Origin of the sequence: Ruminococcus flavefaciens MA2007, from assembly GCF_000621845.1 — a bacterium.
GTDB classification, from domain to species: Bacteria; Bacillota; Clostridia; order Oscillospirales; family Ruminococcaceae; genus Ruminococcus; species Ruminococcus flavefaciens_E.
On record NZ_KK211354.1, the window covers coordinates 86,733 to 144,403 of the forward strand.

A 57,671-nucleotide genomic window follows, 5' to 3' on the forward strand; every position below is an offset into this window, starting at 1 on the left:
GTTGTGGTTGTTGAAACTGGCTTTGTGGTTGTAGTGGTTGAAACAGGCTTGGTAGTTGTGCTTGTTGTAGTAGTTGTAGTTGTTGTGGTGGTCTGTGTAGTGGTTGTAGTTACAGGCTCGTGTATGCGCAAGGTCTTCTTGAATTCCTCAGCAGAAGCGTTTGCGTAGCTTGAGCAGGCACTGCTTACTTCAACGTTTACATCAGTTGTTTCAGTAAAGTCGCCGCTTATGATGAATGTATCTGTAATTTCCTCTGATGAAGTGTGGAATGCAGGAGACAGTGTGAGCTCATTGCCTGAATCAAGGGATATTGTGCTGAGATTTACAGTATCGGGGAGCATATACTTGCTGAATTTAAGGTTGATATTTGTTCCGTCAAAGGAGAGGTCTGTTACCTTTGGAGCTTCATTGCTTACAAGTGCGAAGTTTATGCCCTTCTGAACGGGAGGAACCTCTGTCCATTCGCTCTCCACAGGCTCAAAGCCCTTTGCCTTGCATACTATCTTCCATTCGCCCTCGGGAACGTCCCATGCGAAAGCGCCAAATTCATCTGTGAGGAGAGGATTCTGCTGGTCGTAGTCCTTGCCGTCCCATACAACAGCCTTGCCGTCCTCGCCCATGTAGTAAACTGTCATTTCAGCGCCCTCAACAGCGTTTGAAGGAGCTCCCTCGTATACGATGCCCGACGGATCAACCAGGAATCTTATATTGCCAGGACGCGAGAAGTAGCCCTTTGTATAGTCGATATCAAGCTTTGCAGCCTGTAATGCGTTGTATTCTGACTTTGTAACTACAACAACATTAAGAGTACCGGGGACATAGTTCTTATTGCCGTCGAAATAGCCCTTTGCTGTCCATAAGCCTGACTTTTCGTCGTATGTAGCTTCAAGCTTTGCGACCTTGTCAAGCTTTGTGCTTGTGAAGAATACCTTTTCAACAAATGCGCTGTTACTTATCTCAGCTGTGAGATCGAGTGCCTTGCTCGGAACATAATACATTACAGGCGATGTGCACTTTGTGAATACGTCTGTAATATCATTCTCTGCTGCCTTTCCGTTTATGCCAAGCTTTATGCTGCCGACAGCAGGTGCATCCTTTGAGTATAATACCTCGAAGTCAGATGTTACTGTATCGCCGTATTTAGCCTTGAGCACGTACTTTGAGCCGTCTGCGCCATCGGGGAGCTCTACAGCCAGTGAGTATTTGCCTGTCTTTGCGTCAGCAACAGGGCTGCCAATGAGCTTATCGCCTACATATACGCCTATCTCCTTGCCCTTTGGACCTGTACCGCTTACATTTATCTTTAAGCTGTTTGTGGTGCTCGGTGCTGAAAGGCTGAGAACGTCAGCTGTGAATCTTACGGAGTGGATAGGCTCGATTCTCTCGTTCTTGTTCTCCATGAAGCTAAGGTCTGCGTCGATATCGAATGTACCTGCCTGAGCAGCCTTAGCGGAGAAGGTGAGCTTGCCGGATGATGTATTGAAAGGTATTTTTAGTGCCGAAACATCCTCTGCGGATACTGCTCCTGCGTCTGTTTGGAATGTATCAGGCAGTACGATTATACCCTGAGGAACTGTAAGTAAAAGAGTAAAGCTGCTGTCCTCGTTGAAGCGTCCTTCAAGAGCTGAGAAATCAACGGTGAAATTTACAATGCCGTCTACAGCTGCATTCTCTGTATTGATAGTCATTGTTGAAACAGGACGCTCAAGGTATATGAGATTCATATCTTTAAGAGAATAGCACTTTGAAAATGCAGTTCTGTCAAATGTGAAAGCAGTATTTGAATAGTCTACCTCTGAGAGCTTGCGGCAGTTTGAGAATGCGTATGAAGAAGCCTTGAGCTTTGCGGATTTCAGTGTTACCTTTTCCAGAGCTGTGCAGTTTAAGAATGCGCTGGAGCCGATATTTGACAGACCTGAGCCCACAACGGCTGTTTTAAGGTTCTTGCAGTTGCTGAATACATTGCTTGAAAGGTTCTTTACGCTGTCGGGGATTACAATGCTTGTAAGACCTGTATTTTTGAATGCGGAGCTGTCGATCCTTTCCAGAGCTTCGGGCAGCTCAATGGATTTAAGGTTTGAACAGCCCTCAAAGGAATAGCTGTTGATAGTCTTTATAGTATTTGGAAGAACAACTTCCCTGAGCATATTGCTGCCGTTGAAGCACTGAGTAGGAACAGTAGCTGCGCCCTCTGTGAAGATGACCTTTTCCAGCTTGCTTTTTGTGAAAGCATAGCTGCCGCTCTTGAATGTAGAGGGGAGAGTCAGTTCCTTGATGCCTGTGCCTGAGAAAGCGTTGCTGCTTATAGTAGTTATGCCCTCATGGAGAGTTATCTTCTCCAGTGCTGAACAGTTCTGGAAAGCATAGCTGTTTATCTTGGTAACTGTCTTGGGCAGATTTACCTCAGTGAGCTTTTGGCAGTCGTGGAATATCCAGCTTGGTATAGTTGTTGTGCCCTCTGCAAAGGTAGCTTTCTGGATATTGCTGGTGCTTTCAAACGGGTATGTAGCGTCAGTAAGCGTTGAAGGCAGGGTGACCTCTGTAATGGCTGTGCCTGAGAAAGCATAGTTTCCTAAGAATGTGATTCCCTCATGGAAATCGAATTCTTTGAGAGATGAGCAGTTCTTGAATGCATAGCTGCCTATCTTCTCAACAGTTTTCGGGAGGTTTACCTCTGTGAGCTTAGTGCAGTTGTTAAATATAAAGCTTGGTATTTTTACAGTTCCTTCAGCAAAGGTTGCCTTGGTTATCTTGCAGTTGTTGAATGGGTATGTAGCGTCATCCAGTGTCGATGGGAGAGATACCTCTGTGAGAGAGGTGCCCGAGAAAGCATAGTTTCCAAGGAATGTGAGTCCCTCATGGAAATTGAACTCAGTGATAGATGAGCAGTTCTTGAATGCATAGCTGCCTATCTTCTCGACAGTTTTCGGGAGGTTTACCTCTGCCAGCTTGGGGCAGTTGTCAAATATAAAGCTTGGTACTTTTACAGTTCCCTCAGCAAAGGTTGCCTTGGTTATCTTGCAGTTGTTGAATGGGTATGTAGCGTCCTCCAGTGTTGAGGGGAGGGATACCTCTGTGAGAGAGGTGCCCGAGAAAGCGTAGTTTCCTAAGAATGTGAGTCCCTCATGGAAATCGAATTCTTTGAGAGATGAGCAGTTCTTGAATGCATAGCTGCCTATCTTCTCAACAGTTTTCGGGAGGTTTACCTCTGCCAGCTTGGGGCAGTTGTCAAATATAAAGCTTGGTACTTTTACAGTTCCCTCAGCGAATACAGCCTTGGTTATCTGGCAGTTACTGAAAGGGTATGTAGCGTCCTCAAGTGTCGAGGGGAGAGATACCTCTGTAAGACCGGTTCCCGAGAAGGAATAGCTGCCTAAAAATGTCAGACCTTCGTTGAATTTAACACTTTTGAGGGCGCTGCAGCCGTAAAAAGCATTGTTGCTTATTTTTTTCAGACCTGTCGGCATAGTAACAGAAGCTATGTTTGCGTTTCTCTGGAAAGCGTAGCTTTCGATAGCATAGACCTTGTTTCCGTCAAGTTCTTCGGGGATTATCAGTTCAGCGGCAGTACCGGTGTATTTCTTTATAACAGCACCGTTATCGTCTGTGTAGTACTGATAGTCGCCGTTTACGAGAGTTTCGGCAGCACTTGCTTCTATTGCACTTATGGGGAGCTTTATTCCCATATCTGCAAGGGGAGTACAGCATACAGAGCTGATAGCTGCTGCGGCTGTAAGTGAAGCCAGAAATCTTTTAGCATTTTTCTTCATCGTATTTTCCACCGTCCTATATTATTTATGGTTTTGATACCGATATATATTATATAATATTTATCTGAAAAAAGAAATATTGTTTTTATATTTTTGTGTAATGTTTTAAATCTCCACATTAATAATATAGTTTGTTTATGCAGTTTTTTTACTGCGGATATTGCTATTTTCTTAAATGTGTGTTATTATAATGAAAATACTGATTTTAGGGGGGCGTTATCATGAGAATGAACAGAGCTTTATCATTTGCTGCCGCAGCTTCATTGCTTCTGGGCATGAGCGGTGCATTGCCTGTATACGGTGGCATTTCAGCTATCGAAGTTTCAGCAGCAGAGACAGATTCAAGCGGCACCTGCGGAAAAAGTGCGACATGGGCTCTTGACAGCGACGGTACAATGACTATAAGCGGTACGGGAGCCATGTACGGGCTCAGTTCCGGTCATACTCTGCCGTGGGCGGACATGAAAGACAAAATTAAAAAGGTAGTCATCGGAAAGGGCATAACCAATGTGGGAGCTCAGTGCTTCAGCGAATGCAAGAATCTTGTATCTGTTACCTTGTCAGACACGGTCACAAATATCGAGACCTATTCTTTCAACAGCTGTATGGCGCTGAAAGCGATAGATATCCCCGATTCTGTGACAAATATCGGTTCTTCGGCATTTGCCATGTGTAGGTCGCTTGCCGATGTAAAGATACCCTCGTCGGTAAATAATATCGGCTCACTGGCTTTTGGCGGTACGGCATGGCTTAATAACGAGGTCAAAAAGAACGATTACGTAATAGTCAACGATATGCTTATTTTTACGGCAGATATTGAAGAAGCAGTTATTCCCGATACTGTCACGAATATAGTCAGCAATTCGTTCTGGGGACATACTGCACTGAAAAAGCTGACTATCCCCGAAACGGTGACGCAGATAGGATATAATGCCTTTTCGGGCTGTTCCTCACTTGCCTCTGTGACTATCCCTGCGTCGGTCGAGGATATCGGTATGCAGGCATTTACCAACTGCGCCGCTCTTGAAGAGGTCGTTATCCTGAATCCCAATGCTGTTATATTCGACAGAGCCACCACATTCGGCAATAATTACAAGGATTACAGCGGAGTCATCAAGGGCTATGACGGTTCAACGGCTGAGGATTATGCCAAGAAGTACGGCTATACCTTTAAATCGCTGGGAAAGGCGCCTGAGCCTGTTACGTACAAGCTTGGAGATGTGAACAGCGACGGCTATATAAATGCAGTTGACGCTTCCGAGGTGCTGTCATATTATGCTAAGGTCTCAACAAAGCAGGAGGGCGGATTGACTGCTCAGCAGCTAAAAGCCGCAGACACCGACGGAAACGGGCTTATCAACGCAGTGGACGCATCTATAATATTGTCATATTATGCGTATACTTCGACGACAACAGGCGAAGCAATGCCTTTTGAGGAATATGTCCGTTCGTGATGTGAACAGCAGAAAAGCTCCCGTTTCGGGAGCTTTTTCAATCTGTATATTCAGTGTGGTTCTTGCCGTTGCGCTTGCCTTTATAAAGGCGTTTATCGGCTTGGCTTATGACCTTGTCGATGATATCGTCGGGAGTTCCCTCGCAGATACCTATCGTCATTGTTACGGAAAACATAGTATCGTCCTTGGCAAACTGCTGCTGACTTATCAAGGTCACTATCTTATCGGAGAAAAGGCGCCCCTTTTCAAGCTCCTCATCGGGGATAACAAAGAGGAATTCCTCTCCGCCCCACCTTGCGGCACAGCCGCTGTCAGGGAGATTATCCGATATGACCTCGGCTACGGTGGAGAGCACGCAGTCTCCGAAATCATGACCGTAGGTATCATTGACTTGCTTGAAATTGTCGATATCTCCGATACCGAGCACGTAGTTTCTGCCTGTTTCCCTGCTTTTTTCGCATATTTCCGTGAGATTCCTGTGCATTGCGCGGCGGTTGCTGAGCTTTGTCAGGGGATCGACAGAAGCCATAATGCGAAGCTGTTCGTTCTGTACTCTCAGCTTGCATTCGGTATATCGGTTCATGAAGGTATATATAGTCGTAGAATATACCAGTACAAATGAGCCTATAAATATATTTATAAAGTAAAAAACAGAAGCAAATGCAGTATCATCGATGTTATAAACCGTATAATTAGGGCCACGGTAGATATATTTCAGTACTCCATACAGCAGTATCGAGGTGAACATTACCACAAAGGGAGCTTTTTTGTTCTTATTCGGCATAAGAAAGGCTATGGGGATTATCATAAGCAGAAACATACCGAAATCAGGCACCCAGCCAACGCATATCGTTGCAAGGGATGCGTGGATTATTATTTCCGCAAGAGCTGCATATGCGAGGAGAAGCTTGTCTTTTACCTTTTTGACCAGTATGATAGTCAAAGCATAGAATAATACGCTGAAAACATTGAATATTGCCATATTCTTGACGCCTGCATTCAGGAAAAGGAAGAAATACAGTATATGTGCAGCCAGACAAGCTGCAAGTGCAAAGAAATAGGCGATGAATTCTATCCTGCGCGATACCAGATGATCCATTTTTTCAATGAATCCGATGTCTTTTTCATAGTTTTCTTTTGTATACATATGTATATATCCTTTCCTTTGGAAAAAAGGAGGCTGATCGGATGTATTATTCCGTCTGTGTTGATATATGTTTTATATAGGATAACGTTTTTTATCCAGCCTTTTTTCAAATTCCTCCAGCGGAAGCGGTTTGTCAAAGAGATAGCCCTGTGCAAGCTCGCAGTCGTTCTGACGGAGGAGCTCCAGTTGTGCAGGAGTCTCAACGCCCTCTACGATACATTCAAGACCTATTTCCTTTGCCATAGCCATAACGTGCTTGAACATGACGCTTCTGGTGCTGTCCTTTGCCTCGCCGTCCAGCGGCAGGAAAATCCTGTCCACCTTGAGGACGTTCCACGGAACGACTCTGATGAGGTTAAGTGACGAATAGCCCATGCCGAAATCGTCCACAGAGGTGTATATATTCTGCTGGTGAAGTCCGTCAACTACGCGGCGGAGGTCCTTGAACTCCACGTCGGTGGTGGTCTCGGTGAGCTCTATCTCTATGAACTGATGAGGAACATGGTGACTGTCTATGATATCTATGATAGTCTGGAGAAGCTCGGGATTGGTCATATGCCGTCTTGAAAGGTTCACGGATATGCGGACCACATTTTTGCCTGCGTCCAGCCATTGGCGGATATGGCTGCATACCTTGTCCAGCATATAGAAATCCAGCTTGCATATTTCGCTGGTCTCTTCGAGAACGGGGATAAACTCCATAGGCGAAACTATCCTGCCGTCATGGAACCAGCGGCAGAGCGCCTCTGCGCCGCATATCTCGCCTGTGAGGATATTCACCTTTGGCTGATAGAAAACGTGGAATTCTTCGTTTTTCAGAGCCTCCGGGAACATATTCTGTATGCGCCTTGAGCGTTCTCTGTCGGACATGAGCATATCCGAGAAGAATATGATATTGCCCTGAACGCCGTTTCTTGCTATCTGATAGGCGTGCATTATCTTGCCCATGATATCATTGGGGACAGATACCGTATAGCCGTCGGGAATTACGAAAACTCCTGCATAGCTTGAAACACGGGCGGTATTGCCGTTTTCACTGACGACTACTATTGCTTCGTTAAGGTAATCGAGAAGGTCGGGCAGGTCGGTCTGGTCACAAATACAGACAAAGGCATCTCCGCCGAGACGTGAAACGATACCGCTTTCGCCGATAAGCTCCTCTATGTGTCTGTAGTGATTGCGGAGCATCATATCTCCGCCTGTTCTGCCGTATTCCTCGTTTATCAGGGCGAAATGCCTGAGATTATAGTTTATGGCAGCCTTGCCGTCAAAAGCGCCGGGCTGACACTTCCATGCCAGATATTTGAAAAAGCTGCGGATATTGCGGAAGCCCATATCGTCGAAGAATGCAAGCTCCTCGGCAATAACCTGCAAACGGTTGCGGCTTATAAAGGCGAGGGCAGTCCTCATGGTAAGGTCAGCCATGAACAGCTCCTCATTTGAGAGGGGCTCCTCGTCCTCGGCCATATATATGGTCATGGAGGTTATTGCCATAAGTCTTGTTACAAAGCGCACTGTATGTATAGGCTTGCCGTCTTTTCCCGTATCGTAGCTGCACATTTCTTCGCCCTTTCCCAGCTTTTCGTCAGCAGGGCTGCGGTAAAAATGGGTAACAGCCTTTGAAAGTCGGAACATAGCTGCTATTTCGTTCAATATCTTTTCTATCTGTGGGATATCAGGTTCCTGATTTACTATCTGCGTAAGAGAAGCAAGCTGAGTATACAGACGATAAAAGTCAAGCTCACGCTCATTATTCATTATTGCTACCTCCGTTTCTGTCAAATGTAAATGAACTGATATCATTGATCATATCTATTATACAGGTTTTTTTCATTTTTTTCAAGAGATAAAATGTAAATTCTTTAATAGTATACATAAAAACGCTCCCATTTGGGAGCGTTTGTGATATTATTTGTTATTCTAATTCTGAAAGAACAAGCTGCTCGGCGTCCTCCTGAGGCATCGGACGTCCCCAGATATAGCCCTGTATCAGGTCGCAGCCGATCTCCTTGAGGGTTTCGAGCTGTTCCGGCTCTTCAACTCCTTCTGAAATGACATCAAAGCCCATGATATGGCCAAGAGAGATGATAGCCTCTACGTATTTCTTTGCCTTGTCCGAGCTGTTCATCTTGTCGATAAAGGACTTGTCTATCTTGAGCAGATTAGCAGGGAAGTTGATGAGATAGCTCAGTGACGAATAGCCTGTGCCGAAATCGTCGATAGCAAGCTTTATGCCCATAGCTCTTATATCGTTTATGCACTGGAGAGCTTTTTCAGCCGAATCTATCATAATGGATTCGGTTATTTCTATTTCCAGCTGCTCTGCGGGGAGACCGCTTGTTTTGAGAAGCTCCTTCAATTCTTCAAGGAAGTCGTTCTTCATCAGGTGTCTCACAGAGGCGTTGACGCTGAGGATAAGGGGAGTTCCTGTCTTTGCGCGGAGCTCTCCGAAGAATATGGCAGCCTTTCTGAAAACGGCGGAGTCAAGCTTGTCGATAAGACCGACCTTTTCAGCCACGGGGATAAATTCCGCAGGGGACAGTATCTGTCCGTCGGCGTCCTTGATACGCGCCAGAGCCTCAAAGCCGCGGAGCTTATGAGCCATATCGAACTGAGGCTGCAAATGGAAGAACAGGGTGTCGTTTTTCAGGGCGTCTCTTATCTTGCCTTCAATCTCGAGAGTACGCTCGGTCTTGAGCAGGTCGGGCGTAAAATGCAGTATATGGACGCTGCTCCTGCGAGCCTTTATCTCGGACAGTGCGGCATCTGCATAGGAGAACAGCGAATCGGGAGTCTTGGCGTCGGAGGGGTACTCCGCATAGCCGAAGCTTGCTGTTATGAAGAAGTCACAGCCGTCAATGGTAAGGCGGTCTCCGAGAACGGCTTCATAGTGCTTGATAGTCTTCATTATGCCCGTTTTGGAGTGATAACCGCGGATAATGAGCACATATTCGTCGCCGTTCACACGGGCTACGAAGTCGAGAGTGCCCGATGAACCCGTATCGGCAATGTTCTTCCAGCGCTGAGCTATCTCGATAAGGACTTTATTGCCTGATTCATAGCCCATTGTGCTGTTTATGCCCTTAAAGCTGTTGAGGTCGATGTGAACGAGGGCAAATTTCTTGCCTTCCTTTATGAGCTTGTCCAGAAGCTCTGAACAGGCGAATCTGTTGGGAAGTCCCGTAAGTCTGTCCGTTACAGCCTGATCGCGCATTCGCGTCTGGTATTCGTTTACCTTGTTATTTCTGATGTATATGATAATAATTGCGATTATCGTCAGGATATTGCCGAAAACACCAGGGATATTGCTGAGATTGTGATGAACGAATATAGACTGGAAAACAAGAGGGAATTGCAGCAGGAGTATTCCAAGAGCTGTATAGAAGCCTATTTCTCCAAAAAACACCACAAGCAGGATTATACAGATGTTTCCGAGGTTTGAAACAGCACCTGTGACTGCACCGAGCGGTATGGGCTGTCCTGCCAGCATTATCGGTTCAGGGTTGCCGCCTACGGAGAGCATTCGGCAGACTACAAAATCTGCTATATAGAATAGCAGGATAATGACAAAGAGAAACTTGGAGTACTTCTGAGTGAGAGAAAGTCCGTCCAGAGTTTTCTGTATTGTCCGTTTATCTTTTTTATTTTTCATATGAATATTCCCCCCCATTTCTATTGGAAATATTTATGATATATCGAAAAATGTCAAAAACTGAGTTTAATCCAAAGACATACATTAGTATTATACACTATAATAAAATGAAAAGCAATAGATAAATTGTTAAAATCCAAGGTTTTTTATAAAAATTATGATATTTTGGCGAAAAAAACAGGCTGCCGAAGCAGCCTGTATCTCAATTTTATTAACTTTGCTCCTGTTTGGAGCGGTATGCAATGAATTCCTCAAATTCATAGACAGGCATCGGTTTTGCGAAGTAGTAGCCCTGAAACAGGTTGCAGCCCATTTCCTCAAGAGCTTCGTACTGCTCCGCCGTTTCAACGCCCTCTGTAAGTGAGACTATGCCCAGTTCCTTGGTGAGGTTGATGATGTTCTTGACGATAGTCTTAGCCTTTGCCTTGTCGCTGGTCTTGCCGAGGAACTTCATATCTATCTTCAGAACGTCAACAGGCATATCTTTGAGCATATTCAGCGATGAATAGCCGCTGCCGAAGTCGTCCATCTCCACGATGAAGCCCGATTTCCTGAACTCGTCAAGGAGAGCCATTCTGTTTTCGGCGTCGTTCATCATTACTGTCTCGGTTATCTCGATGCGGAGCTTTGAGGGCTCCAGCCTGAATTCCTCCACCAGCTTCTTTATCTCGCCCACAACGTCCACGAAGTAGAAGTCCTTGGGAGAGATATTCACCGATATGAAGAGGTCGCTGTTTGCCTTCTGCCAGCGTGAGAGTATCTCGCAGGTACAGCGCCACATATGCTTGTCTACCTCGACTATCATGCCGTTTTTCTCGAAGATCGGGATAAACGTACCCGGGGACAGGAATCCGCGTTCCGGGTGTATCCACCTTACCAGAGCCTCCGCGCCTACTATCTTGCCTGTTTTGTCGGCAATAGGCTGTAAATACGGGCGGAGCTGTCCTGTATTTATGGCATTGTAGACCTGTGAGGATATCTCCTGATCCCAGAGAAGCTTTTCGCGTATCTCATTGTCATAGTAGGCGATATGAGTCTTGTATTCGTCGCGGATATTTGACAGAGACAGATGAGCTCTGTCGAACATGAGGGAGATATCATTGGTGTCGTTTTTGTCAACGTCGTAAACGCCGAGATGTATCAGCAGATGATAGCCGTATTCCGCAAGTCTGCTCTTTATCGTGAAATGTGCCAGCTTGTCTTCAAGGACATCTGCGGCGAATTCCTCCTTGGGTATGCACACGCCGAAGGTATCGCCTGCAAGTCGTCCGTAGCAGCCGCTTTTAGGTATGTTCTCACGGAGCCAGTCTGCGATATGTATTATAGCATAGTCGCCGAATTTAGTGCCGAAAATATCGTTTACCACCTTGAAATTCTTGACATCGACATATACTATATAGTAATCTGTGTCGGGATTTGCGGACATTGTCTCGAAAATGCGCTGATAGAGGTACTCACGGGTATAAAGTCCCGTCATAAGGTCGTGAGTTGCGTCGTACATCTCACGCTTGAGTCTCTGCTGCTCCTCGGTGATGTCGCGTATTCGCAGGTATGTTCCCGAAAGCTTCTGATTATCCACAGCGCGGCTCTCTTCGAGGGTGTAGTATCTCGCGTCGCTGCCGCTGCCTATGATGCGCTGATTGGAGCTGTCGACGGCAGGTGAACCGAACATTTCCGTCAGCTTGCCCGTTACCTCGTCAAGCTGCTCTGCGCTTAATTCCACCAGCTTGAAGCCCTGTTCGTTTGCCCATATGCAGCTGCCGGAGCTGTCGAAAATGTAAAGATATTCCGACATTTCCGATACTATATCGGACAGCATACGGTCAAGAAGCCTCAGAGGTCGGTAATACAGCGCAAAATAGAATATCAGCAGACCTAAGACGCCAAAGCCTATCATCGAGGTATCTACGGGACGTCTTGACAGTATGTAGAAGGTCTGCCATATGCCCTCTGCTATGATAGAGAGCAGGATTATAAGGTATTTTTCGGAATAGATACGGGGAGTTCGCTTTATGGCAACTATGAATATAAGCAGGACTGCCGCTAATATGCCGTAATCCACGATACGGTGGAAGATAAGTCCTGTATTTGGGATAAAGCGGTAATAAGCCAGATTATCAACCATTATCTTTTCAAGCCTGAATACATGACCGAAAAGGGGGTTCAGCAGTATCTGCACCGCGTCAAAGGCAAGCAGTGCATATATGAACTTAGGCGGCTTCTGACCTTCGCCAACGCCCATACAGTACTTGTTGGTGAAGTTTATCAGCGAGAACATTACCATATCAAATCCGAGAAAGAAGAAATAACAGCCTACCATGGCGATAGTTCGCTGATTTGAGCCGATTATGAGCAGGTTTCCGAGTACGGGTACTATAAACGAGGCTTCAAATAAGGCGACAGCTTTTCCCATGGGCTTTTTGGAACGCCGTGCTATAACGGAGCATATGCCCAGTGCGATTATAAGCACAGCAAATATTATTGAAAATACCGTTCTCACAGCTTCACCGCCTTTCGCTTGGAATCTGATAAAGTATCATTTATTATTGCCTAAAGCTTTGCATATTTTCTTGTTATCATACATAAGATTGTCTGCACGTTCAAAAACGTCCTGTACACGCATATCTAAATCGGGATCGAAGTCTGATATGCCTGCCGCAAGGATGACCATTCCGTTATGCTTGTTTGCTTCGAGGACTTTGTTAAGCTCCTCCATCAGATGTGTACGCTCGTCGTAGTCGCTGCCCTTCATTATAATGGCAAATTCGTCGCCGCCGATACGGAAAACAGGGCTGTGCTTGAAGATATTGCATATAATGGAGCAGGCATTGCGTATAAAGGCGTCGCCTGCGTTATGTCCCTTGGTGTCGTTGACCTCTTTGAGACCGTTGATATCGCATACCACAACGGAAAAAGGCGGCTGAGTGAACTTTGCGATATAGTTGTCAAGCTCTGCTTCAGCCTGAGCATAGGCGCGTTTGTTCTTTACGCCTGTAAGGGAATCCTTGTTTGCCATATCCTGATATGCGAATTCCTTCTGCATAGCATCATCGATATTGGCAACGGCGATGATTATATGGTCGGAATCGTCCTGAGGACGAACAGCATACAGCGAAACATACTGCGGTCTGCCGTCGAGCATAAGTCTGTAGTTTACAGGCACCTTGCCGTAGGTAGAGATGCCCTTCATCAGATTTTCCTTCTGCATGACCGTAGACATCATATGGAGGTCGGGCTCGTAGATATCGCGCTTCATGTTCATCTGCGATTCGGCAAAGAAGTCCTTGCCTGTAGTGCCGACCTTTAGTTTCCTGTAGTTTTCGCTTGCACTGTACTCAGTGTACTCGTTGGTGACGATATTTACGAGATAGATGACCTCATAGCGCTTTGCCAGTGCAAGAGCTATATCGCTGAATGTCTGGCTCTGAGCTTCGCGGCTCTTTTCGGCGTCGATGTTGCGGACGCCCACAACGATATGCTCCTTGTCAGCTTTCTGGATAAAGGCGAGGAGATTAACGTAGTGGTATTCATTGTCAACAAGCTGCTGATAGGTAAGCGAAACAGTTCCTTTTTTGCGGAGAGCCTTTAAAAGAACGTTGCGTTCCAGCTTATTTATGATATTTTCGCGGTCATCAGGGTGGATAACACGCTTCATATCCTCTTTTGCGCGTTCAAAGAAGTCGTTTCCGCTTCTGCCGAAGCCCTGATTTGAAAATGCCTCGCTGGAGCTGTATTCGGTATAGCTGCCTGTTTCGATGTCGATATGGTAGATTATCTCGAAAAGGCTTGCCAGTGATTTAGCTATCTCCGCATAGGCACGGCTGTTCTTTTCGTTCTCGAGTTCCTTGCGCTTTTCGGCGTCGATATCACGGACGCCTATGACAATGCTCCTGTCATCGGAGCGAATGGTCTTCAGGAAGAAATATCGCGGCACACCGTCAATGACGAGGCGGTAGGTCAGCGAAAATGAGCGCCCGTTTTCCAGAGCTTTCAGTACGTTGCTTTTCTTGAAAGTTTCAAGGAAATATTCCTGATCCTCCTTATAAACGAGCTCACGGCAGTTCTGAGGAAGGTCTTCATAGAAGTTCTTTCCGCTGGATACCTGTACCAGCTCCTTATCGTCTCCGCTGGGGGAGTATTCAACATAGCTGTCATCTTCAGCGTTTATAACATAAATACTGCAATAGTCGTTGGCAAGTGCCAGCGCGAGTCTTGCAAAGGATATGGGAGTTTTGTCATGCTTTTTCATACGTTCAGCTCCTTTTAAGCAGGTCATAGGTAAAAATAATTATATAATGATAAAATGCTGTGTTAATGTTATTATCTTTTTGTCTAATTATACCATAGTAATTTATTATTTTCAATACTGAACCACTATATGTTTACATATAATTAACAAATTGAAAGGGAAGCTTTTCTTGCATTTTTTCATAAAATGTGGTATACTATTAATATAGATCACGCAGACAGGGGGCTGAGTATTGATGTTACGGCTAAAAAACAGAATAAAGAGGCTCAGCCGCAGCGAGCTTGTCATCAAGGGAATGTGCCTTTTCACTTTGGCGCTTTATCTGTACTGCGTCCTCAGCATAACTCTTATCGACAGGACGTCGGGAATGCGCCGCCATGTTCTCAGACCTATGTGGGAGCTGAGCACTATGCTGCAAAGCGGAAATTATACCTACTGGTCGGGGCAGATAGGCGGAAATCTCATAATGCTCCTGCCTCTTGGCTTCATGCTGCCAATAATGTCCGAAAAGTTTAGGAATATAAGGGCTGCCGCCGTTGCAGGCTTTGTTTTCTCGCTGTTTATCGAGTTTTCTCAGTATTACACGGGAAGAGGGCTTTTCGAGTCCGACGATATAATCCACAATACTATCGGAGCCTGCATAGGCTGTATCATGTACGTGTTCATATTTGAAAAGCTTTTAGGCAAAGAGTCTGAATTGGACTGAATATCGCATAATTGTCCCGAAAACGGTGTATACGGAGCCGTTTCGGGACTTTTTTGCTGTACTTATGGTTGACAATGTACCAAATAATGTATATAATAAATCTATGTGAGTATCTGCGCCGCGGCACAGATATGTTCTATATAAAGGAGAAAACAGGCATGATAATTACAAAAACACCGTTCCGTATGTCGTTTTTCGGCGGCGGAACTGACATGGAAAGCTTTTTCAACGAAAACGGCGGAGCAGTGCTGTCCACCACATTTGACAAGTACTGCTATGTGAACGTCAGACATCTTCCCCGATTTTTCGACTATACCACGGAGCTTTCCTATTCAAAGACGGAGCGTGTGAAAAATGTTGAAGATATAATGCACCCACTTATCCGCAATGCCATGAAAATGCTGGATATGCACGAGATAAGGCTTACCTACGAGGCTGACCTGCCTGCCCGTTCGGGACTTGGCACAAGCTCCTCATTTGCAGTAGGTCTGCTGAACGCATTCTACGCTCTTAAAGGCAAGTATGCCGATAAGAAGCGACTTGCGGAGGAGGCTATCCACCTTGAAAGAGTCCTCTGCAACGAGGCAGGCGGCTGGCAGGACCAGATAGCGGCTTCCTACGGCGGCTTCAACCGCATTAATTTCAGCGACGACGGCTTTGAGGTGCTTCCTGTTATCATAAGCCCCGAGAGAAAGCGCAGGCTCAACGAGAATCTTATGATGTTCTTTACGGGATTTACCCGTTTTTCCGCAGATGTCCAGCAGGCAAACAAGCTTGACGCCGCTGAAAAGAAGGCTCAGCTCAAGGAAATGTACAGCCTTGTGGACGAGGCGGAGCGCGTACTTACGGATAAAACCACCGACCTTGACGAGTTCGGACGTCTCCTCGACCACACATGGAGACTGAAAAGACAGGTAGGCGCGGCAGTAAGCACCAACAGCATAGACGCTCTCTACCAGAAGGGCATGGACGCAGGAGCTCTCGGCGGAAAGCTCCTCGGAGCAGGCGGCGGCGGATTCCTTGTATTCTACGTTCAGCCCGAAAAGCAGGAAAGCGTAAGACACGCCATGAAGGACCTGATGTACATACCGTTTGAGTTCGAGAACGGCGGTACACAGGTGATACACTATACTCCCGAGATATACGTTCCAAAGGAAGAGGAGTAAGATGAAAACAGTAATTATGGCAGGCGGAAAGGGCACGAGGATATCCTCTGTAGCCTCCGATATACCAAAGCCGATGATAAAGATAGACGGAGTTCCCGTGCTTGAGCGCGAGATATGCTGTCTCAGGGAGCAGGGCTTCACCGACCTGATACTGACCGTATCCCATATGTCCGAGCAGATAATAGGGTATTTCGGCGACGGAAGCAGGCTCGGCGTGAATATCGAGTATTTCGTGGAGGAACAGCCACTTGGCAACGCAGGAGCTCTTTTCAAGCTCCGTGACAAGCTTACCGAGGATTTCCTGCTTCTCAATGCGGACGCGGTTTTCGATATCGACTTCAACCGCTTTGTGGACTATCACAGGAAAAAGGGCGGACTTGTCACGCTCTTTACCCACCCCAACAGTCACCCGTATGACAGCGGTCTGCTCATTGCAGACGGGGACGGAACAGCGCTGAAATGGCTTGCCAAGGAGGACCAGCGTCCTCAGTGGTACAGGAACAGAGTAAACGCAGGACTTCACGTTATATCGCTGAAAGCTCTTGATATGAGCGGCATTGACGCTGATTCCGTAGGTACTGAAAAGGACGGCAAAATTGTCAAGGTCGACCTTGACCGTCAGATATTGAAGCCACTTTGCGGCACAGGAAAAATGTTCTGCTATGACAGTCCCGAGTACGTAAAGGATATGGGAACTCCCGACAGATATGCGGCTGTGTGCGCGGACTTCAAAAACGGCGTGGTTCAGGCGAAAAATCTCCGCAGCAAGCAGAGAGCCATTTTCCTCGACAGGGACGGCACACTGAATAAATATGTGGGATTTCTGCGTAATACAGACGAATTTGAACTGGTAAGCGGTGCGGCGGAGGCTGTGAAGCTCATAAATGCTTCGGGCTGTCTTGCAATAGTTGCCACAAATCAGCCTGTTATCGCAAGAGGCGAGGTCACATTTGATGAACTTGCCGAAATACACAACAAAATGGAGACTCTTCTCGGTCACGAGGGAGCTTATCTTGACGGCATATACTTCTGTCCTCATCACCCCCATAAGGGCTACGAGGGCGAGGTGCCAGAGCTTAAAATCGAATGCGAATGCCGCAAGCCAAAGGCAGGAATGCTTCTCAAAGCCGCCGAGGACTTCAACATCGACCTTTCACAGTCGTGGATGATAGGCGACGGCAAGAACGATATACTCGCAGGCAAGGCGGCAGGGTGCAGGACTGCGCTCATAGGAAACGAAAGCTTCGGGCAGGACATTACCGCAGAAACTCTGACCGAAGCGGTAAAGCTCATATTGAAGCAGTAAGAAAAGGGGAATATTAATGTTAGAGCCGAGGCTTGAAAAACACGTTGATTTTTTGATAGAAAGATATCCTGTGCTTGAAAAGTGCAGGGAGGATATAATAAAGGCTTATCTTGTCATGGAGGAGTGCTATCTCCGCGACGGAAAGCTTATGATAGCAGGAAACGGCGGTTCTGCCGCCGACAGCGAGCATATCGCAGGAGAGCTCATGAAGCGCTTCAAGATAGCCCGTACTGTTCCTGCCGAGTTTGCGGAAAAGCTGAAAAGCGTTGATCCTGTCCGCGGAAAGAACCTTGCTGAGAATCTTGAGCGCGGACTTATGGCGATACCGCTGGTAGCTCACGAAGCTCTGACCACCGCCTATATCAATGATGTAGACGGACTGGGAGTATTTGCACAGCAGCTCTACGGCTTCGGCAGAAAGGGCGACGTTTTCCTCGGTATCTCCACCTCGGGAAACAGCCGTAATGTAATGTCCGCAACAGTAGTTGCAAGGGCTCTCGGCATAAAGGTAATAGGTCTTACGGGAGAAAAGGGCGGCGAGCTTGCAGAGGTAGCTGATGTAGCTGTAAAAGTCCCCTCAGCTGAGACCTATATGATACAGGAACTTCACCTGCCTGTGTATCACTGCTGGTGTCTCATGCTGGAAGATAAGTTCTTCGGCAAGGAATGAGTCATTTGCAGGACTGAGTGCTGCTGACCTCTTTGGCGGCAGGGACAATATCAGGCTGTATAAGAAGCTTTGCTTCGCATATATGGAAAAAACAGCCCGAAAGCAGTGAGCTTTCGGGCTTGTCTCGGCTTTTGACGCTCATATTCCGTAAAAAAGCACGGATTATGAGTGAAATATGGAATCAGATGAAAGGAGCCTGCCATGAGCAGCGTAAAACGCAGAAAGGGAAAGAGCAGGATAGCATTTCCCGAGGATTATTGCGTAGTGGATATCGAAACTACGGGACTTTCGCCCGAGGAGTGCGAGATAATCGAAATAGCGGCAGTTCGCTACAGAAACGGCGAAAAGTCGGCGGTATTCAGTACATTTGTCAAGCCCTGCAATGCAATAAGCGCCTTTATTACCCAGCTTACGGGCATAACCAATGAAATGGTGGCGGAGGCTCCCGATATTTCCGAAGCTATCAAGGCTTTTTACGAGTTTGCAGGGGACGATATGCTCATGGGCTACAATGTCAACTTCGATATCAATTTTCTCTATGACAATCTGCTGAGGTGTCACGGCATTTACCTCGAAAACGACTTTGTGGACGTGCTTCGCTTTGCACGGAAAGTGCTGCCCCTTATGCCCGACCGCAAGCAGACCTCGGTAGCCGCTCATTACGGTATAAACATTACGGGAGCTCACCGCGCGGAAAAGGACTGCGAGATATGCAATGCCTGCTACATACATCTTCGTGACGAGATGCGCAGACAGGAGAAGGAGGACTTGCATGAAGAGACTTGATATGCGTGATAAGGTCTTTAAGTACGCAGCTGAAACCTTTGGCACAGAGCCGGAATACCTATGGAGCAGGCTGCCGGACTGTGCTGTGCTGCGCCGCAGAGACAATGACAAGTGGTTTGCTGTGATTATGGACGTTAAAGCTTCTAAGTTCAGACTATCCGGACAGGGCAAGACAGATATCATAGACATCAAGTGCAGTCCCCTTATGACAGGCTCTCTGCTTGGGATTAAAGGCATTTTTCCTGCCTATCATATGAACAAGGAGAACTGGATAACTGTGCTCCTTGACGGTACTGTTGACGAAAAGCAGATAATGTCACTTCTTGATATGAGCTATGAGCTGGCAGGGCAGAGCGGCAGCGGCAAAAGGCTCCGCACCGAGCCCAAGGACTGGCTTATACCTGCGGCGCCTGCCATGTACGATGTGGAGCAGGACTTCCGCCGCGACGGTACTATAATATGGAAGCAGACCTCAAATATGATAGCTGGCGACACGGTGTATATCTATATGGCTGCACCGATATCGGCAGTAATGTACAGGTGCGAGGCTGTTGAGGTCAATATCCCGTACAATTACGACGACGGAAAGTATCGTATCAAGAAGGCGGTGAAGCTGCGGCTTGTTCACCGCTACAGTGAGGACGATATGCCTCTTGCGAAAATGAAGGATTTCGGCGTTGCAGCCGTCCGCGGAGCAAGGGGAGTACCTAACACTCTTGCCTGCGAACTGAAAAGACTTTGCGGAAAGTGACGTCAGCAGGCTTAAGATCGGGCTTGCTTCTGCTGATTTGCATTATTTTTCAAAATGTGATATAATTACATTCGTACATTTATTTTTCCCCGATTTTTTGACAGGAGGAACTTTATGCTTAATGCTGATCTGAAGGAATTTCAATTTGCTTCTGATTTTGACGAGCTTGTTATCTCGGCTGTGCTGGCTGTGCCCTCAGGAGATATAAACGGTATTGTCCAGATAGTCCACGGCATGAACGAGCACAAGGAGCGCTATTATCCGTTCATGGATTATCTTGCGGAGCAGGGCTTCATTACCGTTATCCACGACAACCGCGGTCACGGAAAAAGCATCGTAGAGCCCGACGACCTTGGCTATATGTTCAGAAAGGGCGGCGAGGGCTTCGTAAGCGATATCGCTCAGCTCAATGCAAGGATAAGAGCAGCTTATCCCAATGTTCCCGTATTTATGGCGGCAAGCGGTCTTGGAGCAGCAGGCGCAAGGTGCTTTTTGAAGGAGCATGACGGCGATATCAACGGCTTGGTACTTCTCGGTACTATATGCCACTGCCCGTTCTCGCCTGCGGCAAGAATTATCAGCTCTGTGGCTTCAAAGCACCCCGGCAGCCGTTTCAGAAGCGAGAAGATATTTGATACTATAGACGACAGCTTCGGTAAATTCTATGAATCTCCCATAAATTCATGGCGCTGCAGCGACGCAGATGTTGTTCTTGCATACAACGAGGATCCGCTGTGCAATTTCAAGCCTACCCTCAACGGCTATACCGAGCTTGTATGGCTGTTAAGACAGTCCGAGTCGGGACGGGGCTGGAACGTTACTCAGCCCTCACTGCCTATCAGATTTGTTTCGGGCAAGGACGATTCGGCTATGATTTCAGAGAAGCGCTTCATGCGTTCCGTGAAAAAGCTTGAAAAGCTGGGCTATGAGAGCATATCCCATCGACTTTTCGAGGGTATGCGCCATGACGTGCTCATGGAGAAGAACTCCGTAAATGTATATAAAGACATCGCAAAGACCTTGTTTTCGTGGCTTGACCGCTGGAACGACCAGCGAGCTGTGGAAATGCCTGCGGAGCCTGTACAGGCGGCAGAGACTGCGCCTGAGCAGGAAACAGCCGAAAACGAGGAATAATCATCATATACACAGCGGATTTGCAGGCTTTGTCCGCAAATGCTCCGCTTAATGAAAGGAAATACTATGGATATCAACAAGGAACTTGCAAAAGAATTCGGACTCAAACAGGAACAGGTAGACAATACCGTAGCTCTTATCGACGACGATAAAACTATCCCGTTTATCGCCCGTTACCGTAAGGAGCTTACAGGCTCTCTCGACGACCAGATACTCCGTGAGCTCTATGACAGGCTCATGTACCTCCGCAACCTTGAAAAGCGCAAGGAGGAGGTAACTGCCGCTATCACAGAGCAGGAGAAGATGACTCCCGAGATAGAGGCTGCTATCAGCGCAGCTGTTACTCTTGTCGAGGTCGAGGACATCTACCGTCCGTTCAAGCCAAAGCGCCGTACCCGTGCAAGCATTGCCCGTGAGAACGGTCTCGAACCCCTTGCAGTAATGCTCATGGCTCAGGAGAACTCCACAGAGCCCGAAAAGGAGGCAGAGGCTTTCATCGACGAGGAGAAGAAGATAATCGACGCTCAGACTGCATTGCAGGGCGCTATGGATATCATCGCAGAGGATATCTCCGATGACGCTGATATCAGAAAGAAGCTCCGTGCTCTTGCAGGAGAAAAGGGCGAGCTGGTATCCAAGGCTTCGGATCCCGAGGCTGAGAGCGTATACATGAACTACTATGAGTACTCCGAGGCTATCCCGAAGGTTGCAAATCACCGTGTCCTTGCCCTTGACAGAGGCGAGAAGGAGGGCTTCCTAAAGGTATCCGTTACTCTCGATGAGACTATGGCTACAGACGTTATCTTCGGCAAGTACATCAAGGCTAACAATGCCTGCGGAGAGCTTGTGAGAGCTGCTGCGGCTGACAGCTACAAGAGACTTATATTCCCCTCTATCGAGCGTGAGATACGCTCTGAGATGAGCGCTAAGGCTGCTGAGGACTCCATAAAGGTATTCGCAGCAAATCTCCGTCAGATGCTTCTCCAGCCGCCGCTGAAGAGCAGCATTATCCTCGGACTTGATCCGGGATATGCTCACGGCTGCAAGACCGCAGTCATCGACGGCACAGGCAAGGTGCTTGACACAGCTATCATCTACCCTGTAGGCTCGGCAGGAGCTGTTGAGGCTGCTAAGAAAAAGGTCAAGGAGTTTATCCAGAAGTACAACGTAAACGTTATCTCTATCGGAAACGGTACGGCTTCACGCGAGACCGAGACATTTGCCGCTGAGATAGTCAAGGAAGTGCCGCAGGACGTAAGCTACATGGTAGTCAGCGAGGCTGGAGCTTCCGTATATTCCGCTTCAAAGGTAGCCGCAGAGGAATTCCCCGAGTACGACGTATCTATCAGAGGAGCTATCTCCATTGCACGTCGTTTGCAGGATCCTCTCGCTGAGCTTGTAAAGATAGATCCGAAGGCTATCGGTGTCGGTCAGTATCAGCACGATATGCCCCAGGCAAGAATGAGCGAGGCTCTCGGCGGCGTAGTCGAGGACTGCGTAAACTCCGTCGGAGTTGACCTGAATACCGCTTCACATTCGCTCCTTTCATATATCGCAGGCATAAACGCCACAGTTGCAAAGAATATCGTTACCTACCGTGAGGAAAACGGCAGATTCACAGACCGTAAGGAGCTCCTCAAAGTTCCTAAGCTGGGCAAGAAGGCTTTCGAGCAGTGCGCAGGCTTCCTGAGAGTTCGTGACGGCAAGAATCCACTTGATAATACAGCAGTTCACCCCGAGAGCTATGAGGCAGCTTCATCGCTTCTCAGCGAGTGCGGCTTCACCATTGCCGATATTGCTGGCAGCGGAGCTGAGGGTATCACAGAAAAGGCAAACAGCATAGGCATAGAGAACATAAGCAAGTCCCTCGGTATAGGTGTTCCAACTCTCACCGACATCATCGGCGAGCTTAAAAAGCCGGGACGCGACCTCCGTGACGAGCTCCCAGCACCTCTTCTCAGAAGCGGCGACGTTATGGAGATAAAGGACTTAAAGCCCGGTATGGAGCTTGTGGGAACTGTCCGCAACATCATAGATTTCGGCTGTTTCGTAGATATCGGTGTTCACGAGGACGGACTTGTCCACATCTCGCAGATTTGCAGCAAATACATCAAGCACCCTCTCGAAGCCGTAAAGGTAGGTGAGGTAGTCAAGGTAAGAGTTCTTGACGTTGACCTCAAGAGAAACCGTATCTCCCTTACAATGCGCCTTAACGACGAGGAGGAGAAGAAGCAGCAGAGGTCAGACCGCAGACCTAATAATAAAAAGCGCGAGGACCGCAAGCCTAAGGGCTTTGACGCCTCACAGCTCCACAACAGCAGCTTCCGTATCAAGAAGAAATAAGGAGTAGACAATGATATTCAGAACTGAGGAAAAAGAGTTCAAGTGCGCAGTATGCGGCGAGAAATCTGTCCATGAGGTCATAGTCGAGCAGGAGGCTCCTGCAGAGGCTCCCGACCTTGATATGCGCCCCGGAGAGCCTGTCCGCTCGGGAATAAAGTACTGGGTGAGCAAGTGCCCTGCCTGCGGATACTGCAATTCATCAATAGAAATACCCGTGAAGTTCACAAAGGAGTATCTTGAAAGCTCCAATTACAATAAGGCAGGGGACGACCTTGCGGGAAGATTCATGAAGAAGTCTCTCGCCTGCGAGAAGAACAGCCAGTGGGAGGAGGCTCTCAAAAGCTGTATGTACGCCGCATGGGTCTGCGACGATGATGGCGACGATGAAAGAGCCGCCGAATGCCGCAGAGCTGCCGTAAGGATATACGATACCCACGGCGCAGTTTTCAAGGAAAGCGCCGATATAAAGCTCCTTGTGGCTGACCTTCTCAGAAGAAGCGGCGCTCATGACCGGGTTATACGCGATTATAAGGGAGAGCGCTTCGGCTCGCCGCTCATAATGGCGATGACTGAGTTTCAGGTAAGTCTTGCGGAGCAGGGCGATCCAGCCTGCCATAAGGCTACGGAAGTCCCCGGTGTAAGAGCAAAATAAACCGTATCAAGCGGCAGTACCTTTACTGCCGCGTTTTTTATGCAAACCGCTGAAAAACATGGGCTTTAGGGTGAATTCAATAGTTTTGCTTGACACAAAAAGGAAATATGTGTTAAAATATTATCTGTACTATTATTTTTTGTTATGGAGGTTTTTTTATGGCATTTTGTAAATTCTGCGGAAAGCAGATCCCTGACGGCGGAAGCTGCGACTGCGAAGCAGCAAAGAAGGCTGCCGAGACAGCTGAAAAGGCTGAGAATGCTGCTGAGGCTGTAAAGGAGGACGCTGCACAGGCTGTTGAAACAGTTAAGGAGGAGGCAGCGCAGGCTGCTGAAACAGTTAAGGAAGAAGCAGCAAAGGCTGTTGAAAAAGCTGAAGAAACAGCTGAAAAGGTCGAAGAAAAGGCTTCAGAGGTCGTAAACGAGGTAAGAAGCGACGCTGTAGATGCTGCAAAGGAGGCTCAGCAGAAGGCTGAGGGCGCAGCTAAGCAGGCAGGAAACGGCTTCAAGCAGCTCAGCGGTGCTGATATCGCTAAGAAGGTAGAGGGTATCACAAACAGCATCAATGAAAAGCTGCCCGAGAACGTAAAGAAGAACAAGAGCCTTGTATATATCGCAGCAGGCGCTTGTGCTGCACTTCTTCTTTGCCTTATCCTTGCAGTCTGCTCAATGGGCGGCGGCGCAAATGGCACAGCTAAGAAGTACATCAACAATACATACAGCAAGAAGGGCGGCAAGACCTTCTATTCACTCATGCTTCCAAAGTCTGCTATAAAGGAGCTTAAGGAAGACGACGATTTCGATGATATGGTCGATGATTACAACGACAGGATAGAGGATCTTATAGACGATCTGGACGGAAAGGCTACAGTTCCGAAGTTTGACAAGATCTCACGCAAGGAAAAGATGAAGAAGTCACAGCTCAACAAGGCTGAGGACTATTTCGAGAGTATCTGTGAGATGTTTGACGCTGATGATGACGATATCACAGTAACACAGGGCTATGAGCTCAAGATAAAGACCAAGAACAAGGACGAGGACGGCGACGTTCAGCACGAAAAGGATACTATCTGCGTTGTCAAGGTAAAGGGCGACGGCTGGAAGGTAATTCCTGCTGATGCAGACAGCATTTCTTCCTCATCAAGACTTCTTCGCAGCTTACTTGGCATTAGCTCAAGCTTCACAAGCAGTGACAGCGACGATTTCAGTCTTGAAGATATCTTTGATTGATAATTACGGTCCGAAGCAGAAATGCTTCGGATCTTTTTTTATTGACTAAAAGCTGTTTGTGTGATAGAATAAGTATATTGTATTACGTTACGGAGGTCATATAATGCCATATTGTAAAAATTGCGGAAAAAAAGTACCATTATTCAAGAAATGTGACTGCACAGCAGCAGAAAAGAACGTAAATAACAGCGCAAAGCGCCTGCTTGTTTTGATCGTTTTCCTGATATTCTTTGTACTCGGCTTGATACTGGGAATACATATGGCAGGTTCGGGTACTAAGGGAGCTGTCAGGAGCTATGTCAAGGCGGCTTCAAGCAAAAAGGGCGGAAAGACCTTTTATTCGCTGACTTTGCCCGACGAAGCTATAAAGGCTCTTAAAGACAAGGAAAAGTACAACGACAAGGTCGATGACTACAACGATATGATAGAGGACATGATAGAGGACTTAGAGGGTAAGGAGTCTGCTCCTAAGTTTGACAAGATAATGCGCGAGAAGAAGCTGACAAAGTCTCAGCTCAGGAAAGCAGAGCAGTATTTCGAGCGTATCGCCGAGAAGTACGGCGCAGAGAACGCTGATATAAAAGCCGCAAAGGGCAAAGAGGTCAAGTTCAGGACAAAGCACAAAGATGAGGACGGCGACTATAAGTACGAAAAGTTAACGGTATGCGTCGTCAAAGTAAAAGGCGAGGGCTGGAAAATAGCTCCCATGAGCGCCGACAGTCTCGGCTGATAAATATCCGATGTATTGATATTATTGCTTATATAGAAATTTTATGTTTATTATTGAGAGAACCCCTTTTGAAAAAGGGGCCCTCTGACGGAGGACGTCCCCTCTGTCACTGCGTGACATCTCCCCGCACTGCGGGGAGTCACTCTCAAACTCTCTCCCTAAAACTTTCGTTTTGTTTTTTCACAGATAGGGCGCACCTGCATTTGGCAGGTTTTTTTATTTTTATAGAGCGCCCTATCTTTGAAAAAACCAGATAAAAGTCTTTGGAAAGGGGCTCGGGGGAGAACCTTTCTTCAGAAAGGTTTCCACCGATAAATAAGTATAAGCTTTTTATATTGGCAATAAGGTCAAAACTTCGGATTTTTTATTGACTATTACCGCGATATATGGTAAAATTATTTGGTTACTGTTCAGGTGACCGTGAAGCGATATTGTATAAGAAAGCTGGAGAGATAATGGCGTCAACTATACTATATAAAACAGTGATAATGCTCATTCTCATCGGAGTAGGCGTTATCTGCGCAAAAACCAAACTCATAAGCGAGGCTTCAAATAAAGACCTGTCCAAATTCGTATTGCAGGTAGTCAATCCTGTTGTAATATTCATGTCATATCAGACGAAATACCGCACAGAGCTGGTTAAGAACCTGCTGCTGACCTTTGTTATATCGGCGGCAGTACTTGGCGCGGTGATACTGCTCTCCTATGGCTTTGTCCGCAAAAAGCAGGGCAGGGAAACGGAGATAGAGCGCTTTTCGTCGGTGTATTCCAACTGCGGCTTCATGGGTATCCCTCTTGTGGACGCTATCTATCACGAGGAGGGCGTATTCTACCTGACTGCCTTTATAACCGTGTTCAATCTCATTGTATGGACTCACGGAGTTATCCTCATTTCGGGAAAAAAGGACTTCAAACAGGTGATAAAGGTGTTCTATTCACCTACAATTATAGCGATATTCCTCGGACTTATCACGTTCTTTGTGCAGATAAAGCTCCCCTCGGCACTGGCTGATTCTCTCGGATTCATCAAGGAGATAAATACTCCCATGGCTATGATAGTTTCGGGAGTCACTATAGCAGGCACGAATATCCCGAAAATGCTGAAAAACTACAGAATATACTACGTATGTTTGTTAAAGCTCCTTGTGATACCCGTTATAATAGCTGTACCGCTGGTGATTTTGGGCGGCATAGAAGAAAAGGTTCGTATGACCATTCTCATTGCTTCGGCAGCACCTCCGGCGGCAATGTGTACCCTCCTCAGCATAAGATACGGACGGAATTCAGTGTATGCTTCTGAGATTTTTACGTCAGGAACTATACTCTCTGTTGTCACTTTACCCCTTGTAGTTAAAGCTACGGAATATTTAACAAAAATACTATAAGTACTTTGGCAAAAATGCTGATTTTATAAAATTTTGCCCTAAAATGTTTGAAATTTAATAATAGTGTGTTATAATATAATTACGTTAAAAGAGATTGACTTTACAATAAAAAGAAAAAATTATACGGGCAGTTATAATAAAAATTACTGCTCAAAAGGCCTGCGGGGATATGCAGTTTGTACATAGTGGACTTCGTTCCAAACACTGAATTTTTGAAGAAATGGAGTTGTTGTTGTATGGAAAAAAGAGGAATCAGTAAACTCGACCTGAAAAGAAGAAACAGGATGCAGATTCTTAGAGTTATCAGAGAATCAGGCCCCATATCCCGTGTTGATGTGGCAAGCGCTCTCGAGATCACAAGAGCTGCCGTAACTATCATCACCAATGAAATGATAGAGGAGGGCGTGCTCGTTGAGATAGGCGAGGCTCCTGTAAACACCGAAAAGCTCCAGAAAGGCAGAAGAAAAATCCTCATTGATATCAACGTAAACAGCCGTTTCGCCCTTGGTGCAACAGTTGATGAAAAGGAAGTAAGCATAGGTCTTACAAACCTTAATTCCGAGGTTCTTGACAAGGCAAGCATGGTCATCGACGACAGAACTACCAGCAAGGACATCATCAACTATATTATCAAGACCAGCAACGAAATGGTTGAAAACAGCGCACTTACCAAGGATAAGATACTTGGTCTCGGCGTTGGCGTTGTGCCTTCCATGTGGGGCAAACTGAAGATTTTCTATAAGGACGGAGTTCTTGACTTTACAAACTTCATAGATAAGCTGTCGGGCGGTCTCAACTTTGAGATACACTGCGGAAACGCTATAGGACTTATGGCACTTGCAAGCAATGATTTCAGAACGCTCAACGGCTATCAGACCAATCAGGCATTTATCCATAACGGCAATCAGGTAAATCTTGCTATCATCAACAAGAACGAGCTTTCTGCCGATTATGTATCCTACACCTCCACTATCGAGAGATACATCGTTTGTCCTAACGGAAAGTCCTATGAGGGCTATCCTAACGGCTCCGTAAAGGCTGAGCTTTCAAGAACAGCTATGCTCAATGCTTTCTACGAGATTTATTCCAAGGACAAGACACCTGTACTCTACGAGCTCACAGAGGGCGACAAGAACGCTATCAACACAGATAACGTATTCATGGCTCTTATGAGAGGCGAGGAGGCTGTTAAGAACGTAGTTGACGATATCATCGCCAAGTACACAGTTCTCATCAACAATCTGGCTATCAGCCATTTTGCAAAGAAGATAGTACTGCACAACTTCAAGCTCAACGAGAAGCAGTTCGACTACTGCAAGCGTGAGATGATACGCCTTGTGAGCGAGGAGATAGCTGACAGAGTGGTACTCAGCAGATTAGACGGAAAGAACAATTTCCTCGGCGGCTGCGCTCTTATTATTCAGGATAACTTCTATGTAAGAGGCGGTATGCAGTAAATCAAGTAATAAACCCCGTAAGAAGCTCAGCTTCTTACGGGGTTTTCAGTCTGTAGGGGGCGATGCCTACATCGCCCCGTTAGTTTTGTATGTTTTTGACGGGCTGATGTGGGCATCAGCCCCTACATTTTTTTGCTGTAAAAACAAGTGGGCGCACAGTGTGCGCCCCTACAGAAAAGGGACGCCGAGGACGCCGTCCCCTACTAAGTTCTGCTGCTTACTGCTTGCTTCTCCGTATTTTGCGGACAAAAAGCGCTATAATCCCAATAATAATCAGCGATACGCACATACCGACGGTGACTCCGCCAGTATCTATCATCATATCACGGAATTCGCAGGAGCGTCCCTTGACAAAATTCTGATGGAACTCGTCGGACATGGCGTAAATAAAGCCGAAACCTATAACGCCAAGGCTTTTTGCCGAAAAAAGCCTGCGTTTTCCTGCCGTTACCGACGCACAGAAGCCCAAAGATGCATAAATGCTGAAATGGGCAAGCTTTCGCACAATAAACGAAGCCTTGCTCCAAAGCTCCTTCTGCACCTCTGGAGGCTGGCTGTCGTAATCACTGTAGAGTATCTTTACGGCGACTTTGGTAAGAAAACTGCTGGTATCAGAGGACTTTTCCGCGTCCTGAGCCGAAAGACAGAATATAGTGACCATTATCGCTATGGTAAATATAAGAAAAAGAACCTGTATTTTGCTGAGCTTCGGGAATTTCCTTGCCATTTTTCCTATCCTTTCAAATCTTGCTGTACTATATTATTATACAATTTTTGCGGAGTTTTGTAAAGCAGAAGTTTTTTCGGAAAAAATTTCAAAAAAACCTTGTAAAATCGGAATGAAAATGCTATAATATACTGTGTGCCATTATGCGCACTTCTATATAGATCATATTTCGGAGGCAACAATGAGTAAATTTTTTGCAAATGTCTGGACAAAGCGAGTAGTTGCCCTGCTCAGCGTAGTCTATATGCTGTTTGTATGCAGGCTCTGCTATTTTTCGATATTCTACGATATGCACATCAATGACCGTGTTTCCACCTGCCTTGCAGTTTCGGGAGTTTCCCTTGCGGCACTGATAATCATGCTCTATACGCGGCATCAGATACTGACGCGAATAGCCAGCTTCATAATACTGCCTGCCATGCTTCCCGTGGTATTGCTGTACTTCGGCGAGTGGGGACTGATAATTCCCATAATTGTCGTGGGAATCATCATACTTCTCCTTTCGGGCGCAGGCGAGGGTGTAAAAACCGCACTTGCAACTATCATTCTTCTCCTTTATATATTCGGAGCTCTTGGCTACTTCCTTTTCACATCGTTCTTTGTAGCCGCTGTAAAGGAGCAGGTAATTGAAACAGGCGTATCGCCGTCGGGTACATACCGCTACAGGGTAGTGAATACCGACGATACCTCAAAAGGCAGTACAGCTGTCTATGTTGAGCCTAATTACGCCGATGTAAAGAACCAGTTCGCAGTATTTACCCTCAAGAATCAGGAGCACGTTGTCTTTATGGAGCGTCCTGTTCAGAGCAAGGTGGAGATAAAGTGGGAAACTCAGTCAAGACAGGATATAACCGCTCATCTCAACTCCATATCCGATGAGATAGAGGTAACTGTTACCGACGCAGAGCTCGAAAGACTGGGCTATACCTACGACAACAAGCTCATGCTCACAAATCTTTCAGCAAGCCGTAAGTTCGCATTGGGACTTACAGCCTCAGACGTTGATCCTGTTCCGCTGGACAACCTCAATCAGGAGCAGCTTGACTTCTTCGGCATAGGCAAGGAGCCAAACGGAAGATACTATATCGCTGATCCTTCTCCTCTTGTTGTTGAGAAGAACGGCACTGAGCCGGGACAGAGGATCTATTTCAACGAGATAAAGCCAAAGGCTCTCAAGCTTTACAACAACCTTAACGTTGATCCGCCTACAGGAATAACCTACTTCAATGTTGCAAAGAGCCACACAGTAATGCTGAACAGCCTTACAGACGCTCAGCTTGCCGACCTTGGCGTATCCCAAAGCGGCGATGTAATGCTTCTTTCGGCTTCAAAAATGGTTGTCCCCGAGGAGGACAAGAATAAGGAGGACGCAGAGGCTACCGAGGAGGTAGTAACTGCCGAGGATAAGGTAGTGTTCCGCTATTATGTTGCGGAGCTTGAGGACTACTACAACGTAAATTCGAGACGTCTGTCCGTTGACCTTCTTAACTAAAACAATACAGAGCGCTGTGGGCGGTCATATGAATACTGACAGCTCACGGCGCTTTCATTTAAGTATATGCACAAGTCCGCAAAAGAAGCGCAGTATGTAAAAAAATGAGCAAAAAACGTCTTGCAAAAATTGCTGATTTAAGATATTATAAAATTACAGAATAACAATTCAGGTAAGATAACCTGCACATATTTAGCCATAGAATATCGGTATGCCTTTTCGCCCCGCCTTTGGCGGGGCGGCGGAAGATACGGTATTTATACGGCTATTAAAATATTCAGAAGGAGTTGTAAATTATGGCATATTTAATAGGTGTGGACTGTGGTACAAGCGGTACAAAGACAGTTCTTTTTGACGAAAAGGGCAGCGTTATAGCTTCAAAGACTATCGAATACCCCATGTATCAGCCAAAGAATGGCTATGCTGAGCAGGAGCCTGCTGACTGGGCAAACGCAATGGTGGAGACTATCAAGGCTGTTATGGCTAAGAGCGGCGTCAAGAAAGAGGACGTAAAGGGTATCGGTATCTCGGGACAGATGCATGGTCTGGTAATGCTTGACAAGGACAATAATGTACTTCGCCGTTCGATCATCTGGTGCGACCAGAGAACAGCTGCCGAGGTAGAGGAAATGAACCGTATCGTAGGCAGAGACAAGCTGGTAGAAATTACAGCAAACCCTGCTCTTACAGGCTGGACAGCTGCTAAGATACTCTGGGTAAAGAACAACGAGCCCGAGGTTTACTCAAAGGTAGCTCATATCCTGCTTCCTAAGGACTACCTCAGACTTATCCTCACAGGCGAGTATGCTACAGAGGTTTCAGACGCTTCAGGTATGCAGCTTCTTGACGTTCCTAACCGCAAGTGGTCTGACGAGCTCCTCAGCGCATTCGAGATAGACAAGAGCTGGCTGGGCAAGGTCCACGAGAGCTGCGAGGTAACAGGCACACTTACAAAGAAAATGGCTGAGACACTCGGTCTCTGCGAGGGCACTATCGTAGTAGGCGGCGCAGGCGATAACGCAGCAGCTGCTGTCGGTACAGGCGTTGTCGAGGACGGCAAGGCTTTCACAACTATCGGAACATCGGGCGTTGTATTCGCTCATACTTCAAATATATCGATCGACAAGAAGGGCAGAGTTCATACCTGCTGTGCGGCAGTTCCAAATACATGGCACGTTATGGGCGTTACACAGGGCGCAGGTCTCTCACTGAAGTGGTTCAGAGATAACTTCTGCATGACAGAAAAGGAGACTGCAAAGCTCATGGGTGTTGACGAGTACTACCTCATGGACAAGCAGGCTGAGACAGTTCCTGTAGGCGCAAACAGACTTCTTTATCTCCCATACCTCATGGGCGAGAGAACTCCACATCTTGATCCTGACGCAAGAGGCGTGTTCTTCGGACTTTCAGCTATCCACACCAGAAAGGATATGCTCCGCGCTGTTATGGAGGGCGTTACATATTCGCTCCGTGACTGCGTTGAGGTATTCCGTGAGATGAACGTAAACGTAAGCGACATGATGGCTTGCGGCGGCGGCGGTTCTTCACCGCTCTGGAGAAGTATGCTTGCCGACCTTTACAACTGCAATGTTAAGACAGTTGCTTCAAAGGAAGGTCCTGCACTGGGCGTGGCTATCCTCGCAAGCGTTGGCGCAGGCATCTACAGCAGCGTATCCGAGGCTTGCGGAGCTATCATCAAGACCGACAAGGTTCAGGCTCCAAAGGCTGAGAACGTTCCCGAGTATGAGAAGTACTATCAGCTTTACAGAGAGATCTATCCTGCACTCAAGGCTCAGTACGCTAAGCTTGCAACACTTTGATAAGGACTTAATATCTACAAAGGCGGACTTTATGTCCGCCTTTAGAGATTGTGAGGGGAAATATGGACAATTCTATGCTGAAAAAATTCGCTGCCAAGCAGCGCCAGCTGCTGCTCGCGGATAGCGATGAGCCGACTGCCTATTTCGGCTTTATGCGCCTTTGCGCAATGGCTTATGCGGACAGAACTGCTCTGGACGAGCTCTGTTCTGCGCCCTCGGAGCGCCCCTGCGCACTTTTCGTAGAAAAGTGCAGGCAGCTCGCAGATAGATATGGCGGCATTTTCAGCCTTTACAGCGAGCTGCCCGTTCCGCCGACGCTTTTAGCAGTCGGCGGAACAGTAGGGGCGCTCCGAGAGCTGCCGCGGGAGATATGGGACGAGCCCGATATTTTGGGCAAATTCCACCAGTACTTCAACGAGCCTTACAGGAGCGAGATATCAGTGGGCTTGAAGCGCAGCAAGAGACTGAGTTCGGACAAAATTGCGGCGGCAACACAGCTTTTTACACCCGAGTGGGTGGTGAGGTACATGGTGCAGAACACCCTCGGAAGATATCTCCGCGAGCACGGCTTTGATGTTAATAGGGGAGAGCTCGAATTTACGGATATTAAGGCGGATAAAGGCAAATCCGAGCCGGAGGATATTACATTTATCGACCCCTGTATGGGCAGCGGAAATGTGCTTCTCTGCGCCTTTGATATGTTCATGGAGCTCTACCGCAGTCTCGGATATTCGGACGATATTGCGGCTGAAAAAATACTCCGTCATAACCTTTACGGTCTGGAGCTTGATGAACGAGCCTGCGCAGTGGCAGAGACAGCCCTGCGGCTCAAAGCCGCAAAATACGGCGCTTTTGCAAAGCCGCAGGTTTACGATTTTTCGGGAATAAGCGACACGGCAGGTTCACTTCTGAGCGGCGATGAACTGGACAGCAGTTCAGCTAAAGCAGCAAGAATCGCCCAGCTTTTAAAGAAAAAATACACCATTATTGTAACGAATCCACCGTATCTCGGAAAGCCTGCCATGAATGCCGAATTATCGGAGTTTGTGCAGGAGCACTTTGCGGATTACAGTGCCGACCTGTTTTCTGTGTTCATAGCTCGATGTATGGACATAATTGAAGAAAGCGGCTATCTTGGCTTTCTTACGCCGACTACGTGGCTTTTTCTTCAATCCTATGAAAAGCTCCGCCGACGTATCTATAGTGAATGTTCGCTGCAAACAATGATACATTTTGAGTATTCCGCCTTTGAGGACGCTACAGTTCCATTGTGCTCCTTTACCATGCAGCAGGGATACAGCAGCGAGAATGGTATCTACCTGAGACTTACCGATTTTAAGGGAGGTATGGACTGCCAGCTTCAAAAAGTTAAGGAGGCTTTGAAAGTTGAAAAGTGTTCTTACCGCTTTGAAGCCTCAGCCGAGGACTTTCTTCATATCCCGTCCGCACCTGTTGCATACTGGCTGGGAAAGGCTATGTTTCAAGCTTTTGATAATGTTACTCTCGGAGAACTTGTTCCTGTACGTGAGGGAGTAATAACAGGAGATAATGACCGATTCTTGCGGCGGTGGTTTGAAGTGTCAGCTGAAAAAACTGCATTTACGGGCAGTCAGAATAAGAAATGGTACCTGCTGAATAAGGGCGGAGACTACCGAAAATGGTATGGAAACCGCGAATTCGTCATCAACTGGGAAAACGACGGTGAGGAAATAAAGGATTTCCGTGACGAAAATGGAAAGCTCCGCTCCCGTCCGCAGGGGCTCGCCTACAATTTCCGCCCGTCTGTAAGCTGGTCACAGATAACCAGCGGAGCACTTTCTGTGCGATATTTCAACGAAAACTTCATGTTCAACGTGGCAGGCACAAGCGCTTTTCCGCATGATGAGCGGCAGCTTATTCTGCTTCTCGGACTGCTGAACAGCAAGGCGGCGGCGGAATTTGCGCGAGTTCTCAACCCGACCATGAACATGAACCCCGGAGACCTTGCACGGCTACCGATACCCGAATTTCCGCATGATACCGCGGAATATGAGGAACTGATAAGCGAAAACATAAACATCTGCCGCGAGGACTGGGACAGCTTCGAGACCTCATATGATTTCCGCCGTCATCCTCTGATTTAGAGCTTGACAGGCAGCCTTAATTATGCTATAATTAGGCTTATTATTTACATTGGAGGAATTGATATGAATGCACTTGTCATTAATTGCTGTCCCGTCAAAAACGGCGCGACTGCCGAGATAGTACGTATCGTTTCGGAGCGTCTTTCTGCGAAGTCCATATGTATTGACGACTATGATTTCGGATTCTGCAAAGGCTGTCGAAGTTGTCATGCTACTGCCCGATGTGTTCAAAGCGACGATATTGACCGAATTATGGCGGAGTTCGAGACTGCTGACGTTATCGTCTGTGTTTCGCCATCATATTGGGCGGATATCCCCGGGCAGTTCAAAGCTTTTATCGACAGGTGCACTCCGTGGTGCAATACTCATGAGCCTCATGCCAGTCTGAGCGGCAGCAAAAAGGGCTACGCAATAGCGTTGCGCACAGGTCCCAGCATTGGGGAATGTCAGCGTATCATCGGCACTATCGAGCATTTCTACGGACATCTTGAAATAGAATGCTGCGGCAGTCTCGGTCTGTGTTCGATTGAATATAAAGAAGCCCTCGAGCCACATATTTCAGAGCTTGAGGACTTCTGTGACAAAATAAAAAGCCCGAGGAATTATGCGAATTCGTGATAAATCATATTATCACGAATTCTTAAATAAGAAAGAATAAAGAATAGAAAATGTGTACGCTTCGCGTACTTATTTAAATGCTATCGCCGATAGGCGAACCTTAAATTCCTATTTATTATTTATTCTCTTTTCTTTATTATTAAAAAAACGGTCATAAAGAATTGCTTCTTTATGACCGTTTTGCTTTGCCTCGGGCAATTTTTTATCTTGGGGGAAGAAATGTATTCAGGGTATTTATAAATTCACGAACATTTTTCTCGTTTCTTGACTTCGCAGTAATTTCTGTGCCAAGATTTGAAACGCTTGCAATATTGATACCCGTTTTGCCGTCAGGGAGAACTCCCAGTGCTACGTGTACCTTTTCGCCCCATGTAGTCAGCGACATACCTGTGCTGAATACTACCTTGTAGGCATTTCTGTCTGCGGCTTTGACTTTCAGCTTACGCTGAGCGCCTGTACGCATAACAGCGTCGAGACAAGCGTTTATGTCATAGTTGTAAACATAATTCTGCTCAAATTTACCCCATGCCATAGTGATTTCCCCTTGTAATTAAGCCTTGTTTACGCTTCCGAAGAGCTCCATCTTCTCCTTGACCTTTGCCTTGATAGCCTCAAAGCCTGGTGCGAGAAGCTTTCTTGGGTCGAAGCCCTTGCCCTGCTTGTCCTTACCAGCCTCAACATAGCCTCTTGTAGCCTCAGCAAATACGAGCTGGCACTCAGTATTTACGTTGATCTTAGCAACGCCGAGAGAGATAGCCTTCGTGATCATGTCGTCAGGGATACCTGTACCGCCGTGGAGAACGAGAGGCATCTCGCCAACAGTCTTGTTGATAGCCTCGAGAGTCTCAAAGCTGAGACCTTCCCAGTTTGCAGGATATACACCGTGGATATTACCGATACCAGCTGCGAGGAAGTCAACGCCGAGATCAGCGATCTGCTTGCACTCAGCAGGATCAGCACACTCGCCCTTGCCGATAACGCCGTCCTCTTCACCGCCGATAGCGCCTACCTCAGCCTCGATAGAAAGACCGAGATTGTGAGCAGCGTTTACGAGCTCAGTTGTCTTAGCAACGTTCTCGTCGATAGGGAAGTGTGAACCGTCGAACATGATAGATGTGAAACCAGCCTTGATGCACTTGTAGCAAGCCTCATATGAGCCGTGGTCGAGGTGAAGTGCAACAGGAACTGTGATACCGAGAGACTTGTCCATAGCAGCAACCATAGCTGCAACAGTCTCGAAACCGCACATATACTTGCCTGCGCCCTCAGAAACACCGAGGATAACAGGAGAATTGCACTCCTGAGCTGTAAGGAGTATAGCCTTAGTCCACTCAAGGTTGTTGATATTGAACTGACCTACTGCGTATTTGCCTGCTCTTGCTTTCTGGAGCATTTCTGTAGCTGAAGTTAACATAAAAATAATTCCTCCTGAGAATTCATTTACGGGGCATAAGGCCCCATCGTTAATATTATATCATAGCTTGCTGTGAATTGCAAGAGTTTCAATAAAATTTAGCAATAAAAGCCTATTCAGCAAGTTTTTAGTGGTCAGTACATAGTGATTAGTTATCTAAGCCTTGTAGGGGACGGCGTCCTCGACGTCCCACGGGTTACAATGAAATGATAAGTGACACATTTGTAGGGGAGGGCGCCCTCGCCCTCCCGTAATATACTTATAATCATAGTCGGGAGCCCGAGGGCGGGCTCCCCTACACATTTCATGTTTCCGCCTTTCCATGTACTGCTAAATCAATAGTCTTTAACGGGTTAATGTGTAATAGTTGGAAATATTGAAAGATGGAATCTTTTTCTTTCTAACAACAAAGGGCGGATGATATCCGACTCTACAAATCGTATTTTGCGGAACGCCGAGGGCGGCGTTCCCTACAAAGCAGAAACAAGCGCTTTGAAAGCGTCGCCGCGCTCCTCGAAGTTTTTGAAGATACCGTAGCTTGCCGCCGCAGGGGACATTACACAGCTCATGCCATCTGGAGTTATCTCCGCAGCCAGCTTTACAGCTTCATCAAGGTGCTCAGCGTAGTGAACGCGCTCCTTGTTCTTGAAGTCGTCACGGGCGAGTATCATATCGTAAACGCGCCTGCCCGAGGTCTCCATGCAAATCACGCGGATATCGAATTCCGCAAGGAAGTCCACAAGTGGAGCGTAGTCGATACCTCTGTCCATGCCGCCGATAAGGATAGTACCTGCATTCGGAACGCTCTGCATAGCTGAAATTGCCGTAGCACAAGCGGTTGAGATAGAATCGTCATACCAGCGTATACCGCGGACAGTGTCCACGTATTCAAGCCTGTGAGCCAGTGGAGAGAACGTGCAGAGAGCCTTTGTGAAGTCCTCCTCGCGTATGAACAGTGTGGTCATATAGTAAGCCACAGCGATGTTGTAATGATTGTGGACGCCGAGGAGCTTTATCTTATCGGTTGGGATAACGTATGGCTCAACGCAGTGTACCATGCCGTTTTTAACGTAAACATCGGCGTCGCAGTCCGTATCGGAAACAGTGTAGGTGTTCCATGAAATAGGCTCAGTCGGCGCAATATCGGAATTTATGAGCAGAACGTCGTTCTCCTGCTGGTGGAGATAGATATTCTTTTTTGCGTTGTAGTAGTTCTCCATAGTGCCGTAGTGGTCGAGGTGCTCCTCGTAGAGGTTGAGGAAAACAGCATATTTCGGCGAAACTGTCATATATTCCAGCTGGTGGCAGGAGAGCTCGCAGACCACGATAGTTTCCTCTCTCATATCCTCGGCGATGTCGAAAACGGGGATACCGATATTTCCTGCGATATGGCAGTCCAGACCGCTCTCCTTCAGCACATGGTAAATGAGAGAGGTGACTGTGCTTTTGCCCTTGGTGCCTGTTATGCCGATTATCTGCTCGCGGAAGCACTCAAAGAAAACCTGAGTTTCGCAGGTTATCTTGCATTTCAGCTGAGAAACAGGCTTTTCCAGTACGATTCCCGGGCTCTTGAACACCATATCGAAGCGGTCAAGGCAGTCCTGATATCCCTGTCCGCAGATAAGCTCCACATTTTCGGGGATATTGTTGGCTTTGCGGTCGATATCATTGAGGTCTGCAATGGCTACAGCCTTTGGCGAGCAGTACTTCTCCAGCATTTTATATGTGGACTTGCCCTCTCTTCCGAAGCCAAGTATGCAGACGGTCTTGTTTTCAGTGTAGTTCTTGATATATTCGCCGAATGATGTCATAAAAGGTTCTCCATTTCTTTTCTGAGTATGGTCTTGAATTCCTCAGGGAGCAGATTCTGCTCGTTGAACGAGCCGCAGCATTCCACATTGAGGTAATCTATTGTCTCGGGACAGTAAAGTCCGCGGTCCTTGTATTCCTTGAAAAGCAGAGGAAGCTCCTCGCCGTTTGCTTCAAGCTTGCGTATAGCAAGGGATACAGCCAGATTCACCTCGTCGATACTGCCCACGCACTCAAAGGGCTTGTGCTCGGACTGTCCTATGAGCTCGATGAAATATTCCAGCATATTGCTGTCATTCAGCATATCCTTTCCGAAAACCTTTATCAGCTCCTCCATAGTGAGAAATGGGGAGAGTATCAGGCACACGAACAGGCACTTGGGACACTCGCCGCACCAGATATCGGGAGATACCTTGCTGCCCAGATTACAGCTTCTGAAAACAGGGAGGTACTTGCGGTGAGATACGAACATCTTTGCTATCTGGAATTCCGCAAGAGGACGCAGGAAACTGAAATAGTACTGTCCCGTGCGGAGGTACTTTTCCTCATAGTTATGGAAGTCCTGCTCAAACTCGAAGCTCTTGGAGTACTGATGATTTACGTCCTGTCCCACAACAGTGCTCTCGTTGGCGCTGGACTCGTTTGAGAGAACGATGTATTTCAGCTCGTTGAGATAAGCAGTTATCTCTGCGGAAAATGCAACTATAGCCGAAAAAGGCGTATGACCGTTGATAAAGCCCTGATTGTTGAGGTCTACCAGTGAGCGGTCAAAGTGGCGCTGAGATATGATGAGAGCTTCGTCATCGAGACCTGCTTTTCTGACTGTCTCTGTGATAGAGCGGCGCTTGTTTATGGAGTAGCACAGGCATTTCATGCCCGACTTCACCAGAGTCTCCAGCGTAAGAGCGGAGTCCTTTCCGCCGCCTATAGGCACAAGACAGCCTCTTGGCTCACGGGCTGTTTCTGTGAGGGAGCTGTCATATTTTCCCGTAGCTATGATATTTACGAAGCTGTCAGGATCGGCGGATATGCCGTTTACGAAGAACAGCTCGCCCAGTCCCATGAACCACAGCTTCTTCCACCAGAGCTTCTGCTCCTCGTTGAGCTCGCCGCATTCTGCGTAGAACTCAGGCGAGCAGGTAGCCTTCCAGTAGCTTACAGCCTCAGCCATACCCAGTGAAAAGGCAAGTCTCTCAAAGGTGAGGTCGCCCTTTACCGAGAAGTTCTCAGGCTTGCGGAAGCTCCAGCTCGGTCTGAATTCAGCCAGACCTGTAATGGAAAACTCGTAGCCTATCTCCACAGTGTTTTTTGTCTCATTGACATGATACGCCTTATATACAAAAGAGGGATATTTTTCCCTGAATTCTTCATATTTGCCCATTAGTTCTCTCCGTAGCTGACTTATTTATTTTTGTCTGATTTTTCAAGGAGCTTTCTGTAATGCGATTTTAGCATAGCGAAGGTCTCGTCGGAAATGTCGTGCTCCACCTTGCAGGCGTCCTCGGAAGCGACATCGCGGCTTACGCCGAGAAGAATGAAAAGCTCGGTGAGAACGTTATGTCTGTCGTAGATACGCTCGGCAACGTGTCTGCCTGCGTCGGTAAGTCTTATATGGTTGTCATCGTCAACAGTAACAAGTCCCTCGTCCTTCATCTTTTTAAGTATGATAGATACAGTAGGGCGTGAATAGCCCAGATATGAGCAGATATCTATCGCATGAACGTCGGGCTGCTTCTGTGAGAGGATAAGTATAGTTTCGAGGTAATTTTCAACTGCTTCTGTAATAGCCATTTTAAGTCTCCTTTACAAAAAAATTAGGATCGTCGAAAAAAAGATATATACTATATTATATCATATTTTTTAGAAAATAGCAACAATCGCGGCTAAAAACTACGGTTAATTTTTTCTTTAACGCGAAAAAGGCTGCGGCGGCTTGCCGCTTATATCATATTTTTTAGAAAATAGCAACGATCGCGGCTGAAAACTAAGGTTAATTTTTCTTTAACGAAAAAAACACTTCCGCAGTTACTGGGAAGTGTTGTCAGGATATATCATTTGAAAACAGTCATAGGATCGACGAAGGCTCCGTTATGCGTCATTTCTATATGAAGATGAGGAGCTTCTGCGCTTTCTATATCCGCAGTTTCGCCTACGGCTCCGATGACAGCTCCGCGTTCTACGGTATCCCCCTGCTGTACGGCGAGGTCGGCTCCGAGACCGCAGTATTTGGTGATGAAGCCGTTCTTGTGGTCAAGGACTACAGTCACGCCCCACAGGGGATCGTTGGTTACAGAGGATATCTCGCCCTTTTCAACAGCCATGACGTCAGTGCCGACCTCTGCCGCGATATCAGCGCCGTTGTGAGTCTGCCATGTGCCTGTTGTGGCGTTTTTCACAAGTTCACCGCCGCTGAAAGGCTCTATAACATTAGTGATATCATTCAGGGGAGCACAGGCGTTGTCCATTCCCTTGGGAATTGCCGCCGCAGGCTGTCCGTGGTCAAGAAAGCTTTCCGCTACTTCAAAGGGTGCGTCAACAGTTATCTCTGCGGCAGGGATAGTCTCCTTAACTGGCGGAGCAGTTACAATTGCCGAGGTTATGCTGTAGGCAGGGGAAGTAGCCTTTGGTATGTCGGTCACGCGCTTTCCCACGGGAGTTTCCGCCACTATGGGAGTTTTGTTTGCAGAGGGCTTGATATCGGGTATCGCGTCGCCCTGCTTATGAGCGAAAAGGCAGGCGGCAGCTACCATGACGGCGCTTATGCCGAGGGCAGCATAGAAGCCCTTTGAGCCTTTTCCGTAATGCTTGTCGGTCAGTTCGTTTTTCTTCACACTAACACCTCCGACCATATTATTGACAGTCATACGGAAAATATACATTTTTTTCAGTGATTAGTTTTTAGCGTAGGAGCGGCGTTCCGCCACCCGTTAAATTATATTGCTGCTTGAGGGCGCCCAAAGGGCGCCCCTACAAATAAAAAAGCCGATGTGATAATCACATCGGCTTTTTGTCAGTTTGTCATAGGCTCCTGATGTCCCTCTGTAGCATATGCATTTGGATCAAAGGGCGGAGTTGCAGGCTCTGTAGGTATGGTTACGGGAGCTGTCCACGGTTCTGTCGGAGGAGTCCACGGCTGCTCATATGGAGCCTCGGTCTGGGGCTCGGTATATGCCGCAGTCACGTCCTCTGCCATAGTTACGGTAGTAACTGTAGTAGTGGTTGTAGTGGTAGTTGTTGTAGAGGTTGTGGTAAGCACTGGACGCCATTCCTCGGGGAGCTTCTGCTTGGTGGGCTTTACGCCGTTCAGTCCGTAGCACTCCTGATAAGCGAGGATAAGGTCTCTTATCATATATTTTGCGTACTCACCGCTTTCGATAACGCCTGCAAATGCAATCTCGGGGTTATTTGCGGGAGCAAATCCTATGAAGAATGAGTTCTGCTCGTTGAGGTTTCGTCCTGTCTGAGGAGTACCTGTTTTGATAGCCACATCGAAGCCTAAATCGCTGATAGAATATCTCGCAGGCATACTGTGTGAAGCGTCTATCATACCGCCTACGATATAATCGTAAAGGTCGGGAGTCTTTATCTCTATCTTGTTTGCGATAACGGGTTCGGTCTTTTTGATAAGATTTCCCGAGCCGTAGCTGTAATAGCTGTCAACGAGGTATGGCTGGTATCTCACGCCGCGGTTGCCGATAGTATTGGCAACTACAGCCATTTGCAGAGGAGACATACCGCAGTCCTGGTTACCGATACCTGCCTGTATAACGTATCCGACGTACCATTCCTGACCGTGCTCCTTGAAAGTCTCGGGGTTACAGAGATAGCCCTCTGCGTCGCCTGTTTCAATGCCTGTATGAGAGCCCAGACCGTACATCTTGGCGTATTCGGTTATCTTGTCGATACCCAGCATACGGGAAAGCTCGTAGAAATAGGAGTTACATGATACCTCGATAGCGCGTCTTACGGTGATATTGCCGTGAAGTCCCGTACAGGAGTAATGTGTGCCGTAGAAGTCATAGCCCATGTTGCAGACCAGCGGAGTACCGCCTGTTACAACACCCTCGTTTAGACCTGCCGTAGCGGTAATGGTCTTGAATGTTGAACCCGGTCTGTAAAGGCCGTAGCTGCAACGGTTCACAAGGGGAGTATCCTTTGCTTCGAGGAAGTACTCGTAGTTTTCAACATAGTCCTTGAGGTTGTATGTGGGAGCTGTAGCCATGCCCTTTACAGCGCCTGTCTTTGCGTCAAGAACGCAAATAGCGCCGCAGTTACCTTTCAGCACGCTTGGATTCGGATTTATTGCAGGGAATGTGTTGTTAAGGAAGTTATCCAGTATATTCTGGAGCTTTATCTGGTAAGCGCCGTTTACTGTGAGCTTAACAGTTTCGCCCGAGGTAGCCTCGGTTATAGTTTTTACATCGCGGACAACGCCGTCCTTGACGGCTATCTGCTCCTCGCCGTTTATGCCGCGGAGGGGAGTCTCCATAGCGGCTTCGATACCGCTCTTTCCGAGGATATCGTTGTAGCTGTAGCCCTTGGATTTCAACTCGTCGTACTCCTCGGCGTAGATAGGACCTACCGTGCCTATCTCATGGGGGAGTATATCGCCGCGGACTATCTTTCTTTCGGAGGCGTCAACAGCCTCGATGCCGCGGTAGAAGTTGCCCAGCTCCTTCATGTCGATGACGGTCTGCTCGTCAACTCCCTCTGCAAGGAGCAGGTCGTTGCTGTATGAGAAGTCCTTGTCTATCATCTGATAGCGCATACCTGCGATGATACGTTTTTCCTCGTCAGTGTACTTCTCGTCTATCTCATAGTCGGAGATAAGTTTGTCTATGCAGTTTTCAGCAGTAGCGTACACGTTGAGGTTAAGGTCGGAAATGAGCTCCTCGGTGTCACTTGACATGAATATATATGGCTTTGTAAAGGATACGGGTATGCTTTCCTTGAACTTGTAGCCGTGCTTTTCAAGCTCTCTGTAGATACCGAGAAGAGCCTTGTTGCCCTCCTGCAGGTCAGTAGGGAAGAACGCCATTTGAAGCACAAGGTCTGTGCGTGAATCGTTGGTGACTATGACATTTCCGTCGTAGTCGATTATCTCTCCGCGGGTAGCCTTGATACCCTTTTTGTATGTGAGAGTACCAGGCTCATAGAGCTGGGGAGTGCCTATATCCTTATCGCCGACTACCTGTATCTTCATAAGTCTCAGCGAGCTCAGCAGAGCAAGGAGCACTACCAGCAGTATGATTATGATAGATTTCAGGTTTTCTGCAAATCCTTTCAAAAAGTCTGCCTCCTTTACGGTCTCCCGTATGATTATGACCGCACTTTTAGGGTGCGGTCTCGGATATTATCTTCTGTTTTCTGACTGAATATTGGTATTTATCGCTTCTTCGATAGTGAGGTGTTCCCTCGGCATGAGGAAGCGGTTCACGAGTTTCAGCACAAGATACACAAAGACCGCCGATATTACAGTGTATATCCAGACTCTCAGCGAGACCTTAACGAAGATACGTCCCACGTTTTCGTACTCCCATATCTGGTAGTAGAATTTATAGTCCAGCCAGCACTGTATGTATGATACCACGGTGGTGATTATCATGTAGTTTATGAAACGGTCCTTGAGATAGAGCTCAAAGAGCAGATTTGCCAATATACAGAAGAAAGTGAGCACAACGGCGTTGTAGCCGAAAAGCTTGCCGCAGCAGATATCGGTAAGAAAGCCGCATACAGCTCCCGTAACGGCTGAGCCGTACATATTGTTGTTTATGGCAATGCCGATACTGAGGGGAACAAGTATCATGGGCTTGTAAAGAGTGCCCGAGGTCATGATGATGAAGCTTACGAAAATGAGCAGGTAGTACAGTACCCAGCGCAGAGTGGTCTTGAAGCGCAGGATATGCTGCTCACGGGTAGTTCTAATCTTCATTCTCTTCGTCCTCCTTCTTGCCGCTGAAATCGGTTATAACGATGACAGAGGTAAGACGGTTTACGTCCACACATGGCTGTATATCGGCACAAACGGAAAGCCCGTTGGAGTCGAAGCCTATCTCTAAGATAGTGCCTATGGGGTAATCCTTTGGGAAGAGACCGCTGTTTCCTGCGGTTATCATAAGGTCGCCGCGCTTGAGCTTGTTCTTCTTGGGAACGTGAATAAGCTTGGTCTGACCGTTTTCGGAGGAGAGCACATTGCCCTCGATAATGCCCTGGTCGGCATTGGAAGATGAAGCCACAGCGGCTACGGAAAGGTCAGGGGAGAGTATGGTTCTTACAGTGGAAACGTGCTTTGACACTTCAACGGTGATACCCACAAGTCCCTCTGAGGTTACAACGGGGCAGTTTACGAGGATACCGTCTGCCGAGCCCTTGTCGATAGTAAAGGACTTGAAGGGATCGTTGGTCACATAGCCCAGCACCTTGCAGGGCTGAGAAAGCATATAGTCCTCATGCTCCTCTTTTATGGAAACGAACTTGCGGAGCTCCTCGACTTCTGCCTTTATAGCGTCGTATTCGGTGAGCTGAGCATTGAGCTCGCCTATCTGCTTTTTGAGCCTTTCGTTTTCCTCGATATACTTATCCGCGTTGGTGAGCTTATCCACGGTGTGCTCCATTTTACGGCTTATGCTGTTTGAAGCTGCGCGGAACGGCTTGGTCACTGTGTTGATGAAGGAAGCTCCCGAAACGGAATAGCCGCCTCTTGTGACGGCATAAACCATCATGCCCACAAGAAAGGCGAGAAAACCGACCATGACCTTGAATCTGGTGCTTTTCAAAAAATCACGCATGGAGCTTCTCCTTAATAGTACTTGACGTTTTCAGTGAGAGCGTCCTGATAATCGCTGATATTTTCCAGTATCTTGCCAGTACCCTCGGCAACGCAGTCCAGCGGGTACTCCGCGATATACACAGGCATACCTGTCTCGCGGTTTATGAGCTTGTCAAGACCGCGGAGCAGAGCGCCGCCGCCTGCAAGGGTGATGCCGTGGTCGATGATGTCTGCGGAAAGCTCAGGGGGAGTTTCCTCAAGAGTTGACTTTATTGCGTCGATGACTCTTGAAAGGGGCTCAACGAGAGCGTCGCGTATCTCCGCAGAGGTAACGGTTATATTCTCGGGGAGACCGTTGAGAAGATTTCTTCCCTTTATCTCCTGAGATTCCTCCTTTTCGCTTGGGAAAGCAGAGCCGATATCAAGCTTGATATTCTCGGCAGTACGCTCGCCGATGAGGAGGTTGTACTTCTTCTTGATATAGTTGATGATAGCCGCGTCGAACTCATCGCCTGCACATCTGACTGAACGTGAAGCAACGATACCGCCCATAGATATAACGGCAACCTCACTGGTGCCGCCGCCGATATCAACTATCATGCTGCCTGCGGGCTCGTTGGTGGGGAGACCTGCGCCGATAGCGGCAGCCATAGGCTCCTCGATGATGAGGACGTTGTTGGCGCCTGCTTTTTTGCAGGATTCGCGGACAGCACGTCTCTCAACGGCAGTAACGCCCGAGGGGATACATATGATGACATTTGCCTTTGTGAAGAAAGTGCCCTTGAGAGCCTTTCTTATAAATTCCTGAAGCATGGTGGTGGCAATGTCAAAATCGGCGATAACGCCGTCTTTAAGCGGTCTTACGGCAACGATAGAGCCTGGGGTGCGTCCGATGACGTCCTTGGCTTCCTTACCGACGTAGCGGCATTTATCCGTTCTGGTATTTACGGCAACTACTGAGGGCTCTCTTATTATTATACCCTTTCCCCTCATATATACAAGGGTATTAGCAGTACCGAGGTCAATGCCAATATCTTTAGTAAACATTTTGCAGCTCCTTAAATTTTGCTATATTTCTATAAATTACATTCAAAGTGAGTTATATCACAGTTTATGTGATATAACTGCCCGATACGCAGGGAGCAGAGCTTTGGTATGCGTATCTGCAAGGGCACATAAGATAATTATATCACTATCGGGAAATATGTACAAGAAAAAATCACAAGAAATTTCCCATATCCGCGTTTTTAGTGTAATACGGTAACTTAGACGCGGCAAGGTGATAAAAAACTGTCGAAAAGGACGATAAACAGCGGTTATTAACCTGAGATCACCTTAGGAGCAGTCTTTATGTAAGCATAGATAGCTATAGCGATGAAAATTACCTGTGCAACGCTTATGCTCATTGAGATACCGAATGTAAGCACAAGGATATCGGTGTCGATGAACTTGTCAAGGTTCAGAGCAAAGCTTCTGGAATAGCCCAGCCATGCGAAAGAGCCTGAGGCTACATTGCCGAGAACTCCGCCGAGAACGCAGGCGCAGATGAGAAGAAGCAAAAAGTAGAGTGTCTTTTTCATAATAATATCTCCAATCTTTTGTTATTCATATTTCAAATGCCTGACGAACCGAAGCCGCCTGCACCGCGCTCTGTTTCAGAGAGTTGGTCGCTGACCTCGATCTCGGGCATTAAGATACTTGTAGGGATAAGCTGAGCTATACGCATACCGTGCTCAACGGTAAATGGCTCCTTGCCGTGATTTATCAGGGGCACGAACCATGCTCCGCGGTAGTCGCTGTCCACCACGCCCACGCAGTTTGCAAGGGAGACGCCGTATTTCGACGAAAGTCCCGAGCGCGGATAGATGAGCAGCGCGATGTCCTCACGGTCAGGCTCGGCAGTGATACCGAGGGGGATCATTTTTATCTCTCCTGCTTCGATAGTCACGGGAGCGTCAAGGCAGGCGCAAAGGTCAAGACCTGCGCTGCCGCTTGTAGCCCGAGAGGGGATGACCGCCCTCGGATCAAGCTTTTTAAAGGTAAGTTTCATTATTGTATACCTCTGTAGTAAAGTCCGCGGGTGATGTTTCCCTGCGGCTTGCGTCCGCTGAGCGCGGAGCGCACCTCCTCGGCGGTCTCGTCCGAGAGATAGACCACGCCGAAGGATATATTGCGTATTTCGTCAAGTCTGTCCGTCATGCATAGCCTGTCCGCATTGAGCACCTCGGCGTAATCCCTTGTACAGACTACGGGGAGCTCCCTGCCTGTGCGGTCAATGAGCTTTTTTGTGCATTTACCGCAGCCCACTTCATTTTTTATGGGACAGTTTCTCGTCAGCATAAGGGGGAGCCTGCCGTAGACTACAGCTCCCAGCGGCATATTCGGGACGATATCCGCTATCTGCTCCAGAGTAGCCTCCACTGAGAATACGCAGTCCTCAAGTCCGAGGATACTCAGTATTTTCACGCTATAGGAGTTGAACGCATTCAGAGTAAAGCTGCCATGGAGCTTAAAGCCAAGCTCCTTTCCCATAGCTATACAGTCGGGAGTGTGGCAGTAGAGCCTGTCTATGCCCATAGCCTTCAGCTGTTCGAGTCTTTTCCTGAGCACGTCCTCGTCGGTTATGAAACGGGGCGGAGCAGCGATTATCTTGCAACTATCCACGCCGCCGAGCATTTCCTCGCTGATGATGTTCTCGGGAACTATTACGTACTCCGACAGCTCAGCCGCTGCCGATACCTGCTCTGGTGTGCGGCAGTATGTCCTTAACGGCAGTTTAGTCCTTTCAGAGGGAGCTATAGCCGTCAGAAATGGCTTGAAATCGGAAATAGTATATTTTGGAGTATTCTTTTCTATGATAAGCTCTGTCAGCTTTTCAGTGACAGTCCTGCGCAGCTCGTTGAGCTTGCCTGCGGGGACTATAAGTCCCTCGTCAATATCGGCAGTAAGCTTACCGAAGCTGAATACCGTGTCGCCCAGCTTTGAGAGCTGTTTCGTTAGAGTATCACAGTCAGTAGGGCGATTCAGCGCCTTTTCGGGGACATCTCCCTGTGCAGAAGCCGAAACATCGCCGCATACAGCAGTTATCACCACGGGCTGTCCCTCTTTTATGACAGCGTGGAAATCGGCTGTATAAGCCTTGCCCTCGAAGCGGTAGAGCTCGTGTATCTTGGGGATAAGCTCATGGGCGGAGATAACGTCGTCCTTTTCGCGGACTCCGAACATATCCTGCCGTTTGCCTGTAAAATAGCCGTCTGTGAAGCCGCCGCGGGAGAATACGCCGCGCAGGAGCTTCATATCGGGAGCTTCTCCGTCAAGAGCCGCTTTCAGCTCATGTACTGCGGAAGCCACATACTCGGGGCGCTTCATGCGTCCCTCTATCTTGAATGAGTCCACGCCCATGTCCGCAAGCTCACGGGCATAGGGGAGAAGCGACAGGTCTTTCAGCGAAAGTGCAGCCTTGTCCCTGTTTCCGACAGCGGAAAAGGGCAGTCTGCAAGCTTGTCCGCAGCCGCCGCGGTTAGCGGAGCGCGAACCTATCATCGCCGACATATAGCACTGTCCCGAAACGGACATACACAGAGCTCCGTGAACGAATATCTCAGTCTCTATGCCTAAATCGCAGATACGGGAAATAGTATTCCTGTCAAGCTCTCTGGCAGGAACAACTCTTGCATAGCCCAGCTTTTTGAGCATTGCCGCGCCTGCGGCTGTATGCACCGACATCTGAGTAGAGCAGTGGAGCACCGCGTCGGGAACACAGCGGCGTATCAGAGCCGCACAGCCCCAGTCCTGTACGATAAAGGCGTCAACTCCGCATTTTGCGGCAGCCTTTATATATTCGCAGAAATCAGCAGCTTCGCCGTCGGAAATGACCGTATTCACGGCTAAGTCCAGCTTTGCGCCGTATTTGTGGCACAGCCTTGCAGCCTCCTCTATCTCGTCAAGTGAGAAGTTTGTGGCGCTGCTTCGCGCCGAGAAGCGCTTTCCGCCGATATATACGGCATTTGCGCCTGCTCTCAGAGCCGCACGGAGAGTCTCCATGCTGCCTGCAGGAGCCAGTATCTCGGTAGGCTTCATTAAATGCTGTCGCTGAGCTGCTTGAGCTTGACCATATTCTCAAGCTGGATTATCTTGGACTTGAGTACCTCTATCTCCTTCTGTGCAGCGTCGCGCTCGATACGTGTTCTGCCAGCCTCGTCAACGTACTCCTTAGTCTGGTCGCGGATATTGTCAAGGCGCTGGTTAGCCTTGTTGAGGTCGTCGAGGAGAGCCAGCGACACCATTATTGAAGCAGCATACGGCGAAGAGCCGCTTGCTGCGGTGATCTCGTTTATCTTGGTTTCAAGTGCTCTTGCGAGAGCAAAAACGTAGTTAGGAGCTTCTGCGGTCTTTATTTTGTACTCCTTACCGCAGATGATAACTTTTACTTCATTAAGCATTTGCATCGTCCTTTCTGTGGTATATTTTGAACCAACTTACATTATACACTATTTTTCGCAAAAAGGGAAGTGTTTTTTTGAAAAATATTTATTTTTAGTGCTTAGTTGTTAGTAATTAGTGAGTAGTGAGTAGAAAGTAGTGTGTAGGGAGCGATGCCTACATCGCCCCGCTAATAAATTACGGGCTGATGTGGGCATCAGCCCCTACTGCCTCTGGACTCCGCCAAAGGAACAAAGTCCCTTTGGAATCCCGTTCATATGTGCTGTAAGCGATGTACGATTATCGTTTATGATAAAAGTAAGCGAGTTTACGAGCGACAACTTGGCAAGGGTGCAGCGTCACGCTGCTCAATAGTAGCGCTTCAAGCCGATTACCTTGCCGAGAACTTCTACTTCGTCCACGATAATGGGTTCCATAGTTGGATTCTCGGGCTGTAGGCGGTAGTGTCCCTTTTCCTTGAAGAAGCGCTTTACGGTAGCTTCCTCATGGTCGATGAATGCAACTACGATATCGCCGTTTTCAGCGTAGTTCACGCGCTTTACGATGACTATATCCCCGTCGAGGATACCTGCGTCTATCATGCTCTCGCCGCGTATTTTCAGGGCAAAGAGCTCCTGCGGATCAACACCGGGAGCTTCAAATCCGATATAGCCTGTGATGTCCTCAACGGCTGTGATAGGCTGACCAGCGGTAACTGTGCCCATAACGGGAACAGAGGTAGTGCCGCTGTTGGGCAGGCGCAGGGTGCGGTTGAGGTTGCCTGTTTTCTCAATGAGTCCCTCGCGGACGAGAGTCTCTATGTAGCGGTGTGCGGTGGACGTGGACTTGAAGCCCATAGCGTCCATTATTTCTCTTACAGAGGGGGACATTCCGTCGCTGAGACGGGATTTTATATAGTTGAAAACCGCTATTTCCTTATCTTTCAGCATATTATTTCTCCTCCGAAAGTTTTTTCAGTATCATTTTTGCTATCTTGTAGGCGTCTCCGCAGCCGAGAGTGATAACGAGGTCGCCCTCCTGTGCGTGTTCGCAGACATAGTCGCATATCTGCTGGAAGTTTGCATACTTACGCTCGTCCGTCCACTCTGCGGACTCGTCCTGCGGGAACCATATGCAGTTCGGTATCTTTTCTGCAAGGTGGCGTGTGAAGATACCGTAGGTGTTCTTTTCACGGCTGCCCATGATATCGGTGAGAACAGCGTGGTCGGGTATCTGTAATACTCTTGCGAAGTCGTCCAGCAGGAGTTTGGTACGGGAGAATGTAAATGGCTGGAAAACTGCCCATACGTGGTTGAAGTTCATCTCCATAGCCGCATTGAGAGTAGCTTCAAGCTCAGTTGGGTGGTGAGCGTAGTCGTCAACTACGGTTATGCCCTTTTCAAAGCCAAGCTTCTCAAAGCGGCGCTTAGCTCCGCGGAAGTCCTCGAGACCTTTCTGTATGAACTTGAAATCCACGCCCACATAGCGAGCGGCAGCAACTGCTGCAAGGGAGTTGAGGACATTGTGTATTCCTGCAACGTGGAGAGTTACAGTTCCCAGCTTTTCGCCCTTGTACATAGCGTCGTAGGTGGTGAGGAGCCCGTTCTCGTGCTTTACGTTCTCGGGATAATAGTCGCAGGAGCTGTCCTTGCCAAAGGTGATTATCTCCTTGCCGCTTATACCCTCCAGAGACTTCATGGAGTTGGCGTCAGAGCCGTTTACGATAATGCACTTTGAGGTGTTCTCGTTGAATTTATGGAAGGACTTGATGATATTTTCAAGTGTTCCGAAGTAGTCAAGGTGATCGGCGTCGATGTTGAGTATAACGGATATATCGGGGAAGAATTTAAGGAAGTGATCCTCGAATTCGCAGGACTCGCAGACCATGATATCGCTCTTGCCTGCAATTCCGCTTCCGCCTATGCAGGGGAGCTTTCCGCCGATATATGCGGAGAGGTCAACGCCTGCTGTGTAGAGTATCTGCGTGATCATCGATGTTGTGGAGGTCTTGCCGTGAGTACCAGAAACGCAGATAGCGTTGCTGTACCAGCTCGTTACGATACCGAGGAGGTCTGCACGTTCCAGCACGGGGACTCCGCTTGCTCTTGCGGCAACAAGCTCGGGGTTGTCAGCCATGATAGCGGCGGTGTGTACGATAAGGTCTGCGCCCTCGATGTTCTCGGCTCTCTGACCGATGAATACGGGGATACCCATTTTTCTTACTGCGTCGAGAGTTTCTGTCTCGTTGTTGTCAGAGCCTGTAAGGTAGTAGCCCTGTGAGTGTAGTATCTGTGCGAGGGGGTACATACCCGAGCCGCCTATGCCGATGAAGTGAATGTGCTTTTTGCCGTTTAAGATATTGATATCCAAAATGATCACCTTTCTTAGATAAATGATATACTGACGGTAGCGTAAAGCTGCCGATTATCAACGCTGAGGATAGAATATGCAGTTTTCACCGCATATACACGAAATAATAATAATATTTTCGCCTTTATTTTGCAAAATAGCTTGCATTTTTACGAAAAACAAGTTATAATAGTTTATAGGTTTACTTACTGTTTGAGTTTACTGTTATAACAGTAAACTTTATTGACGCTCAATGCCGACATTTTTATTGTACAGAAATAAAAATACAAACAAGGAGAATAGCTTATGGAAATTACAGATGTAAAGATCAGAAAGATCATGTCCGAGGGCAGGCTCCGTGCGGTAGTATCCCTGACTATCGACGATATGCTGGCTGTACATGATATCAAGGTCGTACAGGGTGACGAAAGACTTTTCGTGGCAATGCCCAGCCGCAAGGACGAAAACGGAGTTTTCCGCGATATCGTTCACCCAATTTCACCCTCTGCAAGAAAGCTCTTTGAGGAGACTATCCTCGATGCTTATGAGAGACAGCTTGCTGTTATGGAAGCTGAGGAAGCAGAGAGCAATTCCGATGAGGCTGAGGAATAAAACAGAAAACTTACCGTGACCTGCCGAAAAGGCAGGTCTTTTTTTATACCCCTGTTATATCCCTAAGATACGTGCGGCTTTCAGGATAGTCACCTGAGTCTTGCCGTCGCGGATAGTGCCGTCCATTACCTGCTTTACGGCTTCTGCAAGGGGGATGCGTTCAACGTCGAGGAACTCGTCTGGATCGAGGTTCTGACTGCTGAATGTAAGTCCCTTTGCAAGGTACATATAAGTAACCTCGCTGTTGTAGGCAGGAGTTGGGAGCATTTCTCCCAGATACACGTACTCGGAGCAGGTATAGCCTGTTTCCTCAAGAAGCTCACGCCTGCCGCATACTGCGTGGTCCTCGCCTTTTTCAAGCTTGCCTGCGGGAACTTCCCTTGTTACTGTTTGGAATGGGTAGCGGAACTGCTTGACGAGGAAGATCTCGTTGTTCTCGGTTATGGGGATAACGCATACTCCGCCGTGGTGGTGGAGAACATCGCGGACTGCGGTCTTGCCGTTTTCAAGCTCCGCGGTGTCGTGAGTTATAGTGAAGATAGGTCCTTCGTATCTTACGTCGCTTGTGAGTGTTTTTTCCTGTAAATGCATTATTTTCTCTCCTTTTTGAATAGGCTGTCGCAGTATTGCTGCGCCGCCTGTATCTTTTCACATGATGTGTAGTCGTAGTAATGCTTCATGTTGCTGAGTCCGCCGCGCTTGCGCCTGAATATGAGGACGTATATAACAAGCACAGCCGCCGAGCAAAGGCTTATTATGATACCTGTGCGGAGATATGGCGTTTTGTAGCGGAAAACGATAGTGTTTTCTCCTGTATCGGCTCTTACAGCCATAAAGCCCTCGTCAACACGCTCAACATCGGCAGGAGCGCCGTTTACCTCTGCTGTCCAGCCCTCGCTGTAGGGAACGCTGAAAAATACCAGCTGAGGCTTGCTCAGGTCGATGACTGAGGTAAAGCCGTGAGAGTCAAATCTGAAGCTCTTTGAGCAGCACATACGCTTTTCCTTGCAGAATACAGTGTACGTATTCCGCGACAGAGCCGAAGAAGCAGGCATTTCGTATTCTGTTAGGATATCGCTGTATTTCTCCGCCTGTTCGTCGCTGAGCACAAGAGCTTTCATAAGCACGTTCTGGCGCTGGAGCTTCGATTTGTTGTCGGCGTCGGACTTCCTGACGAACTTGTCATAGCCGAAGCCCATGGGGATATATAGCTCGTTCTCGTATATCTCGAAGTGTTCGTTCTCGCCGATATACTTGAAGCTTGGCAGCTCGTCGGGAATAATGACTTTGCTGGTGTCCTCGTCGGCGTTAGCCGAAGTTTTGGACGAAGGCTCAGGCTCGGCTGAGCTTTTCATGCTTGCGGACAGGAGCTCCTCATAGCTGCACCCCTTGGTCTTTTCCTTGTAGTAGTACTTAACGGAGAAAAGTCCGCGGAGAGGATAGTTGCTCAGCTCCGCACGTGAGGCTACATCGCGCTGTATGCCGATGAAGCTGTAGAAATCCATGATAGAGGTTGAGACAACGCTCTGGAAGGCTCTCATTGAGGGCAGTCCCCATATCATGGGATAGTTGTCGCAGTTTTCGGAAATGTCGATACGGAAGAAATTGTCCTCTGTGACCTTTTCGTATACATTGTCGCCGCCCTCGATAGCGGAGCTTATATACTCCCGTGAATCGCCGATAGTATTTGCTCCGTAAAGGGAGGTAGTCAGTATGCAGATAACAGAGGCGGCAGCAGTGACTACAACCATGAATCTTGTGCTGAGAGTACCGCTTTGCTTGCGGCGGAGTATGAAGAATGTGCATATGAGGAAAACTACCGCAACACCAATGGTCAGGTAGAAGTAAAGCACGTCGTCTGCCATTGTGAAGAGCTTTGCCTTTTTGCCGTCCTCAGGCTTTGCGGGGAAAGCTCCCATGACTGCCAGTGCTGCAACCATGACGGCACAGAAGCGCAGTCCGAACTTGCAGTCGCAGTTCTCGTCGTCAAGGGTATGGGCAGTCATCATAGCCATGATAAGTATCGGCATATAGAACCAGCGGGCGTAGTAGTATGAGTTCGCCGCCTGGAAAAGACTGTTGAGAACGGGGATAAGTGCGAATATGCCGCAGCAGATGAGCAGCCTTGCCGCCCAGTGCTTTTTGTGCATTCGCATAAAGGAGAGAACTCCCACCATTGAGAACATTGGCAGATAGCCGCCGATAGAAGCCCATTTTTCGTAGTCCGAAATGAGCAGATTCGGGTACGCAGGGGGATCCGACGGCATAAAGAATGTCTGGATTATCCTCGGGACAAGAGTTTTGTCGTAGTATGCCACCATGTCCGCACCGTAGGCGTGTTCGCTTATCCTGTAGTTTCCCATGAGCGCCATAGCCGACGGGAGCAGTATAAACGCCGCCATAAGGGAGCCGATGACTGCTTCAAAAACAAGTCCGAAGAACTGCTTCCATGAGGTGTGGAAATCCTTGCATCTCATTCGGAACAGATAGTAAAGTACCAGAAATACCGCCTGACCTGCGAAGAAGTAGTAGTTCACGCAAGCCATGAGCGCCACGGAAAGCGCAAAAACGCCTTTGCGTCGGCAGTTTATGTTCTCCTCCATAGCAATGAGCATGAGAGGGAAGAATGCGGTAACGTCCTGAAAATGATTGAAGAAGATGTTATACACCTGAAAGCCCGAAAAGGCGTAGAGCAGAGCTCCCGTTAGAGCGGCGTTCTTGCCGCGGACGAATCGGCGTATATAAATGTATGCTGTCAGCGAAGCGAAGCCGTGCTTCATAGCCAGCAGGAACGGCATTGAGTAGATGACCAGTCCTCTCGGAAGTATGGTGCTGAGCCAGAAAAAGGGACTTCCGAAAAGGTAGAACGAATAGGACGTCATGAAATCGGAGCCTAAATCGGTGAACCAGTTCCAGCCGAAGCTGCCGCTGCGCACAGCGTCGTTAGCAAGGCTGTAGAATGGTATCTGCTGGGCGTTGTAATCGCCGAAATATATGAAATATCCGCGCTCTGTGAAAATCATGGGCAGAGTAGTCAGAAGCAATGTGACAAAGCCGATGAGGAACGCAGACAGGTATTTTTCCTTGTAAGAGCGTATATTGCCGCAGCTCTTTTTCACAGTGTTTTCCTCCGTAAAATTAGATATACATATTGATTATATCATATTGTTATAAAAAAAGCAATAAAAATCGAATATATTTTCGCGGCGAGCCGACGCTTTAAAAGTTGAGAGTGGAGAGTGAAGAGTTGAGAGTTAATGTGTTCGCTCCGCTCACCTTATTTAAATAATGTCGCCGCAGGCGACTCCGCAACTTTCAACTCTCAGCTCTCAACTCTCAACTAACAAACTCGGTTTGATAGTGTGAAAAACTTGCTTTATTTTATAAAGTATGCTATAATTAAAAGAATGCTACTATAAACTGACGAAAGGAACATGAAATGGAAGTTTACCTTGATAATGCGGCGACTACAAAGCCATGCGCAGAAGCGGTTGAGGCGGCGGTGTCAGCCATGACTGAGAATTACGGGAATCCCTCGTCCCTCCACAGGGCAGGTCTCAACGCTCAGCTCGTCGTGGACGGCGCAAGAAAAGCCGTTGCCGACAGCATAGGCGCCGACAAGGACTGTATATATTTCACCTCGGGAGCTACAGAGAGCAACAACCTTGCACTCCGCGGAGCTTCTGCGGCTTACGGAAGAAAAGCCAAGAAAATAGTCATTTCCGCAGTGGAGCACGCCTCCGTTGAGGAGACTGCCGCTGACCTTGAGAAAAAAGGTTTTGAGATAGTCCGCGTTTCTCCCCGTGAGGACGGACGCTTCTATGCGGCGGACTTCGTAAATGCCTGCGGCGAGGACACCTGCCTTATCAGCATGATGTATGTCAACAACGAAACAGGCTACATACTCCCTGTTAAGGAGACATTTTCGGCGGTGAAGCGCCGTTATCCCCATATAATCACACATACGGACTGTGTGCAGGCTTACATGAAGCTGCCTGTAAAGGCAAGTGCGCTCTGCGCCGACCTTATCTCCCTCAGCGGTCATAAGATACACGGCGGCAAGGGCGTGGGAGCTCTTTACATCAAAAAGGGAGTCCGTGTACTTCCCGTTATTACGGGCGGCAAGCAGGAAAAGGGCATACGCTCGGGTACTGAGAACGTTCCCATGATAGCGGCTTTCGGAGCGGCTGTGAAAAAGCTTGTCCCCACTATCACTGAGCGTTATGAAAAAGTGGGCGGACTGAAAAAGTACCTGCTTGACAAGCTCAGCGGAATCGAGGGCGTTGTTGTGAACTCTCCCGAGGACGGCTCTCCCTATGTGGTGAATATCTCGGCAGTGGGAAAGCGCTCGGAGATAATGCTCCACTTCCTTGAAAGCAAGGAGATATACGTGTCCAGCGGCTCGGCTTGCTCAAAGGGACAGCAGAGCGGAGTTCTCGGACAGTTCGGCATACGCGATAAACGTGCGGACAGCGCGCTTCGCATAAGCATGACCGCTGAAACTACAGAGGCGGAGCTTGATGTGTTCTGTGAGGCTCTCCGCGAGGGTATGGAAAAAATCAGAGGCTGATATATTTATATTATAATAGTATAGGAGAAGAATATGAAAGAACTGATACTTGTAAAATACGGCGAAATGGCACTGAAAGGTCTCAACAAAAAGACCTTTGAGGATATGCTCATAAAGAACATAAAGCGCAGACTGAAGCCCCTCGGTCACTTTCAGATTACCAGTGCTCAGTCCACAACATATATAACTCCTCTTGACGAGGATATCGACCTCAACGAAGTCGCAGACAGAGTGGGCAAGATATTCGGTATCGCTACCTACTGCCGCGCCTGCGTATGCGAGAAGGACTTCGAGGATATCTGCAATAAGAGCTATGAATATCTTGACGAGGTGCTGAGCTGTGCGAAGACATTCAAGGT

46 protein-coding genes (1 of these 46 only partly in view) are annotated in these 57,671 nt (G+C 47.8%); 21 read left to right on the forward strand and 25 right to left on the reverse strand.

The genetic code is table 11. From position 1 onward, the window contains the following. Positions 1 to 3,770 (reverse strand): leucine-rich repeat domain-containing protein (locus T497_RS16785; protein WP_037325045.1); only part of this gene is annotated, 3,770 nt, incomplete at its 3' end. Between the two features lie 221 nt (positions 3,771 to 3,991). On the opposite strand from T497_RS16785, the gene T497_RS16790 reads away from it, so the two are divergent. Continuing rightward, positions 3,992 to 5,224, forward strand: coding sequence for a leucine-rich repeat protein (locus T497_RS16790; protein WP_051530653.1), 1,233 nt, complete (start codon positions 3,992 to 3,994; stop codon positions 5,222 to 5,224). A gap of 37 nt (positions 5,225 to 5,261) precedes the next feature. On the opposite strand, the gene T497_RS16795 is transcribed toward T497_RS16790, so the two are convergent. From T497_RS16795 to T497_RS0112040, 5 genes are all read right to left on the reverse strand, one after another. Then, on the reverse strand, positions 5,262 to 6,371 hold the full coding sequence (locus T497_RS16795; RefSeq protein WP_051530654.1) for a GGDEF domain-containing protein: 1,110 nt from the start codon (positions 6,369 to 6,371) through the stop codon (positions 5,262 to 5,264). Between the two features lie 72 nt (positions 6,372 to 6,443). Beyond that, the gene (locus T497_RS16800) at positions 6,444 to 8,129 is read right to left on the reverse strand and encodes a bifunctional diguanylate cyclase/phosphodiesterase (protein ID WP_051530655.1); all 1,686 of its coding nucleotides are present in this window, start codon (positions 8,127 to 8,129) and stop codon (positions 6,444 to 6,446) included. Positions 8,130 to 8,286: 157 nt separating this feature from the next. Then, positions 8,287 to 10,023: a putative bifunctional diguanylate cyclase/phosphodiesterase gene (locus T497_RS0112030; RefSeq protein WP_028515821.1), complete on the reverse strand. Its 1,737-nt coding sequence runs from the start codon at positions 10,021 to 10,023 to the stop codon at positions 8,287 to 8,289. Between the two features lie 211 nt (positions 10,024 to 10,234). Then, positions 10,235 to 12,523 (reverse strand): putative bifunctional diguanylate cyclase/phosphodiesterase, encoded by a 2,289-nt coding sequence (locus T497_RS17685; RefSeq protein ID WP_051530656.1) that lies wholly within the window; start codon positions 12,521 to 12,523, stop codon positions 10,235 to 10,237. A gap of 36 nt (positions 12,524 to 12,559) precedes the next feature. Beyond that, entirely contained in the window at positions 12,560 to 14,272 is a 1,713-nt protein-coding gene (locus T497_RS0112040; protein ID WP_028515822.1) for a sensor domain-containing diguanylate cyclase, read from the reverse strand. 235 nt (positions 14,273 to 14,507) lie between these two features. Here T497_RS0112040 and T497_RS17690 point away from each other — a divergent pair, with 235 nt between their 5' ends. The 13 genes from T497_RS17690 (at position 14,508) to T497_RS0112110 (ending at position 28,587) form a co-directional block, all read left to right on the forward strand. Further along, complete coding sequence (locus T497_RS17690; protein WP_051530657.1) at positions 14,508 to 14,978, forward strand: VanZ family protein; 471 nt, start codon at positions 14,508 to 14,510, stop codon at positions 14,976 to 14,978. Between the two features lie 158 nt (positions 14,979 to 15,136). Beyond that, on the forward strand, positions 15,137 to 16,144 hold the full coding sequence (locus T497_RS0112050) for a kinase (RefSeq protein ID WP_028515823.1): 1,008 nt from the start codon (positions 15,137 to 15,139) through the stop codon (positions 16,142 to 16,144). Position 16,145: 1 nt separating this feature from the next. Next, positions 16,146 to 17,450, forward strand: coding sequence for an HAD-IIIA family hydrolase (locus T497_RS0112055; protein WP_028515824.1), 1,305 nt, complete (start codon positions 16,146 to 16,148; stop codon positions 17,448 to 17,450). Positions 17,451 to 17,466: 16 nt separating this feature from the next. After that, positions 17,467 to 18,120, forward strand: a complete 654-nt coding sequence (locus T497_RS0112060) for a D-sedoheptulose-7-phosphate isomerase (RefSeq protein ID WP_028515825.1) — start codon at positions 17,467 to 17,469, stop codon at positions 18,118 to 18,120. Between the two features lie 201 nt (positions 18,121 to 18,321). Then, positions 18,322 to 18,906, forward strand: a complete 585-nt coding sequence (locus tag T497_RS16815; RefSeq protein ID WP_051530658.1) for a 3'-5' exonuclease — start codon at positions 18,322 to 18,324, stop codon at positions 18,904 to 18,906. Then, entirely contained in the window at positions 18,893 to 19,657 is a 765-nt protein-coding gene (locus tag T497_RS0112075) for an MmcQ/YjbR family DNA-binding protein (RefSeq protein WP_028515826.1), read from the forward strand. The genes T497_RS16815 and T497_RS0112075 overlap by 14 nt, the downstream gene beginning before the upstream one ends. Before the next feature lie 114 nt (positions 19,658 to 19,771). Beyond that, entirely contained in the window at positions 19,772 to 20,791 is a 1,020-nt protein-coding gene (locus T497_RS16820; RefSeq protein WP_051530659.1) for an alpha/beta fold hydrolase, read from the forward strand. 66 nt (positions 20,792 to 20,857) lie between these two features. Then, positions 20,858 to 23,134, forward strand: coding sequence for a Tex family protein (locus T497_RS0112085; RefSeq protein WP_028515827.1), 2,277 nt, complete (start codon positions 20,858 to 20,860; stop codon positions 23,132 to 23,134). 10 nt (positions 23,135 to 23,144) lie between these two features. After that, positions 23,145 to 23,786 carry a hypothetical protein gene (locus T497_RS0112090; protein WP_028515828.1) on the forward strand — a complete coding sequence of 214 codons (642 nt, stop codon included), beginning with the start codon at positions 23,145 to 23,147 and terminating at the stop codon, positions 23,784 to 23,786. Positions 23,787 to 23,944: 158 nt separating this feature from the next. Next, the gene (locus T497_RS17695) at positions 23,945 to 25,015 is read left to right on the forward strand and encodes a hypothetical protein (protein ID WP_051530660.1); all 1,071 of its coding nucleotides are present in this window, start codon (positions 23,945 to 23,947) and stop codon (positions 25,013 to 25,015) included. Positions 25,016 to 25,118: 103 nt separating this feature from the next. After that, positions 25,119 to 25,745 carry a hypothetical protein gene (locus tag T497_RS0112100; protein ID WP_028515829.1) on the forward strand — a complete coding sequence of 209 codons (627 nt, stop codon included), beginning with the start codon at positions 25,119 to 25,121 and terminating at the stop codon, positions 25,743 to 25,745. A gap of 455 nt (positions 25,746 to 26,200) precedes the next feature. After that, on the forward strand, positions 26,201 to 27,130 hold the full coding sequence (locus T497_RS0112105) for an AEC family transporter (protein ID WP_028515830.1): 930 nt from the start codon (positions 26,201 to 26,203) through the stop codon (positions 27,128 to 27,130). A gap of 236 nt (positions 27,131 to 27,366) precedes the next feature. Further along, on the forward strand, positions 27,367 to 28,587 hold the full coding sequence (locus T497_RS0112110) for a MarR family transcriptional regulator (protein ID WP_028515831.1): 1,221 nt from the start codon (positions 27,367 to 27,369) through the stop codon (positions 28,585 to 28,587). A 217-nt stretch (positions 28,588 to 28,804) separates the two neighbouring features. Here the strand turns inward: T497_RS0112110 and T497_RS17700 are convergent, their stop codons facing one another. Beyond that, complete coding sequence (locus tag T497_RS17700) at positions 28,805 to 29,314, reverse strand: VanZ family protein (RefSeq protein WP_051530661.1); 510 nt, start codon at positions 29,312 to 29,314, stop codon at positions 28,805 to 28,807. Between the two features lie 181 nt (positions 29,315 to 29,495). Between T497_RS17700 and T497_RS17705 the strand changes: the two genes are divergently transcribed. The 4 genes from T497_RS17705 (at position 29,496) to T497_RS0112140 (ending at position 35,367) form a co-directional block, all read left to right on the forward strand. Beyond that, positions 29,496 to 30,806, forward strand: a complete 1,311-nt coding sequence (locus T497_RS17705; protein ID WP_051530662.1) for a hypothetical protein — start codon at positions 29,496 to 29,498, stop codon at positions 30,804 to 30,806. 296 nt (positions 30,807 to 31,102) lie between these two features. After that, positions 31,103 to 32,626, forward strand: a complete 1,524-nt coding sequence (gene xylB / locus T497_RS0112130; RefSeq protein WP_028515833.1) for a xylulokinase — start codon at positions 31,103 to 31,105, stop codon at positions 32,624 to 32,626. Positions 32,627 to 32,688: 62 nt separating this feature from the next. Continuing rightward, the gene (locus tag T497_RS0112135; protein ID WP_028515834.1) at positions 32,689 to 34,749 is read left to right on the forward strand and encodes an Eco57I restriction-modification methylase domain-containing protein; all 2,061 of its coding nucleotides are present in this window, start codon (positions 32,689 to 32,691) and stop codon (positions 34,747 to 34,749) included. A gap of 63 nt (positions 34,750 to 34,812) precedes the next feature. After that, positions 34,813 to 35,367, forward strand: coding sequence for a flavodoxin family protein (locus tag T497_RS0112140; protein WP_028515835.1), 555 nt, complete (start codon positions 34,813 to 34,815; stop codon positions 35,365 to 35,367). 202 nt (positions 35,368 to 35,569) lie between these two features. Here T497_RS0112140 and T497_RS0112145 read toward each other — a convergent pair whose 3' ends face one another. From T497_RS0112145 to murC, 16 genes are all read right to left on the reverse strand, one after another. Then, positions 35,570 to 35,899: a hypothetical protein gene (locus tag T497_RS0112145; RefSeq protein WP_028515836.1), complete on the reverse strand. Its 330-nt coding sequence runs from the start codon at positions 35,897 to 35,899 to the stop codon at positions 35,570 to 35,572. 18 nt (positions 35,900 to 35,917) lie between these two features. Then, positions 35,918 to 36,781, reverse strand: a complete 864-nt coding sequence (gene fba, locus T497_RS0112150; RefSeq protein WP_028515837.1) for a class II fructose-1,6-bisphosphate aldolase — start codon at positions 36,779 to 36,781, stop codon at positions 35,918 to 35,920. A 470-nt stretch (positions 36,782 to 37,251) separates the two neighbouring features. Further along, the gene (murD, locus tag T497_RS0112155) at positions 37,252 to 38,592 is read right to left on the reverse strand and encodes a UDP-N-acetylmuramoyl-L-alanine--D-glutamate ligase (protein WP_037325049.1); all 1,341 of its coding nucleotides are present in this window, start codon (positions 38,590 to 38,592) and stop codon (positions 37,252 to 37,254) included. Beyond that, complete coding sequence (locus T497_RS0112160) at positions 38,589 to 39,971, reverse strand: hypothetical protein (protein ID WP_028515839.1); 1,383 nt, start codon at positions 39,969 to 39,971, stop codon at positions 38,589 to 38,591. Before T497_RS0112160 ends, murD begins: the two co-directional genes overlap by 4 nt. A 20-nt stretch (positions 39,972 to 39,991) precedes the next feature. Further along, the gene (locus tag T497_RS0112165; protein ID WP_028515840.1) at positions 39,992 to 40,381 is read right to left on the reverse strand and encodes a metal-dependent transcriptional regulator; all 390 of its coding nucleotides are present in this window, start codon (positions 40,379 to 40,381) and stop codon (positions 39,992 to 39,994) included. A 260-nt stretch (positions 40,382 to 40,641) separates the two neighbouring features. Then, positions 40,642 to 41,421 carry a M23 family metallopeptidase gene (locus T497_RS0112170; protein WP_028515841.1) on the reverse strand — a complete coding sequence of 260 codons (780 nt, stop codon included), beginning with the start codon at positions 41,419 to 41,421 and terminating at the stop codon, positions 40,642 to 40,644. A 179-nt stretch (positions 41,422 to 41,600) separates the two neighbouring features. Next, the gene (locus T497_RS0112175) at positions 41,601 to 43,877 is read right to left on the reverse strand and encodes a penicillin-binding transpeptidase domain-containing protein (RefSeq protein WP_028515842.1); all 2,277 of its coding nucleotides are present in this window, start codon (positions 43,875 to 43,877) and stop codon (positions 41,601 to 41,603) included. Between the two features lie 66 nt (positions 43,878 to 43,943). Then, a complete protein-coding gene (mreD, locus tag T497_RS0112180) occupies positions 43,944 to 44,522 on the reverse strand; it encodes a rod shape-determining protein MreD (protein WP_028515843.1) in 579 nt (192 codons plus the stop codon). Beyond that, positions 44,512 to 45,378: a rod shape-determining protein MreC gene (gene mreC, locus T497_RS0112185; protein ID WP_028515844.1), complete on the reverse strand. Its 867-nt coding sequence runs from the start codon at positions 45,376 to 45,378 to the stop codon at positions 44,512 to 44,514. Before mreC ends, mreD begins: the two co-directional genes overlap by 11 nt. Before the next feature lie 11 nt (positions 45,379 to 45,389). After that, a complete protein-coding gene (locus tag T497_RS0112190; protein ID WP_019678277.1) occupies positions 45,390 to 46,406 on the reverse strand; it encodes a rod shape-determining protein in 1,017 nt (338 codons plus the stop codon). Between the two features lie 272 nt (positions 46,407 to 46,678). After that, the gene (locus T497_RS0112195; protein ID WP_037325051.1) at positions 46,679 to 46,939 is read right to left on the reverse strand and encodes a DUF4321 domain-containing protein; all 261 of its coding nucleotides are present in this window, start codon (positions 46,937 to 46,939) and stop codon (positions 46,679 to 46,681) included. A 32-nt stretch (positions 46,940 to 46,971) separates the two neighbouring features. Then, complete coding sequence (dut, locus tag T497_RS0112200) at positions 46,972 to 47,409, reverse strand: dUTP diphosphatase (RefSeq protein ID WP_028515846.1); 438 nt, start codon at positions 47,407 to 47,409, stop codon at positions 46,972 to 46,974. Further along, positions 47,409 to 49,439: a U32 family peptidase gene (locus tag T497_RS0112205; protein ID WP_037325055.1), complete on the reverse strand. Its 2,031-nt coding sequence runs from the start codon at positions 49,437 to 49,439 to the stop codon at positions 47,409 to 47,411. Before T497_RS0112205 ends, dut begins: the two co-directional genes overlap by 1 nt. Then, complete coding sequence (locus T497_RS0112210; protein ID WP_024862118.1) at positions 49,439 to 49,801, reverse strand: cell division protein ZapA; 363 nt, start codon at positions 49,799 to 49,801, stop codon at positions 49,439 to 49,441. The genes T497_RS0112205 and T497_RS0112210 overlap by 1 nt, the downstream gene beginning before the upstream one ends. Positions 49,802 to 50,149: 348 nt before the next feature. Continuing rightward, positions 50,150 to 50,731: a transcriptional repressor LexA gene (gene lexA / locus T497_RS0112215; RefSeq protein WP_028515848.1), complete on the reverse strand. Its 582-nt coding sequence runs from the start codon at positions 50,729 to 50,731 to the stop codon at positions 50,150 to 50,152. A gap of 1 nt (position 50,732) precedes the next feature. Then, on the reverse strand, positions 50,733 to 52,151 hold the full coding sequence (murC, locus tag T497_RS0112220) for a UDP-N-acetylmuramate--L-alanine ligase (protein WP_028515849.1): 1,419 nt from the start codon (positions 52,149 to 52,151) through the stop codon (positions 50,733 to 50,735). Between the two features lie 285 nt (positions 52,152 to 52,436). Here murC and spoVG point away from each other — a divergent pair, with 285 nt between their 5' ends. Further along, on the forward strand, positions 52,437 to 52,742 hold the full coding sequence (gene spoVG, locus T497_RS0112225) for a septation regulator SpoVG (RefSeq protein ID WP_028515850.1): 306 nt from the start codon (positions 52,437 to 52,439) through the stop codon (positions 52,740 to 52,742). A gap of 54 nt (positions 52,743 to 52,796) precedes the next feature. Here the strand turns inward: spoVG and T497_RS0112230 are convergent, their stop codons facing one another. Together T497_RS0112230 and T497_RS16840 are read right to left on the reverse strand one after the other, a co-directional pair. Further along, a complete protein-coding gene (locus T497_RS0112230; RefSeq protein WP_028515851.1) occupies positions 52,797 to 53,333 on the reverse strand; it encodes an NUDIX domain-containing protein in 537 nt (178 codons plus the stop codon). Next, positions 53,333 to 55,861, reverse strand: a complete 2,529-nt coding sequence (locus tag T497_RS16840; RefSeq protein WP_051530663.1) for a YfhO family protein — start codon at positions 55,859 to 55,861, stop codon at positions 53,333 to 53,335. Before T497_RS16840 ends, T497_RS0112230 begins: the two co-directional genes overlap by 1 nt. Positions 55,862 to 56,181: 320 nt before the next feature. Here T497_RS16840 and T497_RS0112240 point away from each other — a divergent pair, with 320 nt between their 5' ends. Both T497_RS0112240 and thiI read left to right on the forward strand, forming a co-directional pair. Then, positions 56,182 to 57,312 (forward strand): cysteine desulfurase family protein, encoded by a 1,131-nt coding sequence (locus T497_RS0112240; RefSeq protein ID WP_028515852.1) that lies wholly within the window; start codon positions 56,182 to 56,184, stop codon positions 57,310 to 57,312. A 33-nt stretch (positions 57,313 to 57,345) separates the two neighbouring features. Further along, positions 57,346 to 57,671: the start of a tRNA uracil 4-sulfurtransferase ThiI gene (gene thiI / locus T497_RS0112245; protein WP_028515853.1), read on the forward strand. Its footprint extends 853 nt past the window's final position; 326 of the gene's 1,179 nt are visible here — the first part of the coding sequence; the start codon lies at positions 57,346 to 57,348; its stop codon lies off the right edge, out of view.

What these genes read in the sequence shown, in the direction of transcription:
- T497_RS0112140 (WP_028515835.1), top strand. Translation starts at nt 34,813, where the DNA reads ATGAATGCACTTGTCATTAATTGCTGTCCCGTCAAAAACGGCGCGACT.
- T497_RS0112060 (WP_028515825.1), top strand. Translation starts at nt 17,467, where the DNA reads ATGTTAGAGCCGAGGCTTGAAAAACACGTTGATTTTTTGATAGAAAGA.
- T497_RS0112240 (WP_028515852.1), top strand. Translation starts at nt 56,182, where the DNA reads ATGGAAGTTTACCTTGATAATGCGGCGACTACAAAGCCATGCGCAGAA.
- T497_RS0112090 (WP_028515828.1), top strand. Translation starts at nt 23,145, where the DNA reads ATGATATTCAGAACTGAGGAAAAAGAGTTCAAGTGCGCAGTATGCGGC.
- T497_RS0112165 (WP_028515840.1), bottom strand. Translation starts at nt 40,381, where the DNA reads ATGGCTATTACAGAAGCAGTTGAAAATTACCTCGAAACTATACTTATC.
- T497_RS0112030 (WP_028515821.1), bottom strand. Translation starts at nt 10,023, where the DNA reads ATGAAAAATAAAAAAGATAAACGGACAATACAGAAAACTCTGGACGGA.
- murD (WP_037325049.1), bottom strand. Translation starts at nt 38,592, where the DNA reads ATGACATCATTCGGCGAATATATCAAGAACTACACTGAAAACAAGACC.
- mreC (WP_028515844.1), bottom strand. Translation starts at nt 45,378, where the DNA reads ATGCGTGATTTTTTGAAAAGCACCAGATTCAAGGTCATGGTCGGTTTT.
- dut (WP_028515846.1), bottom strand. Translation starts at nt 47,409, where the DNA reads ATGAAACTTACCTTTAAAAAGCTTGATCCGAGGGCGGTCATCCCCTCT.
- T497_RS0112160 (WP_028515839.1), bottom strand. Translation starts at nt 39,971, where the DNA reads ATGGGCAAATATGAAGAATTCAGGGAAAAATATCCCTCTTTTGTATAT.
- T497_RS17690 (WP_051530657.1), top strand. Translation starts at nt 14,508, where the DNA reads ATGTTACGGCTAAAAAACAGAATAAAGAGGCTCAGCCGCAGCGAGCTT.
- lexA (WP_028515848.1), bottom strand. Translation starts at nt 50,731, where the DNA reads ATGCTGAAAGATAAGGAAATAGCGGTTTTCAACTATATAAAATCCCGT.
- xylB (WP_028515833.1), top strand. Translation starts at nt 31,103, where the DNA reads ATGGCATATTTAATAGGTGTGGACTGTGGTACAAGCGGTACAAAGACA.
- T497_RS16795 (WP_051530654.1), bottom strand. Translation starts at nt 6,371, where the DNA reads ATGTATACAAAAGAAAACTATGAAAAAGACATCGGATTCATTGAAAAA.
- T497_RS16815 (WP_051530658.1), top strand. Translation starts at nt 18,322, where the DNA reads ATGAGCAGCGTAAAACGCAGAAAGGGAAAGAGCAGGATAGCATTTCCC.
- mreD (WP_028515843.1), bottom strand. Translation starts at nt 44,522, where the DNA reads ATGAAGATTAGAACTACCCGTGAGCAGCATATCCTGCGCTTCAAGACC.
- T497_RS0112205 (WP_037325055.1), bottom strand. Translation starts at nt 49,439, where the DNA reads ATGAAGCCTACCGAGATACTGGCTCCTGCAGGCAGCATGGAGACTCTC.
- T497_RS16800 (WP_051530655.1), bottom strand. Translation starts at nt 8,129, where the DNA reads ATGAATAATGAGCGTGAGCTTGACTTTTATCGTCTGTATACTCAGCTT.
- T497_RS0112145 (WP_028515836.1), bottom strand. Translation starts at nt 35,899, where the DNA reads ATGGCATGGGGTAAATTTGAGCAGAATTATGTTTACAACTATGACATA.
- T497_RS0112040 (WP_028515822.1), bottom strand. Translation starts at nt 14,272, where the DNA reads ATGAAAAAGCATGACAAAACTCCCATATCCTTTGCAAGACTCGCGCTG.
- T497_RS0112055 (WP_028515824.1), top strand. Translation starts at nt 16,146, where the DNA reads ATGAAAACAGTAATTATGGCAGGCGGAAAGGGCACGAGGATATCCTCT.
- T497_RS17695 (WP_051530660.1), top strand. Translation starts at nt 23,945, where the DNA reads ATGGCATTTTGTAAATTCTGCGGAAAGCAGATCCCTGACGGCGGAAGC.
- T497_RS0112230 (WP_028515851.1), bottom strand. Translation starts at nt 53,333, where the DNA reads ATGCATTTACAGGAAAAAACACTCACAAGCGACGTAAGATACGAAGGA.
- T497_RS0112085 (WP_028515827.1), top strand. Translation starts at nt 20,858, where the DNA reads ATGGATATCAACAAGGAACTTGCAAAAGAATTCGGACTCAAACAGGAA.
- T497_RS0112100 (WP_028515829.1), top strand. Translation starts at nt 25,119, where the DNA reads ATGCCATATTGTAAAAATTGCGGAAAAAAAGTACCATTATTCAAGAAA.
- T497_RS17705 (WP_051530662.1), top strand. Translation starts at nt 29,496, where the DNA reads ATGAGTAAATTTTTTGCAAATGTCTGGACAAAGCGAGTAGTTGCCCTG.
- T497_RS0112105 (WP_028515830.1), top strand. Translation starts at nt 26,201, where the DNA reads ATGGCGTCAACTATACTATATAAAACAGTGATAATGCTCATTCTCATC.
- spoVG (WP_028515850.1), top strand. Translation starts at nt 52,437, where the DNA reads ATGGAAATTACAGATGTAAAGATCAGAAAGATCATGTCCGAGGGCAGG.
- T497_RS0112075 (WP_028515826.1), top strand. Translation starts at nt 18,893, where the DNA reads ATGAAGAGACTTGATATGCGTGATAAGGTCTTTAAGTACGCAGCTGAA.
- T497_RS0112210 (WP_024862118.1), bottom strand. Translation starts at nt 49,801, where the DNA reads ATGCTTAATGAAGTAAAAGTTATCATCTGCGGTAAGGAGTACAAAATA.
- T497_RS0112190 (WP_019678277.1), bottom strand. Translation starts at nt 46,406, where the DNA reads ATGTTTACTAAAGATATTGGCATTGACCTCGGTACTGCTAATACCCTT.
- fba (WP_028515837.1), bottom strand. Translation starts at nt 36,781, where the DNA reads ATGTTAACTTCAGCTACAGAAATGCTCCAGAAAGCAAGAGCAGGCAAA.
- T497_RS0112135 (WP_028515834.1), top strand. Translation starts at nt 32,689, where the DNA reads ATGGACAATTCTATGCTGAAAAAATTCGCTGCCAAGCAGCGCCAGCTG.
- T497_RS17700 (WP_051530661.1), bottom strand. Translation starts at nt 29,314, where the DNA reads ATGGCAAGGAAATTCCCGAAGCTCAGCAAAATACAGGTTCTTTTTCTT.
- T497_RS0112195 (WP_037325051.1), bottom strand. Translation starts at nt 46,939, where the DNA reads ATGAAAAAGACACTCTACTTTTTGCTTCTTCTCATCTGCGCCTGCGTT.
- T497_RS0112050 (WP_028515823.1), top strand. Translation starts at nt 15,137, where the DNA reads ATGATAATTACAAAAACACCGTTCCGTATGTCGTTTTTCGGCGGCGGA.
- T497_RS16790 (WP_051530653.1), top strand. Translation starts at nt 3,992, where the DNA reads ATGAGAATGAACAGAGCTTTATCATTTGCTGCCGCAGCTTCATTGCTT.
- T497_RS0112110 (WP_028515831.1), top strand. Translation starts at nt 27,367, where the DNA reads ATGGAAAAAAGAGGAATCAGTAAACTCGACCTGAAAAGAAGAAACAGG.
- T497_RS16820 (WP_051530659.1), top strand. Translation starts at nt 19,772, where the DNA reads ATGCTTAATGCTGATCTGAAGGAATTTCAATTTGCTTCTGATTTTGAC.